The following is a 57,671-nucleotide window of genomic DNA, read 5'->3' as shown; positions in this document are numbered from 1 at the left end:
TTCGTCACGGCCTTCGCCAACCTGTTCGTTTCGTTGATCCGGAGTCATATTCCGTCATCGATCCGGATTATCGTCCAGATGACCATTATCGCCTCTCTGGTTATCGTGGTTGATCAGGTGCTCAAGGCCTATGCCTACGAAATGTCCAAGCAACTCTCGGTTTTCGTCGGTTTGATCATCACCAACTGTATCGTCATGGGGCGTGCCGAAGGCTTCGCCATGAGCAATACACCGGGTATGTCTTTTCTGGACGGGATTGGCAACGGTATAGGTTACGGCCTGATATTGATGATCGTCGGTTTCTTCCGTGAGCTGCTTGGCTCGGGCAGCGTCTTCGGCTTTACCATCCTGGCGCCGATTCAGGATGGCGGCTGGTATGTGCCCAATGGTTTGATGCTTCTACCACCGTCGGCTTTCTTCATTATCGGGCTGACAATCTGGGTGCTGCGTTCCTTCAATCCGGAGCAGGTGGAAAATAGCGAGTTCGAGATGAAGGAAAACACCAAGCCGAAGGAGGCCGTGTAAAATGGAACATTATCTGAGCCTGTTCGTTGCTTCGGTTTTTGTCGAAAACATGGCCTTGGCCTTTTTCCTGGGCATGTGTACGTTTCTGGCAGTTTCCAAGAAGGTGTCATCGGCTTTCGGCCTGGGTATTGCGGTTATCGTGGTACTCACCATTACCGTGCCGGTCAATAACCTGGTGTTTACCTTCCTGCTACAGGAAGGTGCCCTGACCTGGACCGGTATTGCCGGTACCGAGAATATCGACCTCTCCTTCTTGGGGTTGTTGAGCTATATCGGGGTCATCGCCGCTCTGGTGCAGATCATGGAAATGTTCCTCGACAAGTACGTGCCTGCACTCTACAACGCCCTGGGCGTGTTCCTGCCGCTGATTACCGTCAACTGCGCCATCCTGGGTGGCGTACTGTTCATGGTCGAGCGTGACTATAACTTCGGCGAGTCAGTGGTGTATGGCTTGGGCGCAGGTGTGGGCTGGGCACTGGCTATTACTGCGCTTGCCGGCATTCGCGAAAAATTGAAGTATAGCGATGTGCCGGCCGGCTTGCAGGGTCTGGGCATTACCTTCATCACCGTGGGACTGATGTCTTTGGGCTTCATGTCCTTCTCCGGCATCCAGCTCTAAACGGGGCTTGATTCTCCGGCGACCGCTGGGTCGCCGGGTCAAGAAAACCTCTAGCAATAGGAAACCGACATGGTTGATACAAGTGTCATCTTGCTCGGTGTTGTCATGTTCACTGTGATCGTCATTGGACTGGTCTTGGTGATCCTGGCCGCTCGCAGCAAACTCGTCAGCACCGGGGATGTGACCATCGAGGTCAACGGTGACCCCGAGCACACCCTGAGTACGCAAGCCGGTGGTAAGCTTTTGAACACTCTGGCCGCCAATGGCATTTTCCTCTCATCCGCCTGTGGCGGTGGTGGGTCTTGTGCCCAGTGCAAATGTCGCGTGGAAGAGGGCGGCGGCTCGATTCTACCCACCGAAGAATCCCACTTCACCATGCGTGAAAAGAAGGAAGGCTGGCGTCTTTCCTGCCAGGTTCCGGTGAAGCAGGATATGAAAGTGGAAGTTCCCGAAGAAGTTTTCGGCGTGAAGAAGTGGGAGTGCGAAGTCATCGCCAACCCCAACGTCGCTACCTTCATCAAGGAACTCAACCTCAAGCTGCCTGAAGGCGAGAATGTCGACTTCCGGGCAGGTGGGTATGTGCAACTGGTCGCGCCACCTTACGATATCAAGTTCTCCGATTTTGATATCGAAGAGGAATACCGGGGTGATTGGGAGAAGTTCGGTCTTTTCAAGACTTCCCACAAGAACCAGGAGGAAGTCATCCGTGCCTACTCCATGGCGAACTATCCGGAAGAGCATGGCATCCTCAAGTTCAATATCCGCATCGCGACTCCGCCTCCGGGTACCAATCATCCGCCGGGGTTGATGTCGACTTACGTCTTCAATCTCAAGCCGGGCGACAAGATTACCGTCATGGGGCCGTTTGGTGAGTTTTTCGCCAGAGATACCGATGCCGAGATGATCTTCATCGGTGGTGGTGCAGGTATGGCGCCCATGCGTAGCCACATCTTCGACCAGCTCAAACGACTCAAGTCGGATCGCAAGATCACGTTCTGGTACGGTGCTCGTTCCTGGCGTGAAACCTTCTATAACGAAGAATACGATCAGTTGGCGGAAGAGTTCCCGAACTTTGAGTGGCATCTGGCGCTTTCCGATCCTCAGCCGGAAGATAACTGGGAAGGTCCGACAGGATTCATTCATAACGTTTTATATGAGGATTACCTCAAGGACCATCCCGCACCTGAAGATTGCGAATATTATATGTGTGGACCACCCATGATGAATGCCTCGGTGATCAAGTTGTTGCTCGATCTCGGGGTCGAACCGGAAAACATCCTGCTGGATGATTTCGGTGGATAAACTTCCTGCCTTTTAAGGCACTTTGAGGGGCTGGCCATTAGGTCGGCCCCTTTTGCTTGATTCCGCCGACTCCGGGCGAGACGCAATATCGAATTAACTCTATCCTGGATTCAGGCACTTTCATCGTCACGGTGTTGTCTCCCTACCAGGACATGTTTAAACAGAGTGAGATGGCAAGTCGGATAATGAAGCCATGAAGGAGTGAACAAATGACTATCTGGTTACTGGCGTTGGGTTTCATGTTGCTGATGGTAGCTGCCATGGCAATTGGCGTAATCATGGGCCGTAAGCCTATAGCCGGTTCATGTGGCGGTTTGAACCAGCTGGGTTTGAAGGATGGCTGCGATATCTGTGGCGGCAAGGACGAGGTCTGTGAAGAAGAAAACCGCAAGCGCGGTAGCAGCGCCCGTCGTAGTAGCGATGAGAGCCGGGGTGCTGATTTAGGCTATGATGCCACTCGCCGTTGATACGCCTAAAACGGCAGCATCGTTACTGAAAAGCAGTCTTTGGGATTCAGCTTGATAAGCAAAAAAAGCGGGCAATGTTCAGTGCTCTGCGCTGAGCATTAGCTTCGCATGTGTCAGGGAACAAGGAGATGCCTGGATTATGGCAGTACATACTTATGATGTCGTGGTAATCGGCACCGGTCCTGCCGGTGAAAGTGCCGCCATCAATGCCGCCAAGCATGGCATGCGGGTTGCGATTGTCGAAAAACAAACGCAAGTGGGCGGTAACTGCACGCATTGGGGCACAATTCCTTCAAAGGCCTTGCGTCACCAGGTCAAGCAGATCATGGCGTTCAATACCAACCCCATGTTTCGTGATATCGGTGAGCCGCGCTGGTTTTCCTTCCCAAAGGTAATGGAACATTCGCGCGTCACTATCGACAAGCAGGTCGAGATGCGTAGCCGTTTCTATGCCCGCAATCGTATCGATTTATTCAACGGTGTGGCGCGTTTCAAGGATGAACACACGGTACTGGTACGCGACCGCCAGGAAGGTATGGAAGAGCTGGTGGCCAAGAAAATCGTGATTGCCACCGGTTCGCGCCCTTATCGTCCCGCCGATATCAACTTTCGACATCCGCGTCTGTACTGCTCGGACACCATTCTCAGCCTGTCTCATACCCCACGTACCTTGATCATTTTCGGTGCAGGTGTGATTGGCTGTGAATATGCCTCGATTTTTTCGGGGCTCGGGGTCAAGGTCGACTTGATCAACAATCGCGACAGCCTGTTGTCCTTCCTGGACGACGAGATTAGTGACGCCCTGTCCTATCATCTGCGCAAGCACGGCGTTCTGATTCGGCACAATGAAGAATACGAGCGAGTTGAAGGGGACGAATCCGGGGTTATCGTCTACTTGAAGTCCGGCAAGAAGTTACGCGCGGATGCGTTTCTATGGGCTAATGGTCGCACGGGCAATACCGACAGCCTGGGACTTGAAAGCATCGGCTTGGAAGCCAACGGACGTGGTCAGTTGCATGTGGACGAGCATTACCGTACAGCAATACCGCATATTTATGCCGCCGGTGACGTTATCGGTTGGCCGAGCCTTGCCAGTGCCGCTTATGATCAAGGGCTGAATTCTTCCAACGAGTTGCTGGAAAAAGACTATCGCTACGTGACCGAAGTGCCGACCGGGATTTATACCATCCCTGAAATCAGCTCTTTCGGCCCCAATGAGCGTGAGCTTACCGAGGCCAAAGTGCCTTACGAAGTGGCTCAGGCGTTCTTCAAGGATACCGCCAGAGCGCAGATCACTGGCGATACCATTGGCATGCTCAAGATATTGTTCCATCAGGATACGCTGGAGATTCTGGGGATTCATTGCTTTGGTGACCAGGCCTCGGAAATCGTGCATATCGGCCAGGCAATCATGCAACAGAAAGGAGAGGCGAATTCGCTCAACTATTTCGTCAATACTACCTTCAACTATCCCACCATGGCGGAAGCGTATCGCGTTGCCGCCCAAAATGGCTTGAGTCGGGTTTTCTAGGTTTCCTTTACGTTTTTCAAGACAGATGTGGCAAAGTAAGGCTTTGGCTTCTCAGCGTTACTCGTGTGGAAATTGTCACTTCCCTCCATATGGACGGGGGGAAGGACCACATCAACTCGGTTGCGACCGGTTTCCTTGGCCTGATAGAGCGCCTGGTCCGCCAAGGAATACAGCTGCTCGAATGTTTGTTGACCCGATGCGGTGGTGGTCAAGCCGATACTTACTGTTATGTGTAGCCCAGCAGTAACACAGTCTAGCTCAAGGCTTGCCACTTCCTGCCGGATACGCATCGCCACACATTTCGCTTCTTCCAAGGAAGTATTCGGCATCAACAGGCAAAATTCCTCCCCCCCAATTCGCGCCAATGTATCCGATTGACGGCACAGTGACTCAATACAGCCTGTGATTAAGCGCAGGACTTCGTCTCCGGCCGGGTGTCCATAGGTGTCGTTGACATGCTTGAAATAATCCAAATCCAGGATCATCAGGCTAAGGGGATGATGCTGACGTTGGGCATTAGCTAACTGGGTAGTGGCGATGGAAACGAGATAGCGGCGATTTTTCAGTCCGGTCAACTCATCGGTCAGCATCAACTTATGCATCTTGTTGCGCTGTTGCTGCAGGTTTATCACTGCAGCAAACAAGCTAGCCGTCATGAGTAAAACAAAAAGTATCAAAGGTATTACCGCACGCGTCAGTTGTTGTGTGACCCGATACTGTTCTCCAGCGGCTGCATGGACGGCATTATTGAGCTCGCTGTATATCCATGCCATGTTGACCTCCATTTCCATACCCAGTTGCTGAAGGGGTTCCAGAAAGGAGGGGTCATGAATGGATTGCAGGGCGAGGCGTTCGAGCTTGGGTAGCTGACTTTCCAGTAATTTGAAATCATCGCTGAGGTAGCTTACATGGGGTTCCAGCAAGGGATGATGGCTGATGCTGTTCTGAATTCCTTCAAGATTGCGCTCTGCCAACCAAAGGAAATGATTGATCTCGGGTAAATGTACAGATACCGGGTTTGCCATAAATACGTCAAGTACCTGGTCGAGTTGACTGTTCTGCTGTTGAGCACGTACTACGTCTCCGACCATGGCGGTATAGTCGGTACCCACCTGTTGGCGAGCATGATTGACATAAACCCCAATGACGATGGCGGCTATGCCTGCCATGACGGCAAATCCTGTCACCAAGCGCCAGCGTGAAAAGAAATGATCCTTATCTTCAAGGGAAATATTCATTGCCGCCGCACCTCTCGAACAGCCCAGATCCAGCGTGCGTGTGGCAGTATTCCAGTAAGTACCGCTTCAGCATCCTCTGGGGCTACCAGCAACAACGGCCCTAGCTGCTCCCGGCTAAGGGGATCTCCATTTAACCGGGTCACTAGAAGATAGCGTGTTTTTTGACGTTCCGCGGCACTGAGAAAGACACTGTAATCATCCTGAGCAATGAACCGCACCCGATCTTCGGGCTGGATGCCGTGGTCTTCAAGGAAGGCATCAAGCCAAACCCCTGTAAAACGACCTTCCGGTCCTTCCGGATGCTGCATATCTACGTCGTATAGGGGCGTAGTTTCGATGTCTGCCAACGATAGCCAGTGTTGATCATGGCCGATCACCATTTTTAGAGTCAGGCTGTGGTCGGTAGACGGAGCAAGAGGGCTGGAGGTCGCCTCGGCAGCGTGAGCGGAAGTCACCATGCTTCCCATTGCACCAAAGGCAATTATCAATAGACCGCCAATACAACGGCGACAAGAATGGAAAAGGGATGGTGCAATGAACATTACCCGGTTCCTTTGCAGGGAAGAAGAACTCAATAAAATGAATCTCTAGCCTAACTACAACAAACTATAATGAATGCTGCCATCCCACGTATCCATGAATTTTTGAATTGTTACCAATAAGTAACTAGTTTTTCAAGTTAGGTCAATGCGTAAAATGCCCTAATTAACATGCGAAAGAGTATTAAGCTCTTCCTGGGCTTTTGCCTGCCAAGGCCCAGTCAATGCGGCGGCACGGCCCAGTGCTTGTCTTGCCTCCATCTCATTATCCAGTTGTTGTTCGAGCAAGCCCAAGTTGAGCCAGGCTACGCCTAATGATTCATCCAGAGACACCGCTCGTTCAAGCGCCTGTTGGGATTTTTTTACCTCACCCAAGGCGTAATGTGCATTGCCCAAGGCGAAATGCCCCATGGCGCTGTCAGGATGAGCCTGTACCAATGCTTTCCAACTGGGCAGGGCGGCTTGCACCCCTTGGACGGATTCAAAGGCACTAATTGCTTCAATGGCGCGAAAAGGACGTATTCCTTTGGGCAGAGAACCTGGGGGCAACACTGTAAAGCCCCAGCGCTCACTGCGTGCCCAGGTGGCATCAAAACGGCTCAGGGACATTTCATGGTTTGAAATTTCACCGCTATGCAATGTCAAGGCGCGTGTCGGCAGGTCATAGCCTATGACTACGGCATAGTGCCACATCGGCCAGGCAGGTAATGCCAGGTTCTGAAGTACCACCACGGGCTGCCCGCTTGCTAGCTGAGTCAGAAGAGCGTCCAGGGAGCCTTCAACAGGAAAGGGAATCATGCCGTGGCGGCGTACAGTCGCCAGCATTTCGGATTGAACGCTGCCTTTACGTCCGGGAATGAAGACCTGGAGGATCAAGTTCTCCATTTCCACATTGACGCCGGCGGCATTGAGTACCATTGCAAGCGAAGCCGGGCCGCATTGATAATCACGCTGGGCATAAAATGGTACTTCCTTCAGAAGTTGCTCTTGGGGCAGGTTATTCAAGGTGGAATCATTCAGGCGTGGCGAGGCGGCGCAGCCGAGTAGAAGACTCATCAGCAGCAAAACGCCCGCGAAGCGGGCGTAAAATAGACAAGATGGCATTATCGATCAGCGTGTGAAGGGATAGACATCGGTCAAGCCGAGAATGTCGGTGACCAACAAGATGATGAAGACGGCAAACAAGGCTCCTATCACGCCGCCGGCACCGGCAGGTAATTGTTCAAGTTGTTCAGCCATCTGGTGGACCTCGGCATCGCTCAGGGCCGCAACGCGAGCCTCCACTTCGTCAAGGCTGACACCTTGAGCGAGCAGCTGCTCCTGCACATCAGCCCGAGCAAGAATTTCACTGATGCGTTCACGTTCGGCACTGCTGCTGTCAGCGTTCAAGGCTGCCTGGGTGGAAACCAGGCCGGTTTCCGCTTGACCGTGGGGAGCCGCCGCTACCGGCATGCTGCCAATGAGAAAGGCGATGATCAGAAGAGGCGTCATGTAGAAGCGAAGTTTTTTCATCATGGGTGGTTCCTTTTTAAGTGAAGGTAAATCAACGATCCCCGAGACGGCAAATCGTGCTCAATGTCGATGATAGGCAGTGTCATCAGTCTATAAGATGATACCAGAAGAGTGGTGTTGTCCAGTTAACGCACCTGGTACGTCCAGGCGGCATCTGCCAATAACCCGCGTCCTCCCGCCAGGGTCAGCGCCAAGTCATGCAGTCCCTCCCAGGTCGGTATCGCCACGGCACCCTTGATCGAAAGATCCAGCCGTTGAGCCATGAGCAGCAATTTGTGCAGACGTTTCATGGGTAACCGAGCGATCGCCTTCTGGTAGGCGGGGCGACGTTTATCGAAGATCATGGGTTTTTGCGCCTTGCAAGCATGCTCGAAGCTCTGGCCCTGTTCCAAATGTTGTTGAATCGAGAGCAAGGTGCGCAGCTCACGACTGAGCGCCCAGAGAACGATCGGTGCTTCCACCCCTTCACTGCGTAAGCCGTGAAGAACGCGTGAGGTCCTGGCGGGGTCGCCTTTCAAGCAGGCATCCGCCAGGGTGAAAACATCGAAGCGGGTATTGTCTTCCACGCCCTGCAGGATGCTATCGGCGGTAATCCGGGCGCCGGGGGAGCTCAGCAAGGCAAGCTTCTGCAGTTCCTGATCGGCTGCGAGAAGGTTGCCTTCGGTGCGCTCACCAAGCAGCCGGGCGGCGTCCAGCTCCAGGGTCAGCCCATGGCGCGAGGCACGATCACGCAACCAAAACCCCAGCCGTGAGGCGTCCACCGGCCATACGGGAACGAACAAGGCATATTTATCCAAGGCTTTGAACCAGGCGCTTTTCTGCTGTCTGGCATCGAGCTTGCCCATGCTGATCAGTAGAATGTCGTCGCTAGTGGTGAGCTGTTCCGCATAACGGCTCAATGCCTTGGCGCCTTCCTGGCCCAGGCTATGCTTGCCCAGGCGAACTTCCAGAAGCTTGCAGCTGGCAAACAACGAAAGGTTATTGGAAGTTTCGTCTAGCCGCCCCCAGGCAAAATTAGCCTCGACGTCAAGCACCTCGCGCTCTTCCACACCTGCCTTGCGTGCCGCCGCTCGAACGGCGTCGCAGGCATCCCGATGTTGAAGCGGCTCGTCACCGGCGACGATCACCACCTTGGGAAGTTTCTTTTCCAGAGCCGCGGGTAGCTGGTCAGCAAATACTTTCATTGCCAGGATGCCACGTGAACCAGGCGTGTCACGATTTTCTGGGCAAGCTGTTTTTCAAGTTGATCACGAGCCTCGGAAAACAGCGCTTCACGGTTCAGCAAATCATCGTCATTGACCCGAATATGCGTGGAAGCGCTGTGCGTCTCGGTATGTAGATGATAGGTATTATCGCTGCGGGCCTGAAGTGACACGCTTGCGCGCAAGGTAAGCTCATGGTCGCGGCTGGCCCGGCCTTCGCCGCCCAGGCGTCGTTCCTCCAGGCGAGGTGTGCCCAAGGTGACCACCCAAGGCGCTTGAGCGCTCACGCCAGACCCCGCTTGCTTCAACTGCGCGGTGAATTCGCGTGCCAGACCGCTCTCGGTATCGCCCGCCAGACTGAGCTCGGGCAGCGTGGTCGACGCTCCACTACCTCTCAAGTGAAACCCGCAGCCACTCAGCAACAGGGGGGCAAATGCCCCCGCTGCAAGGGCATAAAGGACGTCACGGCGTTTCATCCGCTCACCACGATATTGACCAGTTTGCCGGGAACCACGATAACCTTGCGCACGGTCTTGCCTTCAAGGTGTCGTTGCACGTTTTCTTGGCTCATCGCCATGTCTTCCACGGTCGCTTTATCTGCATCCGCCGGTACTTCGATGCGGGCGCGTAACTTGCCGTTGACCTGCACCACCAGCTCAAGGGTGTCGCGGGTCAATGCCGCTTCATCCACGGCGGGCCAGGCAGCATCGATCGCCGGCTCGCTGTGTCCCAGGGCTTGCCATAGTGCATGGCACGTATGCGGGGTGATGGGCGCTAACAACAAGACACAGGCTTCAAGCGCCTCGCGGCTGATGGCCAGGCTCTGCGGATTCGCCGCATCACTTTCGTTTTGGAAACGTCCCAGGGCATTGGAAAGCTCCATGACGGCGGCGATGGCGGTATTGAACGTCGTACGGCGGCCAATATCGTCACCGGCTTTCTTCAGGGTTTCATGGGTCTTGCGGCGCAGGGCTTTCTGGTCGTCGTCAAGGGCGGTGGTATCCAGTGCCACAGGTTCCCCGGCTTCCAGATGCTCGGAAACCTGGCGCCATAGCCGCTTGAGGAAGCGGTGAGCGCCTTCAACACCGGAATCCGACCATTCCAGCGACTGTTCCGGAGGAGCGGCGAACATCATGAACAGACGCACGGTATCGGCACCGAACTTGTCGATCATCGACTGCGGATCGACCCCATTGTTCTTGGACTTGGACATCTTTTCGATGCCGCCCATTTCCACCGGTTGGCCGTCACTGATCAATATTGCGCTTACCGGGCGGCCTTTCTCGTCGCGCTTGACCTCGACATCCGCGGGGTTGAACCATTGCTTGCCGCCGTTGGCAGTCGAGCGATAGTAGGTCTCGGCGATCACCATGCCCTGAGTCAGCAACTGCTGGAACGGCTCGTCGGAATCGACCAGACCGAAGTCACGCATCAGTTTGTGGAAGAAGCGCGCATAAAGCAGGTGAAGGATGGCGTGCTCGATACCGCCTATGTAAAGATCCACCGGCAACCAGTAGTTGGCGCGCTCGTCTAGCATGGCCTCAGTGTTATCGGCACAGCAGAACCGCGCGTAGTACCAGGAGGATTCCATGAAGGTGTCGAAGGTGTCGGTTTCACGTATCCAGCCGTCGCCGAGCTCGGAAAATTCCGGCATCTTCTTGAGCGGCGAACCGGAAGCATCCACGGTGACTTCCATGGGTAGCTCGACCGGCAGTTCTGCATCGGTGAGCGGAACGGTCTGGCCTTCGGGGCCGTATTTGACCGGAATCGGCGCCCCCCAGTAGCGCTGGCGGGCAACCCCCCAGTCGCGCAAACGGAAATTGGTCTTGACTTCGCCCTTGCCCAGCGCCTTGAGCGCTCCAGCAATCGCCTCGAAAGCCTGCTCGAAGTTCAGGCCATCGAATTCGCCGGAGTGAATCAAGGGGCCGTACTCGGCGTAGGCGCCCTGGGAGATATCCGGCTCGTTGCCTTGATCGTCTGCAATCACCGCCTTGATCGGAAGGCCGTATTTGGTGGCGAATTCCCAGTCGCGCTGGTCGTGGCCGGGTACCGCCATGACCGCCCCGGTGCCGTATTCCATCAGCACGAAGTTGGCCACGAACACCGGCACTTCCTCGCCGCTGAGCGGATGAACGGCCTTATGCCCGGTAGGCATGCCTTTCTTTTCCATGGTGGCCATGACAGCTTCGGAGGTGCCGCCACGGGCGCATTCATCGCAGAAGGCGGCAAGCTCGGCATCGGCTTGCGCCGCTTGCTTGGCCAAGGGGTGTCCGGCGGCCACCGCCACATAGGTCACGCCCATCAGGGTGTCCGGGCGGGTGGTGTAAACGCTGATCGCGGAGGAAACCGTGCTGTCGGCGGCCTTGATATCGAAGCTCAGCTCCACCCCGCGCGATTTACCAATCCAGTTGCGCTGCATGGTCTTGACCTGTTCGGGCCATTCGACCTTGTCCAGGTCCGCCAGCAATTCCTCGGCGTAGTCGGTGATCTTCAAGAACCACAGGGGGATTTCCTTGCGCTCGACCAGGGCACCGCTACGCCAGCCGCGTCCTTCGATAACCTGCTCATTGGCAAGCACGGTCTGGTCCACCGGGTCCCAGTTGACCGTGGACATCTTCTTGTAGACCAGCCCCTTTTCCACCAGTCGAGTGAAAAACCACTGCTCCCAGCGGTAGTAGCTGGTATCGCAGGTGGCGAATTCACGGCTCCAGTCGTAGGCAAAGCCCAGCGCCTTGAGCTGATTACGCATGTAATCGATGTTCTGGTAGGTCCATTCGGCCGGCGGTACCTGGTTCTGAATGGCGGCGTTTTCCGCCGGCATGCCGAACGCATCCCATCCCATCGGCTGCATGACGTTCTTGCCCTGCATGCGCTGGAAGCGCGATACCACATCGCCGATGGTATAGTTGCGCACGTGCCCCATGTGCAGCTTGCCGCTGGGGTAAGGGAACATCGACAGACAATAGAATTTCTCGCGGTTGGCGTCTTCCACTGCCTTGAAACACTGGTTCTTGTCCCAGTACTGTTGGGCGTCGCGTTCGATATCACGGGGGCTGTAATGTGCGTCCATCGGTTTTTTTAAATGCCTTGGCGTATGGCCCATAAAACGGGCGCAAGGTGAATGGTGGATGACGAGTGTCGAATTTGTTTCGTGGATTGTATCCTATGCAGGTAAAACCTTGAACGGCTAGCGGTAAGACACAACAGTAGTCGTAAAAATTGCGTGAGGATAAAGGAGTGCCATCATGAGTGAAAAAAAGAACGACCACCGTTTACGGGAAGGTTACGAACGGATGCTGGAGCGGCTTCAGGGTGGTGCTAACGAGCTGACCTGGGAAAACCTTCAACGCGAGCTGGACGAGGCGGTCGAATTCGAAGACGAGCTCGAAGAATTCACCAAGGACGAACTGGCCCTTTTACGTGCCTGGGTCGAGCGTGACCTGAAAGACATGCGTATCTACCTGAAAGACTCGGGAAAGCATGTCGCCAGCTGGCTGGGGATTGACATAAGTAAGGTTTCCCGCCGTGTGGCCGAATCACTGCTTTCGATCGCCGACCGCAGCATCGTCGAAAACGAACAATTGAAGGACGACCTGGAAGCGGCACGCGCCGATTACTGTGAGGGGGAAGTGGTCGCGCCGGGGCGCATGGCCTGCGTGCATTGCGATGCCCAGGTAACGCTCGAGGAAGTGGGGCGTCTTGAACCTTGCCACGAGTGCGGCCACCGCTATTTCTATCGCTTGCCGGATGCCGCAGCAAGCTGAGTCATCCCTGCCACCAGCCCATCAGGATGATGGCGACAATCGAAAGCCCGCTCATCATCAGGGCGTAGTAGGCATTGTTTGTCATCATCCGATAACCACTTACCCCGTATCTACCCTGTAGTGATAGATTGATCCCCGAAAGCGGTCCGACGCTGGTGCCGACCGCCCAGGACGCCAGCGCCACGAAGGCAAACAGCGTTTGGCTGCCTGCCTCGAGCGTCAGCACGGACGCCAGCACAGACACGCCGATGATAGGGTGCAAGCCGATCAGTGCGCTCGCGACGATGGCCGCAAAGCTGAAGATTGCCTGTGGGGTGCCGAAAACCGCAAACAGCGTCCATTCACTGCCGGCGACAGCCCGGACGAAGGTGGAAAGCCCCAGCGTTAACAATCCTGCCGCCAGAAACAGCGCGATTTCCCCGCGCATGGCCGGTAGCCGTGTGGTGGTGTGCTGGCGAATGCGCCGCAAGGTCCAGAGCGGCCCATCACGCAGATTGACCAGCGCCGCGACGCTGGGCAGCAGGAAAGTGATAATACTGACGATGGTAAGGGACGGCGTTATCCAGAAATGAAACGCCATCACCAGCGCGGCCATGCCGGCGGGCATCAGCAGGCTGGTGGGCGCCAGCGAAAACCCCTCAACATCGTTCAGTTCAAAGCGCTGCTTCATCTCGAAGGTGGTAATCAACCCGGAAAGCAGTGCCAAGGGCAGGCCGATACTCAGGATATGCGGATACTGCATTTCCGGCGCCAGGGTGATCACCACCCCCATCGAGGCAAAGAACGGCGACCACAGGGCGGCGCTGGAAAGGCCGCGATTCAAGGCCAGTAGTTGCGGCATTTTCAATGGCTCACGACGTGCCAAACGATCGCCCACCATGAAAACCGTGGAAAGATTCAAAATGATGCCTAGAAAGTGCACCCCCAGCCAAGTCCGCAGAATGCCACCGGCCCCGGTGACCTTCTGGCCGGGTGCCGGTTCATGGCCGCGCCGCGAGCCGATCAAGCCGATAAAACTCACGCCCACCAGCATCGCCACCACAAAGGTATTGCCCTGCAACATGGCGGGCCAATTCACCTTTGCGCCATACACAAAGCGCGCCAGCAGCAGCAATAGCGTACCAATGACCATCAGCGTCCCCGCCTGAATCCGCGAACGCTTAGGGATATCGCGCCACAGCAGCGCAACCGCTGCCCACAGCAAATAGCTCACCGCATGCGCGGTAGCCACCAAGCCGGTAAAGCCGATAATTTGTGCGATAAGCCCAAGCAGGATCAGCACGCCTGCCAACTGTTGCCTCGGGGTCGTCTCTTGCATGCCGGTATCCTAACAGTGAATTAGCAGGCTAAAGGGATTGGCCCGCGAAGACCAGCGCCTAACCACTTCTTTTTGCAAGACTAAAGTGCCCGGTCACAAGGCTTTACACGCCCTAACATTACTGAGTACGATAAAACTAATATAAAATGCCTAAGCGACACAAAAGCGGCATAGGGAAAGCAGGCGAAACAAGGGAACTGTCGCAGGAGGGGGGAGCCACAACCCCACTCAGCCCGGCCGGGGCGGTAGCGTGGTTTTAGCCTAATAGCCTGACGTTACGCGCCGCTGGCGACACCGCTTCCTGAAAACGAGCGCTCAAGACAACGCCAATTCACTATCACTTGCCCAATTTGGTATGGCGGCGATTTGTTTGAAACCACAAAGCCAGCAGAGGAGGCGTGGCTTCGTGTGGCAATAGGCGCAGGCCAACAACAAATACCAACAAAGCCATTAATATGCAGCATTATTGAAGTGGCAAAAAAGCAAGCACGCGAATTTTGAATATGCTGCAAAATTTGAATTTTATTACATTTAAATCAATGATTTAGGTTATTTTGAGGCGGCTGCATAACATCAATAAAGGCGCCGGCACGTTTATTGAGATTATGCAGTCGGGCATATAATCACTGTTAGGCACTCAAGAAACCTCCGAAGGAGTTGTAATGATCGAAGGCCAACTTAGTCAGCTGGTGGCTACAATAAAAGGGCACCATGAAGGACTAGACGCGACTGCCAAACTTCTCAGAACTCCCGAAAAAATAGATTCGTTTGATAAATGGAACCACGATTGTTGGTGTTGTTCAGTCTTTGGGGATAGTTTAGTGAGGCTGCGGTTATTCACGGGAAATAACTTTCATGTTGTAGAAACGCTTGGCGTGATTTCCGTCTCTCGCTATATATTCGAGCTAAGTGTTTGGCTGCGCCTATTTGAGCTTAATTCACGCTACGGACTTGTATACTACGAACAGCTTATAGAAACACAACTTCGCTATTGGAGAGACTATCGTGCCCAAATTGACAGGGAAATTAGTCTGCTAAGTAAATTTGCAGAAGAAGAATCATCGCTACTAAGCGAGAAAATGACGGAATTGGACTTGATTTCAGACGAGCAGCGTAAGCAAGAGGTAGCTATTGCGATCCCTAAGATTGTAGCGGCGTCAATTGACAGGAAGGCGGCTCGCCACTTCTCTATATATGCCGAACAGGCGAAAACTAATGGTTACGGATTTCAAGCACATTTGGTGGAGAAAAAGGTTCTGCCTGGAATTGAACAATCCATAGCTGAGCTGGAAAAAGAAAAAATCACCTTTGATACTTCGATATCAAAAGATATACGCACCTTGATACCTAAGCGTTGGAATTGGCGTCAAATGGCAGAGAAAGTCGATCTTGCCGAGGAATATGATTTCATCTATACGTTTAGCAGCAAACTGCTACATGCCACTCCGGCAAGCATCACAACGACTCAGAAAAATCTTGAGCTCGACGAAATGATTGTGTTTCTAAAATATATCGACGTAAAAATAAGAGACTTGCTAGAACTGAGTCAGAGCTATGTGTAGGGGAAAGCCTAACAAGCGCATGTTGCCGGACTGGTTTTTCGCTGCACTTCAAACCAGCCGCAAATGCGGGCGTTAGTAGGCATCATATATTTTGCCAAATTTAAGGATTGAAATTGAAAGAATTTAAAGTCGAATATCTTATATTGATGGATGATGCAGGCTCATTTTGTGATGGTAAAACAACATTTAACAAATTGCTGCAAGTAAATTCAGATATTAAGATAAGTAATAATAAATTAACTTATAAAAAGAACTTTGATGTAGGGTATAACTTGATTTCAGGTGAAGTAGAAAACAAAGGTCAGCGTTTTTTTCAAATAACACTAAATGCACAATGTGAAGCAGAGAAGCTAGATGTGTTCGTTGAATTAATTAGAGATGTCAAACAAATTATCCAGAAGTCAGGAGGAAAGCCAGAAATACTAATTGATGATGTTTCAAGTTATTACTCCCAAGAGTCATATCCTTTAATCCATCGAATTGAAAATAAGATGAGAAAGCTAATTACTAATTTTATGTTAAGAAAAATAGGTACTAGCTGGCTCAAGGACTCATCTCCTGAAACATTTAAACAAGCGGTTGAAAAAAGCAAGCGCAAAGATGCACCTCAATCAAATGCAGTATATAAAGTGGATTTCATTCATCTGGCTGATTTTCTATTTAAACCTTATTCTGTGCACAATGTTAAAAACTTGTTTGATAAATTGGATGAAGCTGTTTCACTTGAAGAACTTGATTTGGAAAAAATAAAAGAGTTCATACCGAAATCTAATTGGCAGCGTTATTTCTCCGAAATTGTTGATTGCGACGATACTTTTTTAGATAAAAGGTGGAGGCAATTGTATGACTTAAGGTGCTTAATTGCACATAATGCAATTGTTAACAAGCGTGACTATGAAGATATACGAAAAATTGTCGATGAGATAAATGTAAGTCTAGATAAAGCAATTAAAGATATCGATAAAATATCTGTTCCCGCAGATGATAAAGAAGTGGTTGCAGAAAGTGTCATGTCTAATATTAATTTATTGTATGGTGAGTTTATTAGATCATGGAAATACTTAGATTCTCTAGTGTTTAAACTATCAAAAAACTTAAATATGCATATAAAAAGAAGATCATTATCAGATGGTACTATGCGTAATTATGCAGTGCCAAGACACGCGCTTTACCGTGAACTTACAAAATCATCAATATTGCCGAGAAACTTGCTAGAAAAATTAATGTATTTACAAGATTTCAGGAATAGATTGATGCATGCTGAAGAGATTTATGCAGATTCTGAAATCGAAAGAAATACCTTTTTAGTTCATGAATGTACGGTGCAGGTTCATCGTATATACGAAAAATTTTCACAAAGACGAGCAATTGTTGATATAGATGAAAATATGCCAGAAACTATGGAAGGTATAATAAGGGTTGGTCGTGTTCTAATCGAAAATGATGAAGAAGTTGAAGACCGTCAAGACTTAGTTGATAATACAGAGTTTCATAGTATTAATGAATTAATCAGTTTTATATCCTCTCAAACAGGAATTCCTGAAAGTAATGTCGAGATTTCCCATTAACAAGGTACTTGAGCGGAAAATTAACAGTTAGCCATCGCTTTGTGATTATAGCTAACCACTAATTTCCGCTTAGAAAAGCGTTATATTACAAGGAGTGAGCCTTGAAGCTCGTAATAGGGGATAAAAATTATGCAGCTTTTTGTCCTTCTCGCGCATCTTTTCATATGCTTCCCAAGTGTAGCTCTCAAATGCCAGTGATCTCATTCATCTGCTCATCGTCAGGTTTGTGTCCTTGGCCACGGTTGTGAGTATCGAGGGAGGCCGTAATTTGTTGCATGAAGTCTCGGTTCTGAAGCACATGCAGCGTTTCTTGTTCTCTTTTCAATCCTCGGCACTAATAATCACGAACGCCTCGCCGCCAAGCCGCGTTACCTTGGGCGGTTCGTGCCTGCTAATAACCTGTTTTACAAGTCTTTTCAGGTTGTCTGTGAATCTATTTACTCAGCTTTAGTCGTCACCTTCGCTCTCCGGCTCCCGGCTGTAAACATGGAAATAAAGCAGGGGAATCAGTACCAGGGTCAGCACGGTGGAGATGAGCACCCCGCTGGCCAGGGTGAGGCCCAAGGGTTCGAGCGACGGTTCGAATATGAGAACGCCACTGCCGAACATGACGGTGGCGGCGGTCAAGATGATAGGGCGGGTACGTTGAGCGCCTGCCTGAATAACCGCTTCCTTTAACGCCATGCCTTCATCCAGGCGCTTTTCGATGAAATCCACCAGCAGGATGGCATTGCGCGTCACGATGCCGCCCAAGGCGATCACCCCCAGAATGCCGGTACCGGCTATATTGATTCCCCAGGCCCAGTGCGCCGGGATAACGCCGATAAAAACCAGCGGAATCGGCAGCATGATCAATACGGGCAGCCGATAGGAACGGAACCAGCCGGCCAGCAAGACGTAGATCAGGATCATCACCACCAGCCCGGCTACGCCCAGGTCGCGGTAGACATCCCGTGTCATCTCCCATTCCCCCGACCAGTAGAGTACCGGCTCCGTGGCTTGGTTGGGCGGAGCAAGCCAGCGGATATCGATATCCGGCTCTCCCAAGCCGCGCAAGGCTTCCAGCTGAACGGTGAGCGGTTGGGCCACTGAACGGTCCAGATCGGCAAACACGGTAGTGACCGGCATGAGCCCTCGGCGAAAGCGTGCCTGGTCGCCCTCGCTATGGTTGAAATCGACAATCGATTCCAGAGGCACCGCTCGGTCGTTTTCGCTGATGACGTACAAGCTTCGCAGCGCCTGCTTACTTTCCCGGTCGGCCCTGGCAAGGCGCAGTATCACCGGGACCGGGTCTCTGGAATGGGTCATTCCCGACCAGTTCGCCAACGTTTCCCCTTGAATCGCCAGATACAGGGTGCGGGTCACTGCGGCGGGAATGACCCCGAAGGTCGCAGCCCGCTCCGGGTCAACGTCCAAATTGAGTGAGGGAAGTGCGGGAAAAGGCTGCTGTTGCGTGGAAATCACACCTTTTTGCTCACTAAGCCATTGCTCGACGCGGTCTGCCGTTGCTTGGCGTGCGGCGGGGTCCGGCCCGTAAATTTCAGCGGTGATCGCACGGTCGCTGCTGGGTCCGGAAGGAATGCGCACTATGTGGCCTTTCCCTCCATAAGGTGCCAGCCAAGTGCTGAGGTTACGGGCAATCTCCCGGCTGATTTGGTAGCTCTGGCGGTCTCGCTGGTCTTCCTGGACGAGCTCAACATGTAGCGTGAGATCTCGGGGCGCCTTTTCCTCGGGCGAGTAAAGTGCTTCAGGCGGATAAATTAGCGGCGCCGAGAGACCTGAATAAATAGTCACGGCCTTGACTTCGGGGATCTCGCGCAGCTGCCTGTTGAGCGCCGAGGCTACGGTCAAGGATTCGTTCAGCGTCGAGGCGGGTGGCAGCTCGATATCCACAGCAAAGACGTTGCGGTCGAGCAGAGGGGTGAGTCCTATCTGGACGATACGCAGGCCGACGAGTGAAAGGCTCGCCAGAAGAAGCACGACCAGCACCAGGTAAAACAACCAGCGCAGAGAGGGATGAGCAAAGAATGGCGAGAGCAGGCGACGATAATGCCTTACCAGGGGGGCTTCGCTTTCTTCCTCTTGTTCTTTTTTGTCCCGGTCTTCGTCTCGATTTTTGTCTCTATCTTCGGGCTTGCGGTCTTTCCCCCTTTTATTGCCCTCGACTTTGAGCAAACGAAAGCCGAAGTAGGGGGTGATGGTGAGCGCGACCAGCAGCGAAAACAGCACGGCCGCCGAGGCGCCAATGGGAAGCGCACGCACATACTGGCCCATCTCGCCGGTGATATAGGCGGTCGGCAGCAGGGTGGCCACCACCAGCAGGTCCGCCAGGATGGTCGGGTTGCCCACTTCATTGACGGCCTTTACCGTCAGCTCGCGGCTTTTTTCTCCGGCGCTTCGAAAGTGGCGAGCCACATTTTCAAGCATGACCACGGCATCGTCCGAGAGAATACCGATAGCCAGGATCATCGCCGCGATCGACACCGGGTTGAGAGTGAAGTCGAAACGGTTGTACAGGTAAGGCACGATCGAGAGAGAGGCGGGCATCATGATGGCGATAATGAGTGCCGCACGCCAGCCGAGCCCCAGCCAGATAATGCCGACCACCACCAAGGTGCCGGTCAATAGCTGCACCAGCACATTGTAGACCCGCTCGGTGGCATCGATGCCTGCATCGTGGCTGACTGTCAGCTGTACTTCCGCAGGCAGAGAGTGGCTGGCGAATTCGGTTAGCCTTGCCTGTACCTGCCGGGTGACATCGCTGACGTTCATGCCTTCAAGGGTCGTCACCGCCAGCGTGACGGCAGGGAAGGGTGCCGATTGGCCCCTTTGCCAATGCAGAACCCCTTGATATTGCTCTATGCGGCCGATTTTGATGTCAGCCACTTCTTCCAGATATACCGGCCCCCCGCCATCCTCGCCTACCGGTAAGCGTCCAAGTTGCTCGGGGCTGGTGATCGTCATGCCGACCTCAAGGTCGGTGACCGGGGCGCTTTCGAGCCGGCCTGCGGGAAGTTGTCGGTTCGCCCCAGCAATCGCTTCGGCAAGCCGGCTCAGGGAAATGTTTCGGGCGGCAAGCGCCGTCGGCTTGGGCAGCACCTCGATGGCAGTGCGGTCGCCCCCAAAGCTTTCGATGCCCCTTACGCCGGGAATTGTCTGGAGCTCTGCTGCGAGTTCGGTGGCAATGTCTTCCAGCCCGGCAAGGCTCAGGGTTTTACTGCTGAGGGTGGCCAGAAACACCACCAGACGACTCTCGCCGAAGACCTGAATGCTGGGAGGTTCGGCGGTTTCGGGTAGCTGGCTGGCGCGGGCCTGGAAAATCTCATTCAGCTCGGAGAAAGCAGACGCCTTGGGTGTGCCTGCGGCGAACTCAACCGAGAGCAGCGCTGCATGGTTGGAGCTGCTGCTGCGCACCTCTTCGACCGACGCGATCTCACGTACCCAGCCTGCCGTTCGGCGTGCCAGCTGTTCATCGACCCGCGCGACCCCCGCGCCTGGCCAGGGAAGCAACACCACGGCTGTGGGTACATCAATATCGGGACGATCTTCCCGCGGAGTAACCAAAAGCGCATAGCCGCCCAGTAGGAAACAGGCCACGACGAACAGCGGAACCAGCGGTGAATCCAGTAAGCGGTTGGCGATATGTCCGGCAAGACCCAGGCGCAAGTCACTCCTCCCCGAGGTTTTGATCGGCCCTCTGAATGCTGACCGTCTGGCCGTCCTGAAGCTCCGGAGAAGGATCCAGAACCACAAGTTCGCCTACTGCCAGACCCTGAGTGACAGGTATCAGGTTATCCGCGTCTGCAGGCGGCGCTATTGTCTTTATCCAGCGCAGATTCAGCGTCGGCTGTTCATTCGAGTCATCCACCACCAATACCCCCGTGAGCTGGCCCCGCCGGATCAGCGCCGCCTGCGGCAGCCCCACCCAGGCATCGCCCGAACCTTGTCGCCCGAAGCGCTGGGCCGGCACTATCACCCTGACCACCTGGCCGGGTCTCAGGCCCTTCGGTGGGTCGTCAACTGAAAGCCTCAGGCGCTGGCCGGTGCCTTCATCGTTCAGCGCGGGTATTATGCTGACCAGCCGTGCTTCGGTCATCGTCCCGTCAGAGCCAGAAAGCACCGAAAGCTGCTGACCGGGCGTCAGCACCTCTACCCGCTCACTGGAAACCGGAACATCGATTTGTAACCGGCGCCTCTCTTCGAGCACCACCAGAGGCTGGCCGGGGCCGACAAAGCTTCCGGTATCCAGCAGGGTTTCAGTGACCTGGCCTGCGAACGGTGCAGTCAGGCGGGTGTAGCTACGGTTTGCCTGTTGCGCCTTGAGCTCTGACTGGGCTGCTTGCAACTGAGCCTCCAGTTCACTCACTCTGACATCAGCCTGTTCGGTGCGCACTCGGGCAATCAAGTCTTCTGCATAAAGCCTTTGCAACCTTTGGCTGTTCAACCTTGCCTGCTGAAGCGCGGCCTGTGCCGCAGTGACTTTTTCCTGAGCAGCGGAAATGGCTGCTTCCACCTCTCTTGCATCCACCGTGGCCAACAGGTCGTCTTTTTCCACCCGGTCGCCAGGCGATGCGGGAACCGAGGTCAAGGTGCCCGAGACTCTAGTGCTTAGAACGGCTCTTTTGCCGGGGCTCACTACCCCGGGAAGTTGGTCGGTTGAGGGGTGACGCCATTCGACTATTTCCCCGACGTTGACGGTAGGCGTTGCGGCTGTTTCCTCAGTGGGCTCAGGTGCTTCATCGGAACAACCCGTCAGCATAAAACCAGTCAGTATGAAAAGGGCAGCCAGCGTCAGCAGAAGGCGAAACAAACCCTTCATCGGAGCGGGTCCTTCAGCGCCAGAAGCGGGTCGTAACCATGCTGTAGATAGTAGTTCATGCCGGCAAGGACGGCTTGGTAGCGGGCATTGATCAGGGCGAGGCGTTCACGATCGAGCCGGGCCTGGGTGGCCAGAAGGTCGGTCATTGAACCAAGGCCTTCTTCATAGCGCCGCAACGCCAGTCGGTTGGCTCTTTGTGCCGCTTCCTGGGCTTTTTGGGCCGCATGCCAGCCAGCCCATCCGGCTTCCCAGCGGCTCATGGCGATAACCTGCTCTTGCCGGATGCGCCGACGGGTTTCATCGAGTTCCACCCGTGCACTGCGTTCTTCAGCCTGTGACTCGGCGATTCTACCTTCACGGCCAAGACCATCAAAAAGGGTCCATTGGAGATTGACCGCGACCAGCCATCCATCCCCGCTGGTATTGAGTGGCTCATCGCCGTCAAGCCATTGTTGCCGGGCTAGCAGGTTCACGTTAGGCAGCCATTCGGCCCTTGAGGCTTTTACTGCGGCGCTGGCAGCCTCGACAGCCACCTCTCTGGCTTGCAGGTCTTTTCTCGCCTGAGTAGCGTCAATCCCGATGGGAGGCGCAGGTTTCGGCAAGGCGCTTGAAAGTACCACTTCTTCCTCCGGTGCGATGCCCAGCAGGCTTTTCAGTGTAAGCTTTGCTTGACGCTTTTCGGCTATCGCTTGTGCCACCCGGGCTTGGGCTGCGGCCAGCTCAGCGTCTGCCTGTTCGGTATCCAGACGCGATGCCAGGCCTTCTCGATAGCTTGCCTGGGCCAGCCTGGCGGATGCCTGGGCCGCACGCAGCGACATTTGTGCGGCTTGTTCGCGCTGCTGCTGGCGGATGAAATTGAAATACAGGCGCGAGACTTCCAGGCGGATGGCCTGTTGTCCCCATTGCTCGGCATAGCGGCGAGCATTCACATTTAAAGCTGCGCTTTGTCGGGTCTGAATGGCATCGGCATTGAACAGCGGCTGTATCACCTGAATGCCCGTCAGGGTGCCCTCGACCGGGCCAAAATCCCTGCGCTGGGTGGTGAGAGGTATGCCCAGGGTGGGAACCGGCACGCCGGTGATGAAGGAAGAATCCGCTCTCAGCCAGGTAGCATCTGCGCTAATGGTGGGGAGGTAGGCTTGGGCTGATTGCTGATGAGTGGCTTCTGCACGCTGGGTTTCAGCCGCGAGTGATTGCAGCGTGGTTGCCTGTTCCCGGGAGATATCCAGCGCCTCCTCCAGCGACAGCGCGCGGACGGTCTCGGATATCAATAAAGCTGAGAGTATCAATGCCCATTTGAATGGCAATGGGGTTCCCTTCTTACTCATGGTCCGTGAGCTTTTGTCTGTTTCCTGAGTGTTTCGCCGGAAACGCTGGGCAGTAAATTGGTGTGTTCTGAGCGTGGGTCAAGCGAGAGAGAGCGTCAAGAAAATTACCGCATCATTATACCCTTACGAAAGTATTCTGCCCTGCATTGCATAGGCAATTTAAACACGGCGTGAACGACTACTTCCAACTGCTACGCAGTTGGAAGTGGCTTCTCATGAACAAGGTTCTCTGACGAGATAGCCCTGCCAAAAGAAGATCGTTTCTCACTATTGCCAAGCCACTGCGTGAGCAGCATCCCGGCAATATTCATGGCGGCATTCAGGTCTGAATGCCGGGATTTTTCACAACGCGGGCAGGTGAACCGTTCGCCCTGCCGCTTCCCGAGCTGTTGATGGTAGAGACAGGCCTGGGAAGTGTAAGGGGTGGGCATCGCCAACTCTGGAATACCATTCCAGAGCAGTTTGTCCGATGCACGCTGAATGTATTGCCCCTTCGACCCGTTGTTGATCATCTTGTTGAAGCGCCGGCCTTTGTAGTCGGGCGCGGTTTTCTCAACCGCCATGACCGTGAGGTCTTCACGAATCATGGCGGCATTATGTTCTTTGGCGAGCGCGATTTCCTGATTGGACAGGTAACCAAACCAGCTTTTCTTGAGGCCGGCAATGCGGCGATAGCGCTGGCGGCGCTTGGCTTTGAGGTGGGTGACCTTATCAAGCAGATGAAAGAAGCGCTGGTGCAGGGATTTAACGAAGGCATCAGGAAAGGCAAGACCTTTCTGGGGAATCCATTCCTCCGGATTTAACGCAAGCGTAGTCACCAGGATCCACTTTAGCGCGTCGATCTTGTTGTAAAGGCAGTCGATCTGACTGCTCAGGCGGTCGATGTACTGACAATGCCCATGAATCGCCTTCAGGAAGTTTCGCCCCGAATAGCATTGCTGGGTGACCACCTCGATATCTCGCCCTTCTCGTGAGGAAAACCATTCTTTCATCGCCGCCTTGGCGCGGGCTCGAGGAAGGTGGCGAATCACCATCAACTCACGGAGGTCGTCAGCACTTAGCGCGCGCTCGCGTTTCAATACCGTCAGGGCAATGGTATTGGCGTAGCCGAAATCACGCCCCATTAGGGTGTCACACTCATTGAGTGCCTTGGCCAGGGCAATGAAGTCGTCGTCCGCCAGCTTGACGGGGGAGGCATTGGCTGTCGTTTGCGCGGCGGTGTACGCGGGGCGCACCCTTTCCACCACGCCCTTGACCTCAATGCGTGACGTACCAATTTCCAGGACGAAACTCTTGAACGCGGTCTTTAGCCCCTCAATGCCCAGGCGGCGCAGGCGCTTTTCGGTCAGGTGGATAGGGATGCGAATCGGCGGCTGCCGTGGCGTGGGATGAGAAACCTCAAGGAAGTGCTGATAGCAGCGGTTTGTTTGATCGTGAAGAAGCAACGCGGCCGCTTTGTTGAGCGGGTCAAGCACCTTGCCGTCTTTCAGGCCACGCACCACGCGATAGTCCAGATGCAACTGGCAGGTAAAGGCCTCATCCTTGCCATACACCGGCGGGAGATAGCGCGATTGAACCGCTTCATGGAGATGGTGAATAACCGCGGCCTGGGCCTCAGACAGCCCGTCGCCTGACCCCTGAACCACCACTTGGCGGTACAGGGTCAGCGCCCGCTCCCAACCCTCGGCGTTGCACTGCAAGGCACTTAACTCGGCATGACTGATCTTGTCTTGAAGGGACTCGTCAATATGGTAGTAGCGCCGCCCGCTGCCCTGATAGCCTTCGATTTCATCGGCGCAGTGACAAAGCTTTCCCACCAGGCGCCTAAGATAACGCCCATGCGCCTCGTGGGCATGATCCTTGACCGCCATGCGCGCCTTTTCGACATAGGCTTTGTTCAACCCCTGGCGGTCTTTCTGAATCGCCAGCAGGGCTTGATCGAGCGTCTTCTTGTCCGGCACGCCAGCCAAGGGCTCACTGACAAACACCGCTGTCATCATGGCATTGGCGGCCTCCAGGTACTGATCACGCAACTGAACCAACGCATGGAACTTAGCGTCGGTCAATTGACCGACACCAAGCGAAACCATCCGCTTTTCCGAGTCGCTGTTGCCGTGACCGTAAGCCATCCGAAGCTCCTTCCTGAAACGCTACGGTAAGGATGGTAAAATATACAGTCATTATCAACCACAAACCAAGGCGCTCTGCGAGCGCCACGCTATCCATCCCCGCCTAATGCGGTGGCTTAGACGGGGTATTCCGCGAAAATGGATAAATGAACCTGACGCAACCTCCAGGATATACCGATGTTTTCTCTATTCGCATGGCCCATCAGGGTCTTTAGAAATTTTCGCCAAAGCATCGCCTATCTGACCAGCCTGATCACCCTTTTTTACCTGTCTCTGGGTTTGCTTGCTGTCCTGTCACCGATAGACGAATCCCAGCTGCCCGGTTTTCTCGAACCGCTTACTTTCGACAACCCGGATACCGCCCGCACTCTGCTGGCGACCTTGATTGGCGGCATGATCTCGCTGGTAGTGTTCAGTTTCTCGATGGTAATGTCCGTTCTATCCCAGGCGGGGAGCAATTTTTCGCTGAAATTAGTATTCAGCCTAGTGACTGAACGTCGTCATCAGCAGGTCCTGGGCCATTACCTGGGCACCATCCTATTTATCCTGGTTTTATTGATGGTGCCAATGGAGGGAGCGACGCCGGACCTTTGGCGATCGCTGGCGGTCTATCTTGGGGCGGGCATGGTCATCAACTGCCTGGCCCTTTTTGTCTACTTTATTCATAACGCCTCTCAGTCGGTCCAGATCAATGCCGTTACTCAAGGGCTGCACCGATCCGCTCAAGCCTCCATGGAGCGTCTCGAGACGAAACAGCAGGCCAAAACCTGGCGTTACCTTTCCTCCTTTCCAGTTTCCGAAAAAACCTGTCACTGGATTTATTCCGATCAGAGCGGTTATATCCAAAATGCCAATCTCGAGGAATTAGCCAAACTCGCCGAGAAAATCGACGCCGCTATACATTTGAATTTTGCCTTTGGTGATTACACGATAAAGGCGTTCCCTCTGCTCAAGGTCGAGTCCGACCAGACCCCCAGCGAGACCTGGTGCAAGTCGGCGTTGTCACAGCTGGAGTACGTGGAAGGAGAATCGGTCAAGAGTTTGTACGTGAACGGTCTGACTCAATTGATGGAAGTTGCCATCAAGGCATTATCCCCAGGTATCAATGACCCTGGCACTGCTCGCCTGTGTCTTCATCAAATCACTGAACTGCTGTGCCAACGTCTATCGTTTCAGCCCTGCAATACATTGACCGATGACCAGGGCCGCATTCGGGTAACCTGGCCGGAGGAGCGCTTCAACAGCTTGGTGTATAAGCTCTTTACCCCAATTCTTTATTATGGACGCTCGGACGTAAGTATCTGTCTTTCCTTGCTCAAGGCATTGAAGACGCTCTCGTTGTTCGCTGAAAACGAGCAACTGGAGGTCATTCAGGCCCACGCGGAGCGGGTCATCGAAGCCTTAACCGAACTTCATAACGATGCGTTGGACCAAGAGTTTATTGCGGCACGGCTCAATAAGGGCGAGCATCGCTTGAGATTGCCCAATTCCCTCCCCTTGGATACGCCAAGGAGGCCGGTTTGAGAAAGTCAGCTCGGAGCTTTGCTGGAACTTTCCAGCTGCTCAATCATGCGCCTTGCCGCATTTGAAAGTGTCCTGTTGGTATGCACCAGATACCCTAGCGGGCGGTGGATCGGTGCGGTGTCTACCCTAAGCTCGATAAGCTCGCTGTCGATCATCTTTTCCGGCAGCAGGCTCCAGCCTAGCCCCACGCTGCACATCATCTTCAGCGTTTCCAGATAATTGGTCGAGATGCTCACCGGCAGTTGCAGGCCTGCTTCAGCGAAACGCTGCTCGATCAGCGAGCGGGTGAACGTCTTGGCCCCCGGCAGTATGCAATTATATCGGCACAGCGCTTCCAGCGAGAGATGCCCCTGGCGTGCCAAGGGATGGTCGGCGGCGCATACAAAGCACAATCTATCGCGCCATAACTCGACCACGTAAAGTTGCTCGAAAGGGTGGGGCGCAAGGGTCACCACGGCCATTTCCAGGGTGCCGTCCAGTACGCCCTGGTAGGCATGTTCGGAATCGAGAAAGTGCAGGTCCAGCTCCACTTCCGGGTGACGCTGAGTGTACTGCTTCAGTAGCGGGGGTAGCCGGTGCAGTCCGATGTGGTGGCTGGTGGCCAGGGTCAAGCGGCCGCCCACATGGCCGGATAGGTTGGCGAGTGCCCGGCGGCTATCTTCCACCGTGAACAGAATATGCCGCGCCTGGGGCAGCAGCACGCTGCCTGCCTCGGTAAGCGCGATACGCCGCCCGATGCGGTCGAATAGGCGCGTGCTCAACTGAGACTCCAGGGTGGCGATGCGCTTGCTCACGGCCGGCTGGGTGAGGTGCAATTGTTCAGCGGCACGCGAGAAGCTTTGCGTGTCGGCCACGGCCAGGAAGGCTTGCAGGTTTTGGGTATCCATTTGGTATTCCAGTTTGGAATCTAAAGCATGAATAACATGAATTGCATTTATGTGCAGCCCGCGTAACACTCAAGCATCACCGGCGCGAAGACGCTGGCAAGACACACTAGCAGGGCACCGCCCGGGAGAGCACATGTCAGGTCAAACCCTTTACGACAAACTCTGGTCGCAGCATCTGGTCAAGCAGCGCGATGACGGCACCGCGCTGATCTACATCGACCGCCACTTGCTGCATGAAGTGACGTCTCCCCAGGCGTTCGAAGGCCTGCGTCTGGCCGGGCGCAAGCCGTGGCGCCTGGATGCCAACCTGGCGACGCCGGACCACAATGTGCCGACCACCATCAAGGAACGTGCCGAAGGCAACGCCGGTATCAAGGATGCGACGTCCTTGATCCAGGTGCAGACGCTAGATGAAAACTGCCTGAGCTTCGGTATCGAAGAGTTCAAGATCAACGACCCCCGCCAAGGCATCGTGCACGTGGTAGGCCCGGAGCAGGGCGCCACGCTTCCCGGCATGACAGTGGTCTGCGGCGATTCCCATACCGCGACTCATGGGGCCTTCGGCGCCTTGGCGCACGGTATCGGCACCTCGGAAGTCGAGCATGTGCTGGCGACCCAGTGCCTGCTGGCGCAGAAAATGAAGAACATGCAGGTGCGCGTCGAAGGTGAGCTGGGCACCGGTGTTACCGCCAAGGACGTCGTCTTGGCCATTATCGGCAAGATCGGTACCGCGGGTGGTACCGGTTATGCGATTGAATTTGCCGGTGACGCCATTGCCTCGCTTTCCATGGAAGGCCGCATGACTGTGTGCAACATGGCCATCGAAGCGGGCGCCCGGGTGGGCCTGATCGCCGTCGACGACACCACCATCGATTACCTGGCGGAGCGTCCTTATGCGCCCCGGGGCGACCAGTGGAAGGCGGCGGTCGCCGATTGGCGCCATCTGGTATCCGATGACGGTGCAGCCTTCGACAAGGAGGTTACCTTGAAGGCCGAGGACATCGAGCCTCAAGTGAGCTGGGGAACCAGCCCGGAAATGGTGACAGGTATCTCCGGCCAGGTGCCCGATCCCGCTGCGGCTTTTGATGAAACCGTGCAGCGCAGCCATGCGCGAGCGCTGGAATACATGGGGCTTTTGGCCAATCAGAAGATCACCGATATTAAGCTGGACAAGGTATTCATCGGCTCCTGCACCAACTCGCGCATCGAAGACCTGCGTGAAGCGGCCAAGGTGGCGCGTGGCAAGAAGGTTGCCGGTTCGATCATGTTGGCGATGGTGGTGCCGGGGTCCGGTCTGGTCAAGCGCCAGGCGGAAGCGGAAGGGCTCGACAGGATATTCATTGAAGCGGGCTTTGAATGGCGCGAGCCGGGCTGTTCCATGTGCCTTGCGATGAACGCCGACAAGCTGGGTGCCGGTGAGCACTGTGCGTCCACGTCCAACCGTAATTTCGAAAGTCGCCAAGGCTACGGCGGGCGCACGCATCTGGTCAGCCCGGCCATGGCCGCCGCTGCCGCTATCGCCGGACATTTCGTGGATGTGCGTGGGATCGATAGCGCTGCCGCCAATGACCCCGCTCTCGTCAAGGAGGCCTGAACCATGCAAAAATTCGAACGCTTAGAAGGCTTGGTGGCGCCGCTCGATCGAGCCAATGTCGACACCGACCTGATCATTCCCAAGCAGTTCCTGAAGTCCATCAAACGCACCGGATTCGGGGTCAATCTGTTCGATGACCTGCGTTATCTGGATGAAGGCTATCCCGGTCAGGATATCGCCGGCCGCCCCTTGAATCCGGACTTTGTGCTCAATCAACCGCGCTATCAAGGGGCCAGTGTCTTGCTTGCACGGCGCAATTTCGGCTGTGGCAGCTCGCGTGAACATGCTCCCTGGGCGCTGGAGGATTTCGGGTTCAAGGTGGTAATTGCCCCGAGTTTCGCCGATATCTTCTACAATAATGCATTCAAGAACGGCATCTTGCTGGTGACCTTGGCCGAAGAAGAGATTGATCGGCTGTTTCAGGAAGTCGAGCCTAATGAAGGCTACCGCCTGGATGTGGATCTGGATAATCAGCGTCTGATTACGCCCTCGGGCGAAGTGCTGGAATTTGAAGTGGATGCGTTTCGCAAGCACTGCCTGCTGGAAGGGCTCGACGATATTGGTCTTACCTTGAAGGACGAAGACGCCATTCGCACGTTTGAAGCCCGGCATCGCACCGAACGGCCTTGGCTGTTCCGCGAAACCATGCAGGTTGGCTGACGCCTGAACCGCTGAATTCTGTTAAAGAGTTTTTTCAATGAATTTAATTTAAGGAGCCAGGATGACACGCAAGATTTTGCTTTTGCCGGGTGATGGTATCGGTCCGGAAATCAGCCTTCAGGCATCGCGCCTGCTGGCGGCTTGCCAGGAATCCGGCTTGGATATCGACGTGGAAGAGGCGTTGGTGGGGGGCGCGGCTTACGATGCCCATCTGGAGCCCTTGCCCCCGGAGACCTTGCAAAAGGCCAAGGCCGCAGATGCGATTCTGCTGGGTGCCGTGGGCGGCCCCAAGTGGGATACGCTGGAAGATCTTTCCAAGCGCCCGGAAAAAGGCTTGTTGGGGCTGCGCAAGCACTTGGGTCTGTTCGGCAATCTGCGCCCGGCGATTCTGTATCCGCAACTGGTCGAGGCATCCTCGCTCAAGCCCGAGCTCGTCTCCGGCCTGGATATCATGATCGTGCGCGAGCTCACCGGGGGTATCTATTTCGGTCAGCCGCGTGGCATCGAAATACGCGACGGTGAGCGCGTAGGCTTCAATACCTACGTGTATTCCGAGTCCGAAATCGAGCGTATCGGGCGTGTCGCCTTTGAAATGGCACGTAAACGCGGCAAAAAACTGTGTTCGGTGGACAAGGCCAACGTTCTGGAAGTCACCATGCTCTGGCGTGAAGTGATGACCCGCCTGGCTCAGGAATACCTGGATGTCGAGCTGACCCACATGTACGTGGATAACGCCGCAATGCAGCTGGTGCGCGCGCCCAAACAATTCGATGTGATCGTTACCGGCAACATGTTCGGCGATATTCTCTCGGATGCCGCCGCCATGCTGACCGGCTCCATCGGCATGCTGCCCTCGGCGTCACTTAATGAAAGCGGCCAGGGCATGTACGAGCCCTGCCACGGCAGTGCCCCCGATATCGCCGGGAAGAACGTGGCCAACCCCTTGGCGATGATGCTTTCGGTGGCCATGATGCTGCGTTATTCGCTCAGTGAGCCGGCATTGGCCGAGCGTATCGAGGCAGCGGTGGGCCAAGTGCTGGATGACGGCCTGCGTACTGCCGATATTGCCTCTGACGGCATGCAGGCGGTTTCCACCCAAGCCATGGGTGACGCGGTATTGGCGGCTTTCGCTCAAGGTTGATGTCGCTTGTAACAATGGGATAGCGACAAATGCACGCCGCCGGGCCTTCTGCGAGATTGCCCTGTGGTGTGTATAATACAGCTTTCATTCTTTGCTGGAGGGCTTCACATGTTGAAAGTTGGTTTCGTCGGATGGCGTGGCATGGTGGGTTCGGTACTGATGCAACGCATGCAGGAAGATGGCGACTTCAATGGCATCGAGCCGGTGTTCTTCACCACCTCCCAAGTGGGTCAGCCGGGGCCGGATATCGGCGTTGACGTACCAACGTTGAAGGATGCCTTTGTCATTGATGAGCTCAAGGCGCTGGACGTGGTCATTACCTGCCAAGGGGGTGATTATACCAGTGAGGTTTATGCTGATCTGCGTAAAAGCGGCTGGCAGGGATATTGGATCGATGCCGCGAGCACGCTGCGCATGGAGGATGAAGCCACCATCGTGCTCGACCCGGTCAATCGCAAGGTGATCGACGATCAGCTGGCCAAGGGCGCCAAGACGTTCGTGGGCGGCAACTGTACCGTCAGCTTGATGCTGATGGGTTTGGGTGGGCTGTTCGAGGCCGATATGATCGAGTGGATGACCTCGATGACCTATCAGGCGGCCTCCGGTTCCGGCGCCAAGCACATGCGTGAACTGCTCAACCAGATGGGCGCACTGCGTGACAGCGTCGGCAATGAACTTGCCGATCCGTCCAGCGCTATCCTGGATATCGATCGCAAGGTGACGGCAGCCATGCGTAGCAGTGAATTTCCCACTGATAACTTTGCTGCGCCGCTGGCCGGTAGCCTGTTGCCGTGGATCGATACCAAGCTCGAAAACGGTCAGAGCCGTGAAGAATGGAAAGCCGGGGTCGAAAGTAACAAGATCCTCGGCCTGCGCGACAACCCAGTGCCTATCGACGGCCTCTGTGTACGTGTCGGTGCCATGCGCTCGCACAGCCAAGCCTTTACCATCAAGCTCAAGCAGGACGTGCCGCTGGATGAGATCGAAGACCGTATCGCCAGCCACAATGACTGGGTCAAGGTCATTGCCAATGACAAGGATGCCACCATCAATGGTCTGACCCCGGCAGCCGTTACCGGCACCCTGGATGTACCGGTAGGGCGTCTGCGTAAATTGGCCATGGGAGGAGAATACCTCTCTGCCTTTACCGCTGGCGACCAGCTTCTGTGGGGGGCTGCTGAGCCGCTCAAGCGGATGCTGAAAATCCTGCGCGAGCAGTAATCGGCTGATTTGTAGCGAATAAGCATTAAGCTAGTGCCAAAAAAGAAAAACGGAGAACTGATCAGGTTCTCCGTTTTTTATGCGTTTCAGTCCCCGAGTATGATAAAACTAATTCAAAATCTTCAAGTTTTTCCAAGTCGATTGTTTACAAAAGGCAGCTGTTTTGCAGAGACAGACGTTGAATTGTTACTCCAAGGGATGTTCATGAGACATACGCTTACGTTCGCCATGCTGTTGGCACTGCTGTCCACCAGTCCGTTAGTGGCGGCGCTGGGTCTAGGTCAGGCCACGGTGGAATCTCCACTCAATACGCCATTGAAGGCATCGATTCCGCTGCTTGATATCAGCGGTTCTGACATCGAGCAATTAAGCGCGCAGGTAGCCGATGAGCAGGATTTTGAGGCAATCGGCTTGGCGCGCACGCCGTTGGCGGCCAGCGTTCAAGCGGATATCAGCCGGGTAAAGGGCGAATGGCAGGTACAGCTTTCCACGCAGCGTCCCGTGAATGATCCTTGGTTGGATCTCTTGCTGTACCTGGACTCTCCCCAAGGGCGCCAGGTTCGAGAGGTCACATTACTGCTTGATCCGCCGGACTATGCGTCCATGCCTTCCTTGGAAGAGGGCTCGTCTCAAGCCTCGCCAAGCGCCTCGGCATCGCGTTCCACCAATGCGCCGGTTGCCCAGCCTTCATCATCATCGGGTGCCTATATCAGCCGGGGCGATACATTATGGAGTGTGGCGGAACGCTTGCGCCCAGCTGAGGTCAACGTCCAGCAGATGATGATTGCCTTGCTCGAAGCTAACCCCAATGTGTTTCCCTCTGGCAATATCCATGAAATGCGCGAAGGGCTTACCTTGGAAGTGCCGCCGCCAAGCCGGGTAATGGCTCGCTCGCCCGACTCGGCGGCCGAGACTATTCAGGCGATGAACCAGGCCTGGAGTCGCCGTGATGGCGGTACCCCCGAGGCAGTGCCGTTGCCTTCTGTGCAGATGCCCGATCCACTAGAGATTAGTGAGACGGCAATTGCCGCTTCAATCGCGTTGACAGGGGTAATGCAACCTGAAGCGCCGAGCAGGGAGGCGCTTGCAGAAGAACGGGCACGTCTAGCTGATCTTGAGCGGCGTTGGGAGGAAAGCCAGGCAACCATCCAAACCTTGCTTACAGAGCGTGAGTCGCTGCATGAAGAAGTCGATCAGCTGCATGGGCTGCTCTACACGCTGCGTGAAGAATTGGACGCCTTGGCTACGGATCCCCCGAAAGTCGCCCGGGCCACCCAAGATGACCCTTGGTGGCAGGCGGGAGCAGCGTTATGGCAGCATTATCAATGGTGGGTGACAGGCATTGCCATTGCGCTGTTGCTGGCGGTATTGGTGGCGCTTCGTCGCCGCCGCGATGTCTGGGAAGAACCAGTGATAGCCGATTCCGATATATCAAGAGCCGAGCCTCAAGTGCCAAGTGCCGGGGTGTCCAGCTCGGCAATGAACCGCGCGACCTCATCGATACAGGCCCGGGACGAGACGCAAGCAGCCCCTTCATCGCACACCGATGCTTTGTTGCACGACGAGGCGCCGGGGATGAGTGTCGCGCACAGCTACGCAGCAGTTGATGATCAAGCAGAGAAAGCGCCTTCTGCACGTAACGAAGCCGAGCCCGAACCGCCAACCGAAGAAGCCCCTTTGCAATGGGACGATAGCGAGACGCCGATGATTGAAAAGCCTTCGGAGTCCCTTGAGGAGCCGTCAGTAACAGACCCAGTCGGGGGGGAAGCGCCCGAGATGCCTGCGCCGGCCAAGCAGGATCGCGAGCGGATGATCGATTATGAGCCGCCCGTGCTGAGCAACGAGGAGGCGGTTCGGGAAGAGACTCCTATGCAACCGACGATCGACTTCACGCAGGTGTCTCGTTCATCTGAGCCTTTTTCAGCGCAGCTTCCCGCATCGGCGCTTTCCGAACTCGAGGCTTCTACCCTGAAACCCCAGCCGTCTTTGACTGAAAAAATGGGGATGCAGCGTTATCCACATGACACCAAGGGTTTTGATGAGCAACCTGAAATCGATTGGGAAATTGAAGAGGTGGCATTCGATGCGCGTGATCTGGATAATAGCCAGCCGGCCAATAGTCAGTCGACTGATAAACACAAAGCCGATTCTTCGCGCCACATCCGTGATGCGCCGTCCGCCTACAGACCCGATGGCAAGCAATGAACCAGATTTACCATCTCGATGAACATCAACCGCTTCCTGGCCGTCTGGCCATGGGAGTGGAATATGATGGAAGTGCCTATTGCGGATTTCAGCGGTTGACCCATGCCGCCTCGGTTCAGGCGTCTCTGGAAAAGGCCCTGGCGCATATCGCCAATGCCCCGGTGCGCGTGAAGGCCAGCGGGCGAACGGATACCGGCGTGCACGCCACGCGCCAAGTGGTGCACTTCGACCCTCCGACAGCGCGTTCGGAAAAAGCCTGGGTCTTCGGCGTCAATGCCAAGCTGCCGCGCGATATCGCGGTGCGTTGGGTCAAGGCGGTGCCGGATAGCTTCCACTCGCGCTTCGATGCCCTGGGGCGACGCTACCGTTATATCCTGCTCAATCAGATGAGCCGACCGGTACTTGAACGTGCCAACGTTACTTGGTGTCGTGACCACTTGAATGCCGAGGCCATGCATATCGCTGCCCAGGCATTGGTGGGCGAACATGATTTCACAAGCTTTCGGGCGGCGGGTTGTCAGTCGCGCACGCCTTGGCGGCACCTGCATTTCATCGACGTCAAACGCCACGGACCGTTGGTGGTGGTGGATGTGCAAGGTAACGCCTTCTTGCATCACATGATTCGTAATATCGTCGGTGCCTTGGTCACAGTCGGACGTGAAGAGCAGGGCACCGACTATCTTGTTCGGCTGTTAGCCTTGAAGGACCGCCGGCAGGCGGATGTGACAGCGCCCGGCTGCGGGCTGCACTTCGTCGATTCGCTCTACGATGAACGTTTCGACTTGCCCAAGGAATTATTGGGGCCTAATTTGCTGGCATTTCTGGGCGAGGAGACGGGGGCGCGCGGTCTGCCGGATTGTCCCTTGGTGACGTCGCGCCGCGACAGATCCACAGTGGAACGAGCCAAGGGTGGAGCGAGAGTCATATGAGCCAGCCCGAAAAAGCCTGGGCGAGAACCCGGATCAAGATATGCGGTCTGGGTCGGCCCGAGGATATCGATAAAGCCGTGGCGCTGGGGGTGGATGCTATCGGTTTCGTCCTATGGCCGCATAGCTCGCGCGCGGTGTCTCTTGAACAGCTGGCCACCTTGTCTGCGCGGGTACCCTCCTTCGTGACGCGGGTCGGGTTGTTTGTCGATCAGTCACCGGCCTTCATCGAGCCTTGTCTGACTTACTTGGATTGCCTTCAGTTTCATGGTGATGAAACCCCGGAGGCCTGCGATGCCTTTGGCAAGCCGTGGTACAAGGCGTTGCGCATGCGTGACGGCCTTGATTTACAGGCCGCTGCTGCACGTTATCGCAATGCCGGCGCCTTGCTGCTGGATGCATATCGCCCCGGCGTGCCGGGAGGAACGGGTGAGACCTTCGATTGGTCGAGAATCCCCGCAAGCCTGGCTAAACCTGTTATCCTCGCCGGGGGCTTGACGGCGGTCAATGTCGCTCAGGCAGTGGCCGGCGTGGCGCCTTTCGCGGTTGATGTCTCCGGCGGTGTAGAGTCTTCCCCCGGTCACAAGGATGGCGAAAAAATGGCAGCCTTTGTCCGCCAGGTAGCGCAGGCCGACAATCGTTGAGCCGCCGCCCTGAAGTAGGTGGCATTTGAGGTATCACTTGAATGATGTCTCGCATGCCACGCCGAGTTTATAGCGTCATGTTCATTTACTTTTTGCCTGTTCTGGCGATCCTGTGAGGTACTAACCGTGACCAAGTTCAGCGACCTGACCCGAATGCCGGACGCCCGTGGCCATTTTGGTCCCTACGGCGGCCGTTTTGTTTCGGAAACCCTAAGCTTTGCCTTGGATGAGCTGGAGAAGATCTATCTGGATCTTCGCGATGATCCTGCCTTCCAGGCCGAGTTCGACCATGATATGGCCTATTATGTCGGCCGTCCCTCGCCGCTTTATCATGCGAAGCGATGGTCCAGGGAGTTGGGTGGCGCACAGATCTGGCTCAAGCGGGAAGATCTCAATCACACCGGTGCTCATAAGGTGAACAACACCATTGGCCAGGCATTGCTGGCCAAGAAGAGTGGCAAGCCGCGCGTGATCGCCGAGACCGGCGCCGGTCAGCACGGGGTGGCCACCGCCACGGTCGCCGCACGCCTGGGGCTCGAGTGTGAAGTCTACATGGGAGCCGCGGATGTAGAGCGTCAGAAACTCAACGTCTATCGCATGCATCTTCTGGGCGCCAAGGTTATTCCCGTGGAATCCGGCACGCGGACGTTGAAAGATGCCATGAACGAGGCACTGCGTGACTGGGTCACTAACGTCGATAACACCTTCTATATCATCGGCACCGTAGCGGGGCCGCATCCTTATCCGATGCTGGTGCGCGATTTCAACGCCGTGGTCGGCCGGGAAGCCCGGCGCCAGTCATTGGAGCAAATCGGTCGTCTGCCCGATGCGCTGATTGCTTGTGTGGGAGGTGGCTCCAATGCGCTGGGGCTGTTCTATCCCTTCGTGGAAGATGACGACGTGGCGATGTACGGCGTCGAGGCCGGCGGTGATGGGGTCGAAACCGGCCGTCACGCGGCTCCTCTTTCCTCCAACGCACCGCGCGGCGTATTGCACGGCAACCGTACTTACTTGATGTCCGATGAAGCCGGTCAGGTCTCTGACACGCATTCGATCTCCGCGGGCCTGGATTATCCCGGTGTAGGCCCCGAACATGCGCTGTGGAAGGATGTGGGACGGGTCAAGTACGTCACGGCCAACGACCGCGAAGTGCTTGAAGCCTTTCGTGAACTGACGCATATGGAAGGCATCATGCCGGCCCTTGAGTCAGCCCATGCGCTTGCCTATGCCAAGGTGTTGGCACCTACGATGCGTCCCGATCAGCATATCGTCGTCAACCTCTCCGGACGTGGCGACAAGGACATCATGACAGTGGCCAAGCTTGACGGCGTCGAATTTTAAGGGCTCAAGATGAACCGTATCGATCAACGTTTTACCGACCTCAAGCATCAGGGCCGCAAGGCTCTGATTCCCTTTATTACCGCCGGCGACCCGGCCCCCGATCATACCGTGGGCTTCATGCATGCGCTGGTCGAGGCGGGTGCCGATATCATTGAGCTAGGGGTGCCGTTCTCTGACCCGATGGCCGACGGTCCGGTGATTCAGAAAGCCTGTGAGCGCGCTCTCAAGCATGGCACGTGTCTCAGCCATTTGTTCACCATGGTTGAGGAGTTCAGGCAAAGCGATACCACCACACCGGTGGTGTTGATGGGCTACCTCAACCCTGTGGAGCGACTGGGTTACCAGGCATTTGCCGACCAGGCGGCGAGTGCGGGGGTCGATGGCGTTCTGACCGTGGATATGCCCCCGGAAGAGGCAGATGAATTCGGCCCCATTCTCAAGGCGCGCGGATTGGCATCAATCTTTCTGGTTGCCCCTACCACTTCCAATGAGCGTGCCGCTACAATATGCGCTCACGGGGAAGGCTATCTTTACTATGTGTCGCTGAAAGGCGTGACCGGTTCGGCCTCATTGAATGCCGATGATGTTGCCAGCCATCTGGCACCCTTGCGTGAAATGACCGGCTTGCCGCTATGTGTGGGTTTCGGTATTCGTGACGGTGCCACGGCCGCTGAAGTGGCCAAGGTGGCGGATGGCGTTATCGTGGGTAGCGCCTTGATCAATCAAATAGCCGAAAACGTCGACACGCCGGAAATCATCCCCGGTCTACTGAAAGCCGTCCTGGGTGAGATGCGACACTCGATGGATGCATTGAACCGCAACTGAATTTACTTTTTGTGTAATTTCATGACACTTACCGAGCCTGGCATCGCCAGGCGTTGACTGCATAACGGAAACCTTTCTGATATGAGCTGGTTGGACAAGATCGTGCCCTCCATGGGGCGTATCCAGCGCAAAGACCGCCGCGCCAGCGTGCCGGATGGTCTGTGGCGTAAGTGCCCTAAATGTGAAGCGGTACTTTATCTTCCCGAGCTTGAGAAGCATCACAGCGTCTGCCCCAAATGTGAGCATCACTTGCGTTTGACCGCACGTAAACGTCTGGACTGGTTTCTGGATAAAGACGGGCGCAAGGAAATTGCCGCTGATATTGAGCCGATCGATCGTCTCAAGTTTCGTGATACCAAGAAATACAAGGATCGCCTGGCAGCGGCCCAGAAGGATACCGGCGAAAAAGATGCGCTGGTGACCATGAAGGGGCAATTGGACGGCCTGCCCGTGGTGGCGGTGGCCTTCGAATTTACCTTCATGGGCGGCTCCATGGGGTCGGTGGTCGGCGAAAAGTTTATACGTGCCGCTACCTTGGCGCGTGAAGAAGGCATTCCGCTAGTATGCTTTGCCGCCTCCGGTGGGGCACGCATGCAAGAAGCCTTATTTTCCTTAATGCAAATGGCCAAGACCTCAGCGGCGCTGGAGGCTCTCAAACAAGCCGGGGTTCCGTATATATCGGTATTGACCGACCCGGTATTCGGCGGTGTATCCGCATCCCTTGCGATGTTGGGCGATTTGAATATTGCCGAACCCAATGCCTTGATCGGCTTCGCTGGTCCGAGAGTCATCGAACAGACGGTCCGAGAAACCTTGCCTGAAGGCTTTCAGCGTAGCGAGTTTTTGCTCGAGCACGGCACCGTGGACATGATCATGCATCGCCATGAGATGCGCACACGCATAGGCGCTATTCTGCGTAAGTTGACTCATCAGCCGGGCATCGCCACGGGGGAGCCTGTCGAGGAAGCTGTTATCAGCGAGAATGCCGAGCCATTGGTGGATGAAGCCCCCATCGCTGATGCTGCAGAGCTGGATGCAGCAGCCACTTCCGCCACCCAGGATAGCGATGAGACTCGGCGCGAGCCATCCTCGTCCGCTGTGGATGAAGATCGTTCGCGCAATGCCTGATACTCTGAATGGTTGGCTGCATTATCTGGAAACCTTGCACCCTGTGGGTATTGACATGGGGCTTGAGCGGGTAGCTGCCGTGGCTGATCGAATGAGACTCAGGGAGCAGCCATTGGCTGCTTGCGTAATCACCATCGCGGGTACCAACGGCAAGGGCTCGACGTTGGCCATGGTGGATCGCTTGGCACGTGCGCATGGACTTTCCGTAGGCACCTATACGTCACCCCATTTGCTGCACTATAACGAGCGGATTTGCCTTGACGGCATTCACGTCACCGACGATTGCTTGATCAAAGGGTTTGAGCAGGTGGAGCAGGCACGCCTGCAAGACCCCGCCATCAGTTTGACTTACTTTGAAGCAGGCACGCTGTGTGCCTTGTGGTGTCTTGGACAGGCGGCGTTGGATCTCGTGGTGCTGGAAGTGGGCTTGGGCGGTCGGTTGGATGCGGTCAATATCCTTGATGCGGATGTAGCCGTGGTCACCACCATTGCGCAGGATCACGCGAGTTTCCTGGGAACCGATATCGAGCAGATCGGGCGAGAGAAAGCCGGTATTTTTCGCCCGGCCCGCCCGACGGTGCTGGGAAGCACAAGCTTGCCAGTAAGCGTCAGGCAAACCGCTGAAGACTTGGGTGCACCGGTTCACGCCTTAGGCGAATCGTTCAATCGTCATTCACATGCCGCGGGTTGGGCATGGCAAGGTGTGGATCAAAGCGCTCAGCCGATTACACTCACGGCATTACCTGATCCCGGCTTGCCGTTGGATAATGCGGCGACGGCGTTGCAGGCGCTGGCCTTGAGTGGAGTGTCGCTTTCAGAAGCCTGTTGTCGAGAAGCGCTAGCAGCCGTAAGCGTGCCGGGGCGTATGCAATGGGTGGGGCAATGGTGCCTGGATGTGGGCCACAACCCGCATGCAGCAGCCTATGTGGCCAGCCAACTGCAACAGCAACCGTGCACGGGACGCACCTGGGCCTTGCTCGGCATGCTTGAGGACAAGGATGCCGAGGGTGTGATTGATGCCCTGGCAGCAGCCGTCACGCACTGGATTTGTGTCGGCCTGGAAGGCGAGCGTGGACGTTCGGCTAGTGATTTGGTGAAGCGCCTGGAACATCGCGGCCTTGCAGTGAGTCATATAGCCTCGACACCTGCAGAGGGCGCCCATTGGCTAGGTGCGCAACTCAACGAATCAGATCGCGTATTGGCCACTGGATCATTCGTCACTGTCGCCGAATTATTGAGCATGGCGCTACCGCAGGCAGTGACCTTGCCTGTTGGAGAAGGAAATGAAATACGGCATGACTGAACGCGTAAGTGGTATCGTTATTCTCTTGGCATTGGCCGCGATAATCGTGCCTTGGTTGATGAGCGACCCCGCGCCACGGGAAGAGCGTCCACGCCCTAACCTGACCATCGAACAGCCCATCGACGTGGAGCGTCGTGATGTACCGCGCCCGGAAATACCCGCTTCAGTCGAGCAGCTTTCTACCCAAGAGCAGGATGTCCCGGCAATCGACCAGCCCGTCGAGATCGACCCCATCGAAGTAAGCCCCCGCGAGCCGGAACCGGCAGTGCCTGAGACAGCGCAACCCGAGTCCTCGCAGCCACGCGATCCGATTGCCGAGCTGATGGCGGCGAACGAAACGAGACAGGCAAGCGAAACGAACCAGGCAAATGCTGCTGATGCAGTGCCCTCGGCTTCTTCTCCAGGAGACTGGGCAGTGCAGGTCGGCAGCTTCGGCGAGCCCGCTAATGTGGAACGCTTGACTGAGCAGCTTGAGAACCAAGGCTTCCAGGTTTACCAGCGCCAGCGCAAAGGCAACTTGACCACGGTATTTGTCGGCCCATTCGATACGGCTGAAAAAGGCGAGCAAGCGATGCTGGCAGTGAAGCAACGCGCCAACCTTCAAGGATTACTGGTCAGGGTGAAAGAATAACCATGGCATTGACCTGGATCGATGCCGTATTTCTGGCGGTGCTGGTGCTTTCCATGCTGGCGGGTTTCACCCGAGGGCTCGTGCGTGAGGCGCTCGGCCTGGCCGCTTGGGTGGTGGCATTGCTGGTCGCCAGAATGCTGGCCGAACCCGTTGCCGAGACGCTCGGTGGCTTGATCGACAGCCATGATGCCAGGCTGGTACTGGCCTTCATTCTGGTGATTTTTGCGGTCATTCTGTTATGCGGTATTGTTATCCGTGTGCTGCACGCGGCAGTCGAATGGGCTGGCATGGGGTTTTTCAATCGCATGGCCGGTACTATCTTTGGCGCTGCCCGAGGCGCAGCCATTCTGGTAATTGCCACTGTCCTTATCACCTTGACCCCTCTATCAAGTCTTGATGCCTGGCAGGATGCCTCGCTACGTCCCACTTTCGAGCAGTTGCGTGATTGGGCGGTTAGCCAGCTGGATAACTGGGAGCGTGATCTTCCCGAAACGCCAGCATCATTAAGGGATATTTCACTTCCGCAACTGAATCGCCATGTGCCGGGGTTGAGCCAATAAACCTCATCCCCATGAATTTTTAGACTCGTCACCGCGAGTCGATGTCTCAAGCGAGGTAACTGGAATGTGCGGTATTGTGGGCCTTCTGGCCAAGCAAGCAGTGAATCAGGGAATTTACGATGCCCTGACGGTGCTTCAGCATCGCGGCCAGGATGCAGCCGGCATGATGACCTGGCATGAAGGCCGCTTCCTGTTGCGCAAGAGCAATGGCTTGGTGCGTGATGTCTTTCATACCCGGCACATGGCCCGCCTGCAAGGCAAGCTTGGCATCGGGCATGTGCGCTATCCGACGGCGGGTTCTTCCAGCGAAGCCGAGTCCCAGCCATTTTATGTCAATTCGCCTTATGGGATCGCCCTGGCCCATAACGGTAACCTGACCAATTCCGAACAGCTCAAGCAGGAATTGTTTTCGACCGATCTGCGCCATATCAATACCAGTTCCGATTCTGAAGTGTTGCTCAATGTGTTCGCTCACGAACTGGGCAAGCAGGGGCTGCACCTGGAGTCCGAAGACATCTTTGATGCCGTGCGTCGTGTACACCGTCGCTGCAAGGGCGGTTATGTCGCTGTGGCGATCATCAACGGCTTCGGCATGGTGGCATTTCGCGACCCCCATGGCATTCGCCCGGTAGTCTTCGGCACCCGTGATCAGGGAGATGGCCAGGAAGTGATGATCGCTTCGGAGTCGGTGGCGCTGGATGTGGGCGGCTTTGAGCTGGTGCGTGACCTGTCACCGGGTGAAGCGATTTTCGTCGATATGCAGGGTAAGATACATACTCAGGTATGTGCCGACCGCCCAAAGCTTACTTCCTGCGTTTTCGAGCATGTTTACCTGGCTCGCCCCGACTCGATACTCGATGGTGCCTACGTTTACGGCACGCGCATGGAAATGGGACGCAAGCTCGGCGATCGGATCATGCAAGAATGGCCGGACCATGATATCGATGTGGTGATTCCGATTCCGGATACGTCGCGCACCTCGGCGCTGGAAATGGCCCAGCATCTGGGTGTGACGTACCGCGAAGGGTTCATGAAGAATCGTTATATCGGCCGCACCTTCATCATGCCCGGCCAGACCCAGCGCAAGAAATCGGTGCGTCAGAAACTCAACGCCATCGCCATCGAATTCAAGGATAAGAACGTGCTGTTGGTGGATGATTCCATCGTGCGTGGTACCACTTGCAAGCAGATCATCCAGATGGCGCGCGAAGCAGGCGCACGCAATGTGTATTTCGCTTCTGCCGCACCGCCGGTGCGTTACCCCAATGTGTACGGTATTGACATGCCGGCGGCCAGTGAGCTGATAGCGCATGGGCGTACCGAGGAAGAAGTGGGTGAATTGATTGGCGCCGACAGGATTTTCTACCAGAACCTGGAAGACCTGAAGACCGCCTGTCGTAACGTCAACCCAGCACTCGATGAGTTTGACTGTTCCGTGTTCGATGGTGATTACGTGACCGGCGATATCGATGATGCCTATCTCGCCGATCTTGAAGCGAGCCGCAATGATACTTCCCGCCAGAATAGTGCCGGGGACCATGCATTGGTGGATATGCACAATCAAGATGACGATGACATCGACTAAAGGGTAGGTCATGCAAGATGAAAGCAATCCGCAGGGATGGTCGCTGGACACCCTGGCGATCCGTGCCGGTCACGAGCGCACCTTCGAGCAGGAGCATTCCGAGCCGATTTTTCCCACCTCGAGCTTTGTCTATGGCAGCGCAGCGGAAGCTGCGCGCAAGTTCAGTGGGGAAGAGCCGGGGAACGTCTATTCCCGCTTCACCAACCCCACGGTGAGCACTTTCGAAAAGCGGCTGGCGGCACTGGAAGGCGGCGAACGTTGCGTGGCGACGAGTTCGGGCATGTCGGCGATTCTGGCGACGGCCTTGGCACTGCTTTCCAGCGGCGATGAAATCGTGGCTTCGCGTTCTCTGTTCGGCTCCACCGTGAGCTTATTCGATAAATATTTGGGCAAGCTGGGTATCACGACACGTTACGTGGAGCTTTCCAATCTTGACGCCTGGGAAGCGGCTATCACGCCGCAAACCCGCCTGTTGTTTGCTGAAACACCCTCCAATCCTTTGTCGGAAGTGGTGGATATCGCCGCTCTGGCGGAACTCGCCCACCAGCATCAAGTGTTGTTGGCGGTCGATAACTGCTTCTTGACGCCGGCGCTTCAGCAGCCGCTTGCCTTGGGTGCCGACCTGGTGATTCATTCGGCGACTAAGTACCTCGATGGCCAGGGACGTGCCGTGGGTGGCGCTGTGGTAGGTAGCCATGCCCTGCTGGAAGAAGTGTTCGGCGTGGTGCGTACCTGCGGCCCCTGCCTGAGTCCCTTCAATGCTTGGATATTCACCAAGGGATTGGAAACGCTGTCGCTGCGTATGCGGGCGCACTGCGAGAATGCCTTGGGGCTGGCTCAGTGGTTGCAGGCACATCCGGCGGTAAACAAAGTGTATTACAGCGGCTTGCCGGATCATCCTCAGCATGAGCAAGCCAGGCGTCAGCAAGAGGGCTTTGGTGCGGTGCTGGGTTTCGAGGTGATCAATGGCCGCGAAGGTGCCTGGCAGGTAATCGATGCCACCCGTATGCTCTCGATTACCGGCAATCTCGGCGATGTAAAAACCACCATCACTCATCCGGGAACCACTACCCATGGCCGTTTATCGGAAGCGCAGAAGGAAGCAGCCGGTATCGCTGAAGGGCTAGTACGGGTAGCGGTAGGGCTGGAAAGCCTTATCGATATCAAGCGAGACTTGGCGCTTGGGTTGGATAGCCTGCTTTCTCGCTAAAAATTAGCGTGCTGAACGTTCTACGCAACGCGGATGTGTACATGCTGGCGCCGATCGTAAGTTGTCGATCGGCGCTTTTTTACCAATTAGCGCGTAAAGCTTCGCCCAATCGGGCGGAGATACAAGCGAGCACCGCGCAGCGGTGCTGTATTGTTATTGCCCTTAACCCCTGATGTTTTTCCAGTATGACAAAACGTGCCTACAAAGAACGTCTCTACCCCACACCAGAACAGGCTGTGCTGTTGGCACAGTCGTTCGGTTGTGTTCGTCTTGCCTGGAATAATAGCTTGGCGTATCGCACCGAGGCGTATCAGCAGCATGGCGAGTCAGTGTCGTCTTCCGCTGCGGAAAAGCGCCTGGTGGACTTGAAGGCTGAATACCCCTGGCTTGCCGATGTATCCAGCGTCATCCTGCAACAAGCCCTGCGTGACCAGAAGGCCGCCTTTGATAACTTCTTCAATCCCAAGCTCCGCGCGCGCTATCCACGCTTCAAGCGCAAGGATGGGCGGCAGTCGATCCGCTTGACCAAAGCGGTCTTTCGCTATCGGGAAGGCGAGATCACCATCGCCAAGTCCAAGGTGCCGTTGCCGATCCGCTGGAGTAGGCCGCTGCCCAGCGCGCCTTCCAGCATCACGATTTCGCAAGACCGTGCCGGTCGCTACTTCATCAGTTGCCTGTGCGACTTTGCCCCGAACGCGCTGCCGATCACGCCGAAGATGGCCGGCATCGACCTGGGGCTCACTGACCTGTTTATCACCAGCGATGGCGCGAAATCCGGCAACCCGCGCCACTTGAAGCGCTACGAAGCCAAGCTGGCCTACCTTCAGCGCCAGATGGCCAAGAAACAGAAAGGCTCAGAGAATCGCGCCAAACTTCGCCGGAAAGTGGCGACGCTCCATGCCAAGATCGCGGACTGCCGCCGCGATGCAACCCATAAAGCGACCCGCACACTGATTAACGAAAACCAAGTGCTGTGTGTCGAGTCGCTGAATATCATCGGCATGGTGAAAAACCGATCGCTAGCCAAAGCCATCGGTGATGCGGGCTGGGGCGAATTTGTCCGCCAGCTTGAGTACAAGGCCGCCTGGGCCAGTCGACAAGTGGTGAAGGTGAACCAGTGGTTCCCCAGCAGCAAGCTGTGTCATGGCTGTGGCCACAAGGTTGAAAAGCTGCCGCTGTCGCAGCGCCACTGGCACTGCGACAGCTGTGGCCAGGTGATCGACCGCGACATCAATGCGGCGAAAAATATTCTAACCGCCGGACTGGCGGGGCTAGCCTGTGGAGCGACCGGAGCGGGGGCAGCGGCCTAGCCGTTGTCTAGTGAAGGCGTATCGAAGCAGGAAGGTTCTCGGGGTGACCCAAGAACCTTCGCCTAAAGCGCGAAGCGCGGCAGGCGGGGAGTGTCAGGTGAGAACGTCACGCTCAAGGAGGGATGGTTTTTACGAATGGTATGTTCTGGTTTATTCAGCAGTTTTCCTAGCGTTACCCGGGTATGCTGTTTTCTAAGCCAATGCCAGAGGGGAAACATCGATGTGGCGCAATACACATAATGGCTGGGGTATCGTCAGCATTGCTTTGCACTGGCTGAGTGCGGTTGCCATCATCGGGCTTTTCATTCTTGGTTGGTGGATGACTGGCCTGGATTATTTCCATGGCTGGTACAACTTGGGGCCTTGGTGGCACCGTTCTGTCGGTATGCTGGTATTGTTCGCCACCCTGGCACGATTGATCTGGCGATTCTGGCAACCCACCCCGCTTGCTCATGGCCAGCGTATGGAAAAGCTTGCTGCCCATTTCGGTCATGTCGCCTTGTATGTGCTCATGCTGGTGGTGATGATCAGTGGTTACATGATTTCCACCGCCAACGGACGAGGCATCAACGTATTTGGTTGGTTCGAGGTTCCGGCATTGGTTTACGATCTACCGAATCAGGAAAGCCTGGCGGGAACCATCCATTGGTACAGCGCCTTGTTGTTGATGTTGATGGCGCTGGGGCATACCGCCGCGGCACTCAAGCATCATTGGATCGACGGCAACGATACCCTGTTGCGGATGCTTGATCCAAGGCGAGCCAGATAGCGTTGAAAATCAGCGCGTATTAAACAAGCCTTAGCGTTGGCTCAGGGCCTGCGTGTATTTAAGTAAACTGTAAAGGAGAATGACCATGTTGAAGAAAACTGCGATTGCCACGGTGTTGACCGCCGCTGCGCTGGTTCCTTTGAGCCAGGCTCAAGCCGCCGACTATGTCGTGGATATCGAAGGCCAGCACGCCTTTATCCAGTTCAAGATCCAGCACTTGGGATTTTCCTACATTCTGGGTGACTTCGAAGAGTTCAGCGGTCAGTTTCACTATGAAGCGGACAATCTGGAAGCGTCTTCTGTGGAAATGGAAGTTCAAGTCAACAGTCTCGACACCAATCATGCCGAGCGTGACCGTCACTTCCTGAGTGATGACTTCCTCAATGCCGATAAATATCCCACCGCGACATTTGTCTCTACCGGCTTCGAGCCGAAGGGTGATAATGAAGGGGTGGTAAGCGGTAATCTTACGTTGCACGGCCAGACTCAGCCGATCGAGATGGACGTTACCTTGATGGGTGAAGGAAGTGATCCCTGGGGTAACTATCGTGCCGGCTTTGAAGGCAGCACCATGCTGACATTGAGCGATTTCGAGATCGACATGAACGCCTTTCCTGAAGTGATGCATGAGTTGGAGCTGTACGTTACCTTTGAAGGCATTCGCCAGTAACGAAAAAAGCGTCATACTAACGCCACCACCCCCGGATTTTCTCCGGGGGTGGTGGCGTTTTATGCATTGAGACGGGAGTGGCCGTGGTAGACGTAAAGCATCAAGCAACATCAGCCTCTTCATTGGCGCTTACCCTTTGGCGGCAGACGTGGCCCATGGCCATCGGCGTGCTGGCCCTACTGGGCTTTCAACTGGTGGACAGTGCCTTCATCGCGCGTTTGGGTACCGCACCATTGGCGGCATTATCATTCACCTTTCCGCTTTCGTTTCTGATCATCGGCATTCAGGTAGGGTTGGGCATTGCCATCGCCGCCTTGATTTCCCGTGCGCTAGGTGCCGGGGAAAATGCCCGAGCACGCCGCCTGAGCAGTTTGGTGATGATGATCGGTGGCGTCACCATCGCATTGCTGGGGGTGCTGCTTTGGGCCTTTCACGTGTCTCTGTTCAGGTTGTTGGGGGCGGATACCGCAACGCTTGGCTTGATTGGCGATTATTGGGCACCTCAGCTGCTGGCGGCTTGGCTGGGAGCACTGTTGTATTTTGGCTATAGCCTGTTTCGCGCCCATGGCGATACGCGCTTGCCGGGCAAGATGATGGTGCTGAGCAGCCTCATCAACCTCGTGATGGACCCAATATTGATTTTCGGGATGGGTGACTGGCAAGGTATGGGGCTGCCGGGAGCGGCTTGGGCAACGGTAATTGCCTTCAGTAGTGGCTTGCTGATAGTCGGCTTGAAGCTCAACAGAACCGACTGGCTCACGCGCCATCAGTTATGGCCTGAATTCTTGCGTTCGGCAGGCCCTTTTACCGGAATTGCAGGGCCGGCCATGGTCAGTCAACTGATGCCGCCGTTGGCCGCCATGCTGGCAATTTACGTGGTGGCGGGACTGGGTGAGACCTATGTGGCAGCCTGGGGGCTTGCCAGCCGCCTGGAAACGCTCTCGCTGATGGTGATTCTGGCCATGACCATGTCGCTTCCCCCCTGGTTGGGGCGTTGTTACGGGGCGGGCGATTGGATGCAGATTAAGCGGCTGCTGTACTTGGCGTTGAAGGTGGCGGTGGTGTGGCAGTTGGCGTTGGGCACGCTAATGGCAGTGTTGGCGCCCTGGGTGGCCTTGGCGCTGTCGGGCAATCCCGACGTTCAATCCGAACTCGCCTTGCTGATACGTTTTTTACTCCCCAGCTATGCCGCCTTGGGGGTGTGCATGTTGGTGGTCTCGGCGGGCAATGCGCTGGGTTGGCCGTTACGCGCCATGCTGCTTTCTGCCGCTCGGCTGTTTATCTGTTACCTACCCTGTTTGTGGGTCGGTGCTCAACTCGGCGGTTTCGCCGGTCTGGCTCTGGGGGCGGCAATCGGCAATCTGTTTGCCGGCCTGATGGCCTGGCGTGTGTTGATGACGATGCTTTCCGGCAAACCGCAGCAGGTTGAACCCCAAGCCTGAACGACCCATGCTTGAAATCTGCATAAAAAAACGCCCGAGGCCATGAAATGAGCCTCGGGCATTTTTGTACCGCTTATATCATCTAATTAGCTATCAGCTATTGACCGCCGCAAAGGCCTTAGCCAGGTAGGGCAGGTTTTCGTGCGAGAAACCCGCCACATTGGCGCGGCCGGAGCGGACCATGTAGATACCGAATTCGTCACGCAACCGGTCTACCTGCTCCGGGGTGAGGCCGGTATAGGAAAACATGCCGCGCTGTTCGGCGATACAAGCGTACTTCTGATCCAGGCCGTAGGGCTTCAGAGCCTCAACGAAATCGCGCCGTAGGGTATTGATACGGTCGCGCATTTCAGTGAGTTCGTCGCGCCAGACGGGAATCAGATCGTCGGAACTCAGAATTTCACTGACGATGGAGCCGCCATGTGCCGGCGGGTTGGAATAGTTTTCCCGTGCCACGATGGCAATCTGAGAGCGCACGTTTTCCATCTGCTCGTTGTCTTTGGCCACCATGATCAAGCAACCGGTACGTTCGCAATAGATGCCGAAGTTCTTGGAGCAGGAGCTGGTGATGATCATTTCATCCAGTGATTCAGCCAGCAGACGAACGCCATAGGCGTCTTCATCCAGGCCTTCACCAAAGCCCTGATAGGCGAAATCCACCAATGGCAAAAGATTGCGCTCACGCACTACTTCCAGTACTTGCTTCCATTGATCTTGCGAAAGATCGAACCCTGTGGGGTTGTGACAGCAAGCGTGCAGCAGCACAACATCGCCTTCAGGAATCTGCTTGAGCGCCGACAGCATGCCGTCGAAATCCAGGCGGTTGTCCGCGTCCACATAAGGGTACTTGTGCAGTTTGATACCCGCGGCGGGGAAGATTCCCAAGTGGTTCGGCCAAGTTGGGTCACTGACCCAGATGTCCTTGCCGGGAAGCTGCGTGGCGATGAAATCAGCCGCTAGGCGCAGGGCACCTGTTCCGCCCGGTGACTGGGTGGCGCTGGCACGGCCTGCGTCGAGTACCGGCGAGTTTTCACCGAGCACCATCGGCAGCACCACATTGCCATAGGCGGGTGCTCCATGGGAGCCGATGTAGGTCTTGGTGGTTTCATTCTTGAGCAGGCGAGCTTCCGCTTCTTTGACGGCACGCATGATCGGCGTGTTACCTTGCGAATCGCGGTAAACGCCAACGCCAAGATCCACTTTCTGCGGGTTGGTATCTTTCTTGAAGGCTTCGATCAGCCCGAGGATTGCATCTCCCGGGACTCGCTCAATTTGCTCGAACATTTAGTTGGCTACCTCGTCGGTTCTGGCGGCAAGAATGAAGTCATTGCGATGCAGGCCGCTGATGGCATGTGACCACCATGTCACGGTGGCTTTGCCCCACTCGGTGGTAATTTCCGGATGGTGGCCGGCCTGCTCGGCAATGTCGCCGACGCCTTGGGTGAATGCCAAGGCCTCGGCAAAATCACGAAACGTAAAGCTTCGCATAAGCTTCATGATGCCATCGTGCTCGACAATCCGCCACTCGGGAACCTCCTTTAGTAGTGCCTCGCTTTGTTCACGGGTCAAGGGAGTGGCCTCGGCACTGCATGCTTCACATTTTTGCTGGGATAGGCTGGTCATGAAAGCTCCACTGTCGGCTGTGAGTGACTCAAGGTGTCTCAATCAAGATAGAACGTCGGGGGACGGAGGACCATCCTGGATCAGCTCATACCAGAGATGGAAGGATGGCATTCGGGAGGATTAAAGTGGGCAGGCTCAAGGGCGGTGCTGATCTCTTGCTGTTCTGCTTAAAAAAATTCAACGCTGGATTACCTCGTTACGGCTGTTCAGTAGCGTTTGGCTGTGTATGCTATTAAGGAGGTAATCATATGTATCGCTTGCAACAGGCTATTCAATAGCCTGTTGTGAGAATCAGCACTCACTGCTCGGATCAACAAGAGGGAAGGACGATGTCGGACACAAACACCCCGGATAACAATCAACCCAAAAACGATCCATCCAAGAACGATTCATCCAAAAAAGCTTCTTCAACTACTTCTTCGACAAAGAGCGAACCACCCAAGAACGGTTCCACAGGTACCGGCACTGGTTCCACAACGACTGGCTCCACGACTAGCAGCTCGTCAGGTGGCGGTTCCACGGGTGGCAGCGGCGGTTCTGGGGGTGGCGGTTCCAAAGGTAACAATGCTTCGCCGGGTGCGTCAGGCGGTTCTTCCGCTCAAAAACCGAGCACTAAAGCCTTGTTTCAGGATAACCGGGTTAGAGGAATTGCCGGGATCGCTGCGATAGCCGTGATCTGGGCGGTTTTGGCGCAATCCACCGCAGGGTCTCGTGGGGATGAGGTCGAGACACTCGAAACACGTGTGGAAACCTTGCAAAGTGAAAACCAGGCATTATCCCAGCAGCTTTCCGAAGTGGAAGAGGCTGAAATGGAACTGGAAAGCTTGCGTGGCGAAATGGCTGTACTGCATGAAGAACAGGCCCAGGTCGAAGAGCAATTGGCGAAGGCCGAAAGCGATGTTGCCAGCACTCAACAGCAGCTGGATGCGTTGACGGCGGAGCGTGATGCGCTGCAAACTGAAATAGAGGAATTGCGTACCGAACAGGAAGAGGCCGCTGCTGAACTGGCGTCGCTGCAACAAGAGCTTGAACGGGTCGAGCAGGCTCGTGATGAAGCCCAGGCGGCTCGCCAGCAAGCTGAAGAAGCACGTCAAAGCGCTGAAGCAGCACGGCAAGAAGCGGAGCAAGCTCGCCAACAAGCCGAAGAGGAACGTCAGCAACTAGTCGAAGAGCGCAATGAAGCTGAACAGGCGCTACAAGAGATGCAGTCCGAAATGGAGCAGGCTCAGTCGCGCTTAAACGAACTCGAACAACAGATTCAGGTGCGTGAATCAGAGGTGGAAGTGCTGTCCCGCCAGCAAACGACCTTGACCAATGAGCGCGATGAACTGCAATCGGAAGTTGAAGAACTCCAGGCGCTGCGCCAGGAAGAGCAAGATAGCATCGATCAGGTGCGCTCGGAAATGGAAGATCTCATGCTGGCGATAGATATCGGTCGCGAAGAACTGGCGATGATTGAAGGTCAAGTGGAGGAGCGTGAAAACCAGCTGGAGCGCCTTGAAACTCAATTACGCGACTGGCGTGAAGAATTGAGCACGCTGGAAACGCGGATGGAGAGCACCAGCACTGAAATGGATGGTGCTTCCCAAGACCAGGCGCAGTCCGAGGCACAAGGCCAGCAGCAAGCTCAAGGCGAGCAACAAGAGGGTCAGCAGGAACAAGATCAGCAAGCTCAAGGCGAGCAACAAGAGAATCAACAGGAAGAAGAGCAACAAGCTCAGGAACAAGAGCAGAACTGAGCTTTATAGTAGCGTTAGTTCCTGATTGATCATGGCACGAACGGCAGCTTGCAAGGGGAGGCTGCCGTTCGTGTTTGTGATATGTATTTATGAAACCGGTGGCGAGCGTTATCATCGCCGACTCAGGTGAGAACGTCATCGGTTAACCAAGGAGAAGCATGTGATTGATGGCGTCAAGCATATCGTGGCCGTGGCTTCCGGTAAGGGAGGCGTGGGCAAATCCACTGTAACCGTCAACCTGGCACTGGCCTTATCGGCACAAGGCTATCGGGTTGGAGTACTGGATGCGGATATTTACGGTCCCAGCCAGGCGCAGATGCTGGGCGTGAAAGAGGGCGCCCGCCCGAAACCCGCTGGTGAGAAACATTTTCATCCGATGCAGGCGCATGGCATTCAGGCCATGTCGATGGCATTTCTGGTGAACACTCGGGAGCCCATGGTGTGGCGAGGGCCGATGGTAGTAGGGGCGTTCCAGCAGCTGTTGACCCAGACGCTGTGGGACAACCTGGATTTCCTGTTGATCGACATGCCGCCAGGCACCGGCGACATTCAGTTGACGTTATCGCAACGTGTACCGGTATCTGGCGCGGTTATCGTCACTACTCCCCAGGACATTGCGTTACTCGATGCCCGCAAGGGGATTGAAATGTTCCGCAAGGTCAATGTACCGGTACTCGGCATCGTCGAGAACATGAGCCTTTATCAATGTGAAAAATGCGGCCATCAAGCAGCTATTTTTGGCACCGGCGGCGGCGATCGCATTGCTGAAGAATACGACACCCAGGTATTAGGAAGGCTCCCATTGGCGTTGTCGATTCGTGAGCTGGCGGATGCAGGGCATCCCAGTGTAGTCTCCGAGCCGGAAAGCGACATCAGCAAGACATTCGGCGAGATCGCCAAGCAAGTGGCGGAACAAGTAGCCGGCCAGTCCCATGACGGCCCCTCGATTTCTTTTAGTGAGTGACAACTTCAACCCATGAGTATCAAGTCAGACAATTGGATACGGCGCATGGCCGAACGCCAGGCAATGATCGAACCGTTCGAGTCAGAACAGGTGCGCTACGTCGATGAGCGGCGTGTCATCTCCTATGGCACGTCCAGCTACGGCTACGATGTGCGCTGTGCTGATGAATTCAAAGTATTTACCAATATCTATTCGGCGGTGGTGGACCCCAAGGCATTCGATGAAAAAAGTTTTGTCGATATCAAGGGTGATGTGTGCATCATTCCGCCTAACTCCTTCGCGTTGGCCAGAACGGTGGAATATTTCCGTATCCCTCGGAGTGTGTTGACTATCTGCCTGGGAAAATCCACTTATGCGCGTTGCGGTATTATCGTCAATGTCACACCGCTTGAACCGGAGTGGGAAGGGCATGTGACGCTGGAGTTTTCCAACACTACAAACTTGCCGGCCAAGATTTACGCGCATGAAGGTGTGGCGCAGATGCTATTTCTGGAGTCTGACGAGGTCTGTGAAACCTCTTACAAAGATCGTGGCGGAAAATACATGGGGCAGCGCGGGGTTACTCTGCCACGCACCTGAGCATTGCGCGACCGCCCGCCTGCCTATAGAAAGTGCAAAGGGCGACTTTGATCAAGTCGCCCTTTGTCGTGTCACTGGTGCATCGGCATGCTACCGGCTAGTCAAGTTTCGTCGAGTTCCTCGGCGGCATCCTGGTGAGACAAACGCATGCCATGACGGGGAAGTGTCATACCATCAATGGTGGCGCTGTCACCGGCGAACTGCAGGCGTCCTTCCAGAAACCAATTAACCGCGATAGGAAGAATCAGATGCTCGCGGGCATGAATCTTTTCCGTGAGGCTTTCTTCGCTTTCTCCTGCCTCTACATTGACCACTGCCTGTATCGCTACCGGTCCGCCATCCAGTTCTTCTGTGACGAAGTGTACGCTGCAGCCATGTTCGGTGATTCCATCGGCCAAGGCGCGGGCATGGGTATTGAGCCCTTGGTACGCCGGCAGCAACGAGGGGTGAATGTTGAGCATGCGGCCTTCGTAACGTTCCACGAAGTGTGGGCTCAAGATGCGCATGAAACCCGAGAGTACGATCAAGTCCGGTTCATGCCGCTCGATGACGGTTATCAAGGCACTGTCGTACGCTTCGCGGCTATCGTATTCGCGATGCGGCAGAGCGACGGCATCAATACCGGCCTCGTGAGCCCGTTTCAGGCCGTAAGCCCCAGGTTCATTGGAAATCACCGCCACGATCTCACCGCTCAGGCGGTCGTGAGACTGGGCATCGATCAGCGCTTGCAGGTTGCTGCCATTGCCGGAAATCAGTACCACGACCCGACGTTTTTCGGTGGGGTCGGGCGTGAGATCGTTGAGGGTGTCGCTGCCAAATTCAGGAATGCTCATGCCGGGAGGTTCTCCAGTACAACGGCCTCGGCTCCTTCTTCGCGGGTCACGATATTGCCGATTCGATAAACGCTTTCACCTTGCGCTTGAAGATGCGCCCGGGCCTGGTCGGCTTTCTCCGCGGGTACCACGATGACCATGCCGATACCACAGTTAAGGACGCGGTGCATTTCGGTTTCATCAACATTGCCCTGGGTTTTCAGCCAGTCAAAAACGGCCGGTCTCTGCCAGGTATTCATGTCGATCTGAGCCGCCAGGTTGTCAGGCAGCACACGCGGAATATTTTCCAGAAGCCCGCCCCCGGTGATATGTGAAAGGGCATGTACCGGAATATCGCTATCGCGGAGCAAGGAAAGCAAGGGTTTGACGTAGATACGTGTCGGTGCCATCAGGGCATCGCCCAGTGATCTGCCGTCCAGCTCCATGGCCAGGTCTGCGTCACTGATTTCGAGTATCTTGCGAATCAGTGAGTAGCCGTTTGAATGAGGACCGGAAGACGCCATGCCGAGCAGCACGTCTCCTGCGCCGACCTTGCTGCCATCGAGAATTTCTGATTTTTCCACGACACCGACGCAAAAACCCGCCAGGTCATAGTCGCTGCCTTCATACATGCCGGGCATTTCAGCGGTTTCACCGCCCACCAAGGCGCAGCCGGCCTGTTCACAGCCGTTACCGATACCGCTCACGACATCAGCGGCGATATCCACATCGAGCTTACCCGTGGCATAGTAGTCAAGGAAAAGCAGCGGCTCGGCACCGGCCACGACCAAGTCATTGACACACATCGCTACCAGGTCGATGCCGATAGTGTCGTGGCGACCCAGGTTCATTGCCAGGCGTAATTTGGTGCCGACACCGTCAGTTCCCGATACCAGTACCGGCTCCTTGTAGCCGGTGGGTAGCTGGCACAAGGCACCAAAACCACCGAGTCCACCCATGACTTCGGGACGAGCAGTGCGCCGGGCCACGTGTTTGATGCGATCTACCAGCGCATTGCCGGCATCGATGTCGACGCCGGCATCCTTGTAACTGAGGGAGGGCTTGGCAGGCTGCGAAGAGGAAGTCTCGGTCATGACGTATCCTGTAAAGCAAAAAATAACAGTGCTTGTAATGCCGGCCAGTCAAATCTATGCCGGTGAGCTGAGCAATGGCGAGGCGAGATTGTAGCATCAGGTGGCGCGCCCCGCATCGCTGGTGCCATATCCAGGAAGGAGAGTTACGCATGAAAAAATCGTGGTGGGGAATTATCCTCGTCATTGGACTGGGTTGGTTGCTGTACCGCCTGGATACTGTGTTGATGCCCTTTATTGCCGGGATGATTCTGGCGTATCTGGCCAACCCTCTCGCGAATCGTTTCGAACGCTGGGGAATGAATCGCCCCTTTGCAGTAAGCAGTGTCTTTCTTGTGATGCTGATTATTCTGTCGCTCAGCTTGTTGATACTGATTCCGTTGACCGTGCAGCAGATAAAAGAAGCGGGTGAGGTGATTCCGGGCGTTTTGTCTTGGGTGGAGCAGGAGTTGGCGCCACAGGTACGGGAATGGACGGGGTATGATCTGGAAAATGAACTGGCCAATCTGCGGAAAATCCTGACCGAACATTGGCGTGATGCAGGAGGGTATCTGGCTCAAGTGCTGGGGCAAGTGGGTCGTTCAGGCGCCGCCTTTCTCACATGGATAACCTATTTCGCCTTGATCCCGGTGGTCACGTTTTATCTATTGCTCGACTGGACGCGCCTGAATGCCAACATCATTGGTTTCATTCCTAGGCAGTGGGAGCCGGAAGCCGTTCGGCTTTTAAGTCGCTGTGATGAAGTGCTTTCGGCCTTCTTGCGTGGCCAGCTGCTTGTCATGTTGTGCCTTGGAGTCATTTATTCACTCGGGTTGACGCTGATGGGGTTGAACTTTGGCCTGCTGATAGGCCTGGTGGCTGGTTTGGTGAGTATCGTGCCTTTTCTGGGATTTATCGTGGGGATCGGTGTGGCATTGATTGTGGCACTGTTTCAGTTCGGTACCTGGTGGGCAGTGTTGGGAGTAGTCGCAGTCTTTTCGCTCGGTCAAGCTGCCGAAAGCGTGGTGTTGCAACCCAAATTGCTGGGCGACAAGATCGGCCTGCATCCGGTGGCGGTCATCTTCGCGGTATTGGCGGGGGGCAGCCTGTTCGGTTTTACCGGGGTATTGCTGGCGCTGCCCGCGGCGGCGGTCATCATGGTGCTTTTGCGCGAAATCAACGAACGTTATAAACACAGCAGATTGTACGATGCTGAACAGGATCACCACGACGAAGAGGGAGCGTCATGAGCCGAGTACCGGCACAGTTGCCATTGGGAATAGGCTTACGCGATGACGCCACCTTCGAAAATTTCCTGCCCGCCGAAAATGCTTCACTGGTGGAGCGGTTGATCCACCAATGTGACCTGGATGGGGAGCCGTATGTGTATTTATGGGGAGCACCGGGAACCGGCCGCACGCATTTATTGCAAGCGGCCTGTCACGCCGCCTCGGACGCCGACAAGCGGGCGCTCTACCTGCCGTTGGCGGAATTGGGCCATTTCCCGCCGTTGATGCTGGAAAATATCGAGCGACTGGACCTGGTCGCGATTGACGACCTTGAGCTTGTCATAGGGCGCAAACGCTGGGAGGAAGCCTTGTTTCATGCTTTCAATCGGTTGCGTGATGCAGGCAAGCGCCTGGTGATTGCCGCTCAAGCCTCACCGCGCCAGTTACCGGTAAAATTGCCGGATCTCGCTTCAAGGTTGAGCTGGGGAGTCACTTTTCATGTTCAGCCGCTGGATGATGCCGGACGCCTCGATGCACTCAAGCTACGAGCAAGCTTGCGTGGTATGAAGCTGCCCGATGATGTGGCGCGGTATATTCTGCATCGCGGGCCGCGTGAGCTAGGCGAGCTATGCCGTACTCTGGAAGTGCTGGACCAA

50 protein-coding genes (2 of these 50 running past the window's edge) are annotated in these 57,671 nt (G+C 55.6%); 33 read left to right on the top strand and 17 right to left on the bottom strand.

Features of this window, described 5'->3' with window-relative positions; all coding sequences use genetic code 11:
• From GPM19_RS08995 to sthA, 5 genes are all read left to right on the top strand, one after another.
• Positions 1–525: the 3' portion of an NADH:ubiquinone reductase (Na(+)-transporting) subunit D gene (locus GPM19_RS08995; RefSeq protein WP_160418699.1), read on the top strand. 144 nt of this gene lie to the left of the window's left edge; only the last 525 of its 669 coding nucleotides appear in the window; its start codon lies off the left edge, out of view; its stop codon occupies positions 523–525.
• A 1-nt stretch (position 526) separates the two neighbouring features.
• The gene (gene nqrE / locus GPM19_RS08990) at positions 527–1,144 is read left to right on the top strand and encodes an NADH:ubiquinone reductase (Na(+)-transporting) subunit E (RefSeq protein WP_160418698.1); all 618 of its coding nucleotides are present in this window, start codon (positions 527–529) and stop codon (positions 1,142–1,144) included.
• A 69-nt stretch (positions 1,145–1,213) separates the two neighbouring features.
• Positions 1,214–2,446: an NADH:ubiquinone reductase (Na(+)-transporting) subunit F gene (gene nqrF, locus GPM19_RS08985; RefSeq protein WP_160418697.1), complete on the top strand. Its 1,233-nt coding sequence runs from the start codon at positions 1,214–1,216 to the stop codon at positions 2,444–2,446.
• Between the two features lie 209 nt (positions 2,447–2,655).
• Entirely contained in the window at positions 2,656–2,913 is a 258-nt protein-coding gene (gene nqrM / locus GPM19_RS08980) for a (Na+)-NQR maturation NqrM (protein ID WP_114486991.1), read from the top strand.
• Between the two features lie 97 nt (positions 2,914–3,010).
• Positions 3,011–4,444 carry a Si-specific NAD(P)(+) transhydrogenase gene (sthA, locus tag GPM19_RS08975; RefSeq protein WP_371829355.1) on the top strand — a complete coding sequence of 478 codons (1,434 nt, stop codon included), beginning with the start codon at positions 3,011–3,013 and terminating at the stop codon, positions 4,442–4,444.
• Here the strand turns inward: sthA and GPM19_RS08970 are convergent.
• The 7 genes from GPM19_RS08970 to leuS form a co-directional block, all read right to left on the bottom strand.
• Positions 4,441–5,682, bottom strand: a complete 1,242-nt coding sequence (locus GPM19_RS08970) for a GGDEF domain-containing protein (RefSeq protein ID WP_160418695.1) — start codon at positions 5,680–5,682, stop codon at positions 4,441–4,443. The two genes, sthA and GPM19_RS08970, sit on opposite strands and share 4 nt — an antisense overlap.
• Positions 5,679–6,140, bottom strand: coding sequence for a hypothetical protein (locus GPM19_RS08965; protein ID WP_160418694.1), 462 nt, complete (start codon positions 6,138–6,140; stop codon positions 5,679–5,681). The genes GPM19_RS08970 and GPM19_RS08965 overlap by 4 nt, the downstream gene beginning before the upstream one ends.
• Positions 6,141–6,383: 243 nt before the next feature.
• On the bottom strand, positions 6,384–7,277 hold the full coding sequence (locus GPM19_RS08960) for a PA2778 family cysteine peptidase (RefSeq protein ID WP_227842292.1): 894 nt from the start codon (positions 7,275–7,277) through the stop codon (positions 6,384–6,386).
• 54 nt (positions 7,278–7,331) lie between these two features.
• A complete protein-coding gene (locus GPM19_RS08955) occupies positions 7,332–7,733 on the bottom strand; it encodes a PA2779 family protein (RefSeq protein WP_160418781.1) in 402 nt (133 codons plus the stop codon).
• A 125-nt stretch (positions 7,734–7,858) separates the two neighbouring features.
• On the bottom strand, positions 7,859–8,917 hold the full coding sequence (gene holA / locus GPM19_RS08950) for a DNA polymerase III subunit delta (protein ID WP_160418692.1): 1,059 nt from the start codon (positions 8,915–8,917) through the stop codon (positions 7,859–7,861).
• Entirely contained in the window at positions 8,914–9,411 is a 498-nt protein-coding gene (locus GPM19_RS08945; RefSeq protein ID WP_160418691.1) for an LPS-assembly lipoprotein LptE, read from the bottom strand. Before GPM19_RS08945 ends, holA begins: the two co-directional genes overlap by 4 nt.
• A complete protein-coding gene (gene leuS / locus GPM19_RS08940) occupies positions 9,408–12,005 on the bottom strand; it encodes a leucine--tRNA ligase (protein WP_160418690.1) in 2,598 nt (865 codons plus the stop codon). Before leuS ends, GPM19_RS08945 begins: the two co-directional genes overlap by 4 nt.
• Positions 12,006–12,180: 175 nt before the next feature.
• Here leuS and GPM19_RS08935 point away from each other — a divergent pair, with 175 nt between their 5' ends.
• Complete coding sequence (locus tag GPM19_RS08935) at positions 12,181–12,699, top strand: zinc ribbon-containing protein (protein ID WP_160418689.1); 519 nt, start codon at positions 12,181–12,183, stop codon at positions 12,697–12,699.
• Between the two features lies 1 nt (position 12,700).
• Here the strand turns inward: GPM19_RS08935 and GPM19_RS08930 are convergent, their stop codons facing one another.
• A complete protein-coding gene (locus GPM19_RS08930; protein WP_160418688.1) occupies positions 12,701–14,017 on the bottom strand; it encodes a hypothetical protein in 1,317 nt (438 codons plus the stop codon).
• Positions 14,018–14,679: 662 nt separating this feature from the next.
• On the opposite strand from GPM19_RS08930, the gene GPM19_RS08925 reads away from it, so the two are divergent.
• Both GPM19_RS08925 and GPM19_RS08920 read left to right on the top strand, forming a co-directional pair.
• Positions 14,680–15,579, top strand: coding sequence for a DUF5677 domain-containing protein (locus GPM19_RS08925; protein ID WP_160418687.1), 900 nt, complete (start codon positions 14,680–14,682; stop codon positions 15,577–15,579).
• A gap of 113 nt (positions 15,580–15,692) precedes the next feature.
• The gene (locus tag GPM19_RS08920) at positions 15,693–17,147 is read left to right on the top strand and encodes a HEPN domain-containing protein (RefSeq protein ID WP_160418686.1); all 1,455 of its coding nucleotides are present in this window, start codon (positions 15,693–15,695) and stop codon (positions 17,145–17,147) included.
• A gap of 447 nt (positions 17,148–17,594) precedes the next feature.
• Here GPM19_RS08920 and GPM19_RS08905 read toward each other — a convergent pair whose 3' ends face one another.
• The 4 genes from GPM19_RS08905 to GPM19_RS08890 all read right to left on the bottom strand — a co-directional run bounded on the left by GPM19_RS08905 (position 17,595) and on the right by GPM19_RS08890 (position 25,423).
• Positions 17,595–20,813 carry an efflux RND transporter permease subunit gene (locus GPM19_RS08905; RefSeq protein WP_160418685.1) on the bottom strand — a complete coding sequence of 1,073 codons (3,219 nt, stop codon included), beginning with the start codon at positions 20,811–20,813 and terminating at the stop codon, positions 17,595–17,597.
• Position 20,814: 1 nt separating this feature from the next.
• The gene (locus tag GPM19_RS08900) at positions 20,815–21,966 is read right to left on the bottom strand and encodes an efflux RND transporter periplasmic adaptor subunit (RefSeq protein WP_160418684.1); all 1,152 of its coding nucleotides are present in this window, start codon (positions 21,964–21,966) and stop codon (positions 20,815–20,817) included.
• Positions 21,963–23,294, bottom strand: coding sequence for a TolC family protein (locus GPM19_RS08895; RefSeq protein WP_160418683.1), 1,332 nt, complete (start codon positions 23,292–23,294; stop codon positions 21,963–21,965). The genes GPM19_RS08900 and GPM19_RS08895 overlap by 4 nt, the downstream gene beginning before the upstream one ends.
• Before the next feature lie 191 nt (positions 23,295–23,485).
• Positions 23,486–25,423 (bottom strand): zinc ribbon domain-containing protein, encoded by a 1,938-nt coding sequence (locus GPM19_RS08890; RefSeq protein ID WP_160418682.1) that lies wholly within the window; start codon positions 25,421–25,423, stop codon positions 23,486–23,488.
• Positions 25,424–25,600: 177 nt separating this feature from the next.
• Between GPM19_RS08890 and GPM19_RS08885 the strand changes: the two genes are divergently transcribed.
• Positions 25,601–26,947 (top strand): DUF2254 domain-containing protein, encoded by a 1,347-nt coding sequence (locus GPM19_RS08885; protein WP_160418681.1) that lies wholly within the window; start codon positions 25,601–25,603, stop codon positions 26,945–26,947.
• Between the two features lie 5 nt (positions 26,948–26,952).
• Here the strand turns inward: GPM19_RS08885 and GPM19_RS08880 are convergent, their stop codons facing one another.
• Positions 26,953–27,834, bottom strand: coding sequence for a LysR family transcriptional regulator (locus GPM19_RS08880; protein WP_160418680.1), 882 nt, complete (start codon positions 27,832–27,834; stop codon positions 26,953–26,955).
• A 133-nt stretch (positions 27,835–27,967) separates the two neighbouring features.
• Between GPM19_RS08880 and leuC the strand changes: the two genes are divergently transcribed.
• The 19 genes from leuC to GPM19_RS08785 all read left to right on the top strand — a co-directional run bounded on the left by leuC (position 27,968) and on the right by GPM19_RS08785 (position 48,999).
• Positions 27,968–29,428, top strand: coding sequence for a 3-isopropylmalate dehydratase large subunit (leuC, locus tag GPM19_RS08875; RefSeq protein WP_160418679.1), 1,461 nt, complete (start codon positions 27,968–27,970; stop codon positions 29,426–29,428).
• Between the two features lie 3 nt (positions 29,429–29,431).
• On the top strand, positions 29,432–30,088 hold the full coding sequence (gene leuD / locus GPM19_RS08870) for a 3-isopropylmalate dehydratase small subunit (protein ID WP_160418678.1): 657 nt from the start codon (positions 29,432–29,434) through the stop codon (positions 30,086–30,088).
• Positions 30,089–30,149: 61 nt separating this feature from the next.
• Complete coding sequence (gene leuB / locus GPM19_RS08865; protein ID WP_160418677.1) at positions 30,150–31,229, top strand: 3-isopropylmalate dehydrogenase; 1,080 nt, start codon at positions 30,150–30,152, stop codon at positions 31,227–31,229.
• Between the two features lie 108 nt (positions 31,230–31,337).
• Positions 31,338–32,450: an aspartate-semialdehyde dehydrogenase gene (asd, locus tag GPM19_RS08860; protein ID WP_160418676.1), complete on the top strand. Its 1,113-nt coding sequence runs from the start codon at positions 31,338–31,340 to the stop codon at positions 32,448–32,450.
• Positions 32,451–32,654: 204 nt separating this feature from the next.
• A complete protein-coding gene (locus tag GPM19_RS08855; protein WP_160418675.1) occupies positions 32,655–34,655 on the top strand; it encodes a type IV pilus assembly protein FimV in 2,001 nt (666 codons plus the stop codon).
• A complete protein-coding gene (gene truA / locus GPM19_RS08850; protein WP_160418674.1) occupies positions 34,652–35,584 on the top strand; it encodes a tRNA pseudouridine(38-40) synthase TruA in 933 nt (310 codons plus the stop codon). Before GPM19_RS08855 ends, truA begins: the two co-directional genes overlap by 4 nt.
• On the top strand, positions 35,581–36,225 hold the full coding sequence (locus GPM19_RS08845) for a phosphoribosylanthranilate isomerase (RefSeq protein WP_160418673.1): 645 nt from the start codon (positions 35,581–35,583) through the stop codon (positions 36,223–36,225). The genes truA and GPM19_RS08845 overlap by 4 nt, the downstream gene beginning before the upstream one ends.
• 153 nt (positions 36,226–36,378) lie before the next feature.
• A complete protein-coding gene (gene trpB, locus GPM19_RS08840; protein WP_160418780.1) occupies positions 36,379–37,566 on the top strand; it encodes a tryptophan synthase subunit beta in 1,188 nt (395 codons plus the stop codon).
• A 9-nt stretch (positions 37,567–37,575) separates the two neighbouring features.
• A complete protein-coding gene (gene trpA / locus GPM19_RS08835) occupies positions 37,576–38,391 on the top strand; it encodes a tryptophan synthase subunit alpha (protein WP_160418672.1) in 816 nt (271 codons plus the stop codon).
• Between the two features lie 81 nt (positions 38,392–38,472).
• Complete coding sequence (accD, locus tag GPM19_RS08830) at positions 38,473–39,519, top strand: acetyl-CoA carboxylase, carboxyltransferase subunit beta (protein ID WP_160418671.1); 1,047 nt, start codon at positions 38,473–38,475, stop codon at positions 39,517–39,519.
• A complete protein-coding gene (gene folC, locus GPM19_RS08825; RefSeq protein WP_160418670.1) occupies positions 39,512–40,822 on the top strand; it encodes a bifunctional tetrahydrofolate synthase/dihydrofolate synthase in 1,311 nt (436 codons plus the stop codon). The genes accD and folC overlap by 8 nt, the downstream gene beginning before the upstream one ends.
• A complete protein-coding gene (locus GPM19_RS08820; RefSeq protein WP_160418669.1) occupies positions 40,803–41,453 on the top strand; it encodes an SPOR domain-containing protein in 651 nt (216 codons plus the stop codon). The genes folC and GPM19_RS08820 overlap by 20 nt, the downstream gene beginning before the upstream one ends.
• Positions 41,454–41,455: 2 nt before the next feature.
• Entirely contained in the window at positions 41,456–42,013 is a 558-nt protein-coding gene (locus GPM19_RS08815) for a CvpA family protein (RefSeq protein WP_160418668.1), read from the top strand.
• A gap of 64 nt (positions 42,014–42,077) precedes the next feature.
• Entirely contained in the window at positions 42,078–43,598 is a 1,521-nt protein-coding gene (gene purF, locus GPM19_RS08810; protein WP_160418667.1) for an amidophosphoribosyltransferase, read from the top strand.
• Positions 43,599–43,608: 10 nt separating this feature from the next.
• Complete coding sequence (locus GPM19_RS08805; protein WP_160418666.1) at positions 43,609–44,808, top strand: O-succinylhomoserine sulfhydrylase; 1,200 nt, start codon at positions 43,609–43,611, stop codon at positions 44,806–44,808.
• 185 nt (positions 44,809–44,993) lie between these two features.
• On the top strand, positions 44,994–46,118 hold the full coding sequence (locus tag GPM19_RS08800) for an RNA-guided endonuclease InsQ/TnpB family protein (protein WP_160418665.1): 1,125 nt from the start codon (positions 44,994–44,996) through the stop codon (positions 46,116–46,118).
• Between the two features lie 220 nt (positions 46,119–46,338).
• The gene (locus GPM19_RS08795; protein ID WP_160418664.1) at positions 46,339–46,887 is read left to right on the top strand and encodes a cytochrome b; all 549 of its coding nucleotides are present in this window, start codon (positions 46,339–46,341) and stop codon (positions 46,885–46,887) included.
• 85 nt (positions 46,888–46,972) lie between these two features.
• Positions 46,973–47,557 carry a YceI family protein gene (locus tag GPM19_RS08790; protein WP_160418663.1) on the top strand — a complete coding sequence of 195 codons (585 nt, stop codon included), beginning with the start codon at positions 46,973–46,975 and terminating at the stop codon, positions 47,555–47,557.
• Between the two features lie 155 nt (positions 47,558–47,712).
• Positions 47,713–48,999, top strand: coding sequence for an MATE family efflux transporter (locus GPM19_RS08785; RefSeq protein WP_160418779.1), 1,287 nt, complete (start codon positions 47,713–47,715; stop codon positions 48,997–48,999).
• Positions 49,000–49,092: 93 nt separating this feature from the next.
• On the opposite strand, the gene GPM19_RS08780 is transcribed toward GPM19_RS08785, so the two are convergent.
• Positions 49,093–50,283, bottom strand: coding sequence for an amino acid aminotransferase (locus GPM19_RS08780; protein ID WP_160418662.1), 1,191 nt, complete (start codon positions 50,281–50,283; stop codon positions 49,093–49,095).
• On the bottom strand, positions 50,284–50,622 hold the full coding sequence (locus GPM19_RS08775) for a 4a-hydroxytetrahydrobiopterin dehydratase (RefSeq protein WP_160418661.1): 339 nt from the start codon (positions 50,620–50,622) through the stop codon (positions 50,284–50,286).
• 620 nt (positions 50,623–51,242) lie between these two features.
• Between GPM19_RS08775 and GPM19_RS08770 the strand changes: the two genes are divergently transcribed.
• The 3 genes from GPM19_RS08770 to dcd all read left to right on the top strand — a co-directional run bounded on the left by GPM19_RS08770 (position 51,243) and on the right by dcd (position 53,904).
• The gene (locus GPM19_RS08770; protein WP_160418660.1) at positions 51,243–52,361 is read left to right on the top strand and encodes a coiled-coil domain-containing protein; all 1,119 of its coding nucleotides are present in this window, start codon (positions 51,243–51,245) and stop codon (positions 52,359–52,361) included.
• A 163-nt stretch (positions 52,362–52,524) separates the two neighbouring features.
• Positions 52,525–53,325: an iron-sulfur cluster carrier protein ApbC gene (gene apbC, locus GPM19_RS08765; RefSeq protein ID WP_319928110.1), complete on the top strand. Its 801-nt coding sequence runs from the start codon at positions 52,525–52,527 to the stop codon at positions 53,323–53,325.
• A gap of 12 nt (positions 53,326–53,337) precedes the next feature.
• Positions 53,338–53,904: a dCTP deaminase gene (dcd, locus tag GPM19_RS08760; protein WP_160418658.1), complete on the top strand. Its 567-nt coding sequence runs from the start codon at positions 53,338–53,340 to the stop codon at positions 53,902–53,904.
• A 101-nt stretch (positions 53,905–54,005) separates the two neighbouring features.
• Here dcd and purN read toward each other — a convergent pair whose 3' ends face one another.
• Positions 54,006–54,737, bottom strand: coding sequence for a phosphoribosylglycinamide formyltransferase (purN, locus tag GPM19_RS08755; protein ID WP_160418657.1), 732 nt, complete (start codon positions 54,735–54,737; stop codon positions 54,006–54,008).
• Positions 54,734–55,810, bottom strand: coding sequence for a phosphoribosylformylglycinamidine cyclo-ligase (purM, locus tag GPM19_RS08750; protein WP_160418656.1), 1,077 nt, complete (start codon positions 55,808–55,810; stop codon positions 54,734–54,736). The genes purN and purM overlap by 4 nt, the downstream gene beginning before the upstream one ends.
• Before the next feature lie 149 nt (positions 55,811–55,959).
• Between purM and GPM19_RS08745 the strand changes: the two genes are divergently transcribed.
• Positions 55,960–57,036, top strand: a complete 1,077-nt coding sequence (locus GPM19_RS08745) for an AI-2E family transporter (RefSeq protein WP_160418655.1) — start codon at positions 55,960–55,962, stop codon at positions 57,034–57,036.
• Positions 57,033–57,671 carry the 5' portion of a DnaA regulatory inactivator Hda gene (gene hda / locus GPM19_RS08740; RefSeq protein ID WP_160418654.1) on the top strand. 63 nt of this gene lie beyond the right edge of the window, so only the first 639 of its 702 coding nucleotides appear in the window; its start codon is at positions 57,033–57,035; its stop codon lies off the right edge, out of view. The genes GPM19_RS08745 and hda overlap by 4 nt, the downstream gene beginning before the upstream one ends.

It is taken from the genome of Vreelandella zhuhanensis (genome assembly GCF_009793355.1).
GTDB classification, from domain to species: domain Bacteria; phylum Pseudomonadota; class Gammaproteobacteria; order Pseudomonadales; family Halomonadaceae; genus Vreelandella; species Vreelandella zhuhanensis.
The sequence above is the reverse complement of the archived record's forward strand: the minus strand, read 5'-3'. Positions and strand labels throughout refer to the sequence as shown.

Bases quoted from the DNA above. Each gene is read 5' to 3' on its own strand.
- nqrE (WP_160418698.1), top strand. From the start codon at position 527: ATGGAACATTATCTGAGCCTGTTCGTTGCTTCGGTTTTTGTCGAAAAC.
- nqrF (WP_160418697.1), top strand. From the start codon at position 1,214: ATGGTTGATACAAGTGTCATCTTGCTCGGTGTTGTCATGTTCACTGTG.
- nqrM (WP_114486991.1), top strand. From the start codon at position 2,656: ATGACTATCTGGTTACTGGCGTTGGGTTTCATGTTGCTGATGGTAGCT.
- GPM19_RS08970 (WP_160418695.1), bottom strand. From the start codon at position 5,682: ATGAATATTTCCCTTGAAGATAAGGATCATTTCTTTTCACGCTGGCGC.
- GPM19_RS08965 (WP_160418694.1), bottom strand. From the start codon at position 6,140: ATGGTGACTTCCGCTCACGCTGCCGAGGCGACCTCCAGCCCTCTTGCT.
- GPM19_RS08960 (WP_227842292.1), bottom strand. From the start codon at position 7,277: ATGAGTCTTCTACTCGGCTGCGCCGCCTCGCCACGCCTGAATGATTCC.
- GPM19_RS08955 (WP_160418781.1), bottom strand. From the start codon at position 7,733: ATGAAAAAACTTCGCTTCTACATGACGCCTCTTCTGATCATCGCCTTT.
- holA (WP_160418692.1), bottom strand. From the start codon at position 8,917: ATGAAAGTATTTGCTGACCAGCTACCCGCGGCTCTGGAAAAGAAACTT.
- GPM19_RS08945 (WP_160418691.1), bottom strand. From the start codon at position 9,411: ATGAAACGCCGTGACGTCCTTTATGCCCTTGCAGCGGGGGCATTTGCC.
- leuS (WP_160418690.1), bottom strand. From the start codon at position 12,005: ATGGACGCACATTACAGCCCCCGTGATATCGAACGCGACGCCCAACAG.
- GPM19_RS08935 (WP_160418689.1), top strand. From the start codon at position 12,181: ATGAGTGAAAAAAAGAACGACCACCGTTTACGGGAAGGTTACGAACGG.
- GPM19_RS08930 (WP_160418688.1), bottom strand. From the start codon at position 14,017: ATGCAAGAGACGACCCCGAGGCAACAGTTGGCAGGCGTGCTGATCCTG.
- GPM19_RS08925 (WP_160418687.1), top strand. From the start codon at position 14,680: ATGATCGAAGGCCAACTTAGTCAGCTGGTGGCTACAATAAAAGGGCAC.
- GPM19_RS08900 (WP_160418684.1), bottom strand. From the start codon at position 21,966: ATGAAGGGTTTGTTTCGCCTTCTGCTGACGCTGGCTGCCCTTTTCATA.
- GPM19_RS08895 (WP_160418683.1), bottom strand. From the start codon at position 23,294: ATGAGTAAGAAGGGAACCCCATTGCCATTCAAATGGGCATTGATACTC.
- GPM19_RS08890 (WP_160418682.1), bottom strand. From the start codon at position 25,423: ATGGCTTACGGTCACGGCAACAGCGACTCGGAAAAGCGGATGGTTTCG.
- GPM19_RS08885 (WP_160418681.1), top strand. From the start codon at position 25,601: ATGTTTTCTCTATTCGCATGGCCCATCAGGGTCTTTAGAAATTTTCGC.
- GPM19_RS08880 (WP_160418680.1), bottom strand. From the start codon at position 27,834: ATGGATACCCAAAACCTGCAAGCCTTCCTGGCCGTGGCCGACACGCAA.
- leuC (WP_160418679.1), top strand. From the start codon at position 27,968: ATGTCAGGTCAAACCCTTTACGACAAACTCTGGTCGCAGCATCTGGTC.
- leuD (WP_160418678.1), top strand. From the start codon at position 29,432: ATGCAAAAATTCGAACGCTTAGAAGGCTTGGTGGCGCCGCTCGATCGA.
- leuB (WP_160418677.1), top strand. From the start codon at position 30,150: ATGACACGCAAGATTTTGCTTTTGCCGGGTGATGGTATCGGTCCGGAA.
- asd (WP_160418676.1), top strand. From the start codon at position 31,338: ATGTTGAAAGTTGGTTTCGTCGGATGGCGTGGCATGGTGGGTTCGGTA.
- GPM19_RS08855 (WP_160418675.1), top strand. From the start codon at position 32,655: ATGAGACATACGCTTACGTTCGCCATGCTGTTGGCACTGCTGTCCACC.
- truA (WP_160418674.1), top strand. From the start codon at position 34,652: ATGAACCAGATTTACCATCTCGATGAACATCAACCGCTTCCTGGCCGT.
- GPM19_RS08845 (WP_160418673.1), top strand. From the start codon at position 35,581: ATGAGCCAGCCCGAAAAAGCCTGGGCGAGAACCCGGATCAAGATATGC.
- trpB (WP_160418780.1), top strand. From the start codon at position 36,379: ATGCCGGACGCCCGTGGCCATTTTGGTCCCTACGGCGGCCGTTTTGTT.
- trpA (WP_160418672.1), top strand. From the start codon at position 37,576: ATGAACCGTATCGATCAACGTTTTACCGACCTCAAGCATCAGGGCCGC.
- accD (WP_160418671.1), top strand. From the start codon at position 38,473: ATGAGCTGGTTGGACAAGATCGTGCCCTCCATGGGGCGTATCCAGCGC.
- folC (WP_160418670.1), top strand. From the start codon at position 39,512: ATGCCTGATACTCTGAATGGTTGGCTGCATTATCTGGAAACCTTGCAC.
- GPM19_RS08820 (WP_160418669.1), top strand. From the start codon at position 40,803: ATGAAATACGGCATGACTGAACGCGTAAGTGGTATCGTTATTCTCTTG.
- GPM19_RS08815 (WP_160418668.1), top strand. From the start codon at position 41,456: ATGGCATTGACCTGGATCGATGCCGTATTTCTGGCGGTGCTGGTGCTT.
- purF (WP_160418667.1), top strand. From the start codon at position 42,078: ATGTGCGGTATTGTGGGCCTTCTGGCCAAGCAAGCAGTGAATCAGGGA.
- GPM19_RS08805 (WP_160418666.1), top strand. From the start codon at position 43,609: ATGCAAGATGAAAGCAATCCGCAGGGATGGTCGCTGGACACCCTGGCG.
- GPM19_RS08800 (WP_160418665.1), top strand. From the start codon at position 44,994: ATGACAAAACGTGCCTACAAAGAACGTCTCTACCCCACACCAGAACAG.
- GPM19_RS08795 (WP_160418664.1), top strand. From the start codon at position 46,339: ATGTGGCGCAATACACATAATGGCTGGGGTATCGTCAGCATTGCTTTG.
- GPM19_RS08790 (WP_160418663.1), top strand. From the start codon at position 46,973: ATGTTGAAGAAAACTGCGATTGCCACGGTGTTGACCGCCGCTGCGCTG.
- GPM19_RS08785 (WP_160418779.1), top strand. From the start codon at position 47,713: ATGGCCATCGGCGTGCTGGCCCTACTGGGCTTTCAACTGGTGGACAGT.
- GPM19_RS08780 (WP_160418662.1), bottom strand. From the start codon at position 50,283: ATGTTCGAGCAAATTGAGCGAGTCCCGGGAGATGCAATCCTCGGGCTG.
- GPM19_RS08775 (WP_160418661.1), bottom strand. From the start codon at position 50,622: ATGACCAGCCTATCCCAGCAAAAATGTGAAGCATGCAGTGCCGAGGCC.
- dcd (WP_160418658.1), top strand. From the start codon at position 53,338: ATGAGTATCAAGTCAGACAATTGGATACGGCGCATGGCCGAACGCCAG.
- purN (WP_160418657.1), bottom strand. From the start codon at position 54,737: ATGAGCATTCCTGAATTTGGCAGCGACACCCTCAACGATCTCACGCCC.
- purM (WP_160418656.1), bottom strand. From the start codon at position 55,810: ATGACCGAGACTTCCTCTTCGCAGCCTGCCAAGCCCTCCCTCAGTTAC.
- GPM19_RS08745 (WP_160418655.1), top strand. From the start codon at position 55,960: ATGAAAAAATCGTGGTGGGGAATTATCCTCGTCATTGGACTGGGTTGG.